Genomic DNA, 57,671 nt, shown 5'->3' with positions numbered 1-57,671 from the left:
GCCATTTATTTTTATATGTTGTGAAATATGGATTATATTGTATGAGGTGTAAAAGGCTTATTAAAGGTTTGTTTAATCTTTATCTCCGGTTTTCTTAATAAAAAACTGTAATTAGTTTTTTCAAGTAGAAAATAAGTCTTATTTTTGTTTCATTAAACGTACGTTTAATGAAACAAAAATGAAGCTGAAAGACGTTTGGCTTAACTGCTTAATGATATGAATGATAGTCTTTTATATAAACTTTCCAGTGGCAAGCCTCCTAAGTTTATTTATTTTATAAGTAATACTTTGAAGATGCTTATTCCGAATGCTTTTTATCGGTATAAGTTGAAAAGTACATTGGCTCAATTACAGTATCGTTCGGATAAAGACTATATCGAAGAGAGAGTGAATTATTATAATAAGCTGTCTTCTCCTTCTTCTTTGCCGGAAAAGTCTTTTATAAAGAATGAATTTCGGTATTTGATCTTTTTAGGAACTCTTGCGGACAATAAAAAATCTCTTTTTCATACCGCATATTTTTTTGATACCAGGGAATATACCCGTTGGTTTAAACAATCTCTTCGGTGGGGATATTGCCCGGGCGATGTATATTTCACTCCGGAATTCCCGTCTATTGTGAAAAGCCGTTTACTGACCGATTCCAATGATAACTCTGTTGTTATGAAACTGGATAAGTTCAGGCATTTTATGTTTGTAAATGATACAATGCCTTTTTCTTCTAAAAAGGATATGGTTATCTTCAGAGGGAAAATACGACGAAGCCGTACCCGTAAATTATTTTTAGAGATGTATATGGACCATCCGATGTGTGACTGTGGAGTCGTTGGTAAGGATGAGGGAGTACCGGACGCATGGATGACTCCTAAAAAAACGATTCGTCAGCATTTGGATTATAAGTTCATTATGGCATTGGAGGGGAATGATGTTGCATCAAATCTGAAATGGGTAATGTCTTCTAACTCGATAGCAGTGATGCCGCGTCCCACTTGCGAAACTTGGTTTATGGAAGGAAAATTGATTCCTAACTATCATTATATTGAGATTAAACCCGATTTTACGGATTTGGAGGAACGGTTGAAGTATTACATCGAACATCCGGAAGAGGCTCAACAAATCATAGAGCATGCTCATGAATATGTGGCTCAGTTCAGAAATCCTCGTCGTGAAAAGTTAATATCGCTGTTGGTTCTGGATAAATATTTTCGGATGACAGGTCAAAATATTGAAGATTGATAAAACTCTATTCTCCTATGATACATATAGCATGTAATATTGACTCTAATTTTACGGTACACTGTGCAGTAACTTTGGTTTCACTGTTCGAAAATAACCGTGAATCTGAGTTTTGTATCCATATTGTGGCCTCTACACTGCCTTCTGAAGATAAGGAAGTACTAAAAACAATAGCAGGTCGTTATGGCAATGAAGTACGCTTTTACTTTCCTCCGGAAGACTTGTTGCATAATTTTTCTATCAAGAAGTTTGGTAAGCGCATTTCTATGGCCACTTATTACCGTTGTATGTTCTCGGCCATTTTACCGGAAGAGGTGGATAAAGTGCTTTATCTGGATTGTGATATTGTTATTCTTGGAGATATATCAGAGTATTGGAATACAGATATGAGTAATTATTCGGTTGCTTGTGTCGAAGATATCGGCAGTAATGAAGATGAACGTTATGATATCTTGAAATATGATAAGTCATTCTCTTATTTTAATGCGGGAGTACTACTTATCAATTTGCGCTATTGGCGTGAGCATAAAATAGATGAACAATGTGAACAGTATTTTTTACGATATCCCGAGCGTATCCGCTTTAATGACCAGGATCTTTTGAATGCTGTTCTGCATGAATCTAAACTTTTTGTTCCCTTAAAATGGAATATGCAGGATGGTTTCTACCGTTATGGGGCGGATAAAGGAGTGAAAGATAAGAAGCAATTGCATCAACAATTGCTCCATCCTGTTATCCTGCATTATACTAATAAAAAACCCTGGAATTATGATAGCATGCATCCTTTGAAAGGGGAATACTTTAAGTATCTGGATATGACTCCCTGGAAAGGCAAACGACCTTTATCTACTTTTAAAGCTCGTTTGTCCTGGTGGTTGAAGTTGCTTCCTTATGCAATGCGGTTCCGTAAGCCCAAGTATATGAAGCTGTGAATACATTGATCAAAGCATTTGCTATCTGTTGCGTCTTTTTTGTACAATTTTCCGGTACATAATCATTCCAATTGTATATAGCTTGAAATGATTATATATGCAGTATCGTCTGATCGCTTTTGATAATCCGATGTCTTTCAGACTGAGATAGTCATAATGGTGACAAATCTCCATTGTAGCTGCAATTATTTGGTCATTAAGGGGGGAAGGCCTCATGATGATGATATGATTGATTAAGTGGAATGCTTTTTTTAGTAGTTTTAATGGCTTTTCCGATACAGCTTGTTGCTGTTTGACAAATTGGTATTGATCGTGCAGGGCCTGAACTAACTGAAACTCTTTTATTGGATTAAATGTTGTATTTGTGAGACTGCCTGAACGGATCCTATAATGATATTTAGGTGCTTGTATCAATACGGTTTTGTTAGCTCTATAAAATATCTTGTAACTGAGAGCAGCATCTTCAAAACTTTTTCCTACAGGAAAGCGGAGGTTATTGAATAGTTCCCGTTTATATAACTTTTCCCAAACATAGTTTCGTATAATCTTATCTTTGATGAGAGCCATCATGGCATCTTTGTGGTTAAATGTGATTATCTCTTTAGATTCAAAAACAGCTTTTGTCTTGGTTCCATATTCTATATAGTGTGCACAGGCAGATATGTCCGCCTGATACTTATTTAGAAGATTATAAAGCGTTTCGTACATATCATTTTCAATCCAATCATCACTATCCACAAAACCTATAAAATCACCGGATGCAATGTCAAGACCCGCATTACGAGCGTCACTTAATCCTCCGTTCTTTTTGTGTATGACTTTGATTCTTGTATCCAATTTAGCAAACTTATCACAAATAGCAGGGGACTCATCTGTCGAGCCGTCATCAACGATGATTACTTCTAAGTGAGTATATGTCTGGTCTAAGACCGATTGAATGCATTGGCTTAAAAAGGGGGCTACATTATATACCGGAATAATAATACTTATTAATGGAGACTCATCGATTTTTTTCATCATTAAGTAGTTTATTTAGTTAAGTCTAGGATAGTTTTTACATATATGGATGCAAATATAGTATAATAGTAGTACATATGTGCTCTTTTAACCTAAAAAATGTAAATGTAATCCGTTTGTTGTCTTGCCTATACATACTTTTGTATATGATAAAGAGAAGAATTTTATTTTTTCATAGTGAGTTTCCTGCTGGAGGAGCTGAAAGAGTTACAATGGATATTGCCGATTTTGTAGCTCAATATGGCTATGAAACATATGTTATTACACATCAGATTAACAGTGGAAGTTATTCCAATATTAAGGTTATTGAGTTTCAAGGTGGAGGCGATGTTGACAGTCAGGAGAATGCTGACTTTATCATTCATACTCTCAACTCGTTGAAAATTGATATCTTTATTCTGCCTATTTGTCTTTTAAGCAGGTTGGATTTTATTAAAAGTAAAGTTGATAGTAAATTGATCTTTGCTTGTCACAGCACTCCTTTCTGGGAAATAACAGCCCGTCTACATAGGAGAAGGGGTAGAGCGCGTGGTTCTTTCTTTAAAATGTTGGAATGGGGGGTATTAACTTATCCAAAGATAGTATGGTTAAAGAAATATGACTCTTTTTTTATTAATCAATATAAGTTTGTTTATGATCAAGTTGATGCTTTTACTGTTTTGTGTGAGGAATATAAACAAATACTGCTTAATAAAATGGGAGTATCACTTGATGAGCAGAAAGTACATGTTATATATAATTCTGAGAGACAATGTCCGAATGTTAATTTGAATAAGAAAAAGCAGATTCTCTTTGTTGGGCGTATGAGTTATTATGATAAGCGGGTTGACCGTTTGTTGGATATTTGGGGAATGATATATAAAAAAGTACCGGATTGGGAATTGATTTTAGTAGGAGGTGGAAAAGAACTTCCTCTACTTCAAGCTAAAAGTCAAAAGATGAAACTTCAACGAATACGTTTTGCGGGACATAGCGATCATGTCGATGATTTCTATCGTGATGCTTCTGTATTATGTTTGACTTCAGCTTTTGAGGGATGGCCACTATGTTTGACGGAGGCTCAGGCGAATGGTGTCGTACCTGTAGCTTTTGATTGTGTAGCCGGGATACGCCAGATTTTGTCGCCTTCAGGAGTTAATGGGTGCCTTGTACCTTCTTTTAGTTTACATAAATATGCTGAGATGTTATTGTCTCTGTTGATGGATTCGGAAAAGTTACAAAAGATGCGGAATAACGTGATTTTGAAGTCAAAAGAGTACTCTCCTGAAATTGTCGGACAAAAATGGCTCGGTTTGTTCGAATCATTGTTATAATCTCTTTTGTATGAATACCTTTTTAGGAGAATATAAGTTTAAACTTTTCTCTTCTTGGGAATCAGTTTGCGATAAAGTGTCATTCCTATTTTATATATTCTGAAATGATGATAAATGAAATATCGTTTGATGGTTCTTGACACTCCGATATCTTGTGGTTTTAGATAATCATATTGGTGCATAATCTCTAATGTTTTGTCAATGACCTCATTGTTGAGTGTTGAGGAGGGGAGTATAATCGTGTGATTGATTAAGTGGATGCTTTTCTTTATAATCATTACAGGTTTGTCATTGATTAGTTGACGTTTTTTCATGAATTGGTATTGTTCGTGTATGGCTTGCACATATTGTATTCCTTTGAGAGGGCTGAACGAAGAATTAGTAGTGCTTCCCAAACGAATTCTGTAGTGATATTTAGGTTTATATTTTAATACTGTTTTGTTGGATCTATCAAATATCTTATAACTTAGGGATATGTCCTCAAAAACTTGTCCAATAGGGAAATATAATCCGGTAAATAGGTCACGTTTATATAATTTTTCTACGACATAATTTTTTATAATCTTATCTTCAAACAATGTTTTCATAACATCTGCATGGTTGAAAGTCATTATTTCCTCTTTCGATCTGTAGACAGTTGGTCTGCCATCCTCATATTCCAGATAATGTGTGCAGGCAGATATATCTGCTCCGTATTGACTGATTAGATTATAAAGTGTCTCATACATATCGTTATCAATCCAATCATCACTATCCACAAAACCGATATATTCTCCGGATGCTGTGTCTAAACCGATATTGCGGGCAGCACTTTGTCCACCATTTTTTTTGTGTATCACTTTCACACGAGCGTCTAAGGCTGCAAAATGGTCACAAATAGCAGGTGAATGGTCTGTGGAACCATCATCTACAACAATAATCTCCAGGTTAGTATATGTCTGATCCAAAATTGATTGCAGGCATTGATGTAGATATGCCTCTACATTGTATACAGGCACAATAATGCTGATAAGGGGGAGTGTTCCCGATTTTTCCATTTTTATTTAGGTTTAGTAATATGCTATTGTCTTTGTACGTTGCAAAGATAACATATTGTTTTTGTTTTTCTGAATATATATTTGATAGCTTTATGGGATGCGTGGTTGTTTTTGCAGTATAAAAAGAGAGCATCTGCTTAATTCGCCACTGACTTTCTACTCTCTGAATAGTAACTTGCTGAATATTTTCTGTTATCTTTGCAACTTAATCATTTAATAGTAAGTAATGAAGGAATTTTTTCAACTTATGCGGCGTTTTGTACCGCCTTACAAGAAGTATGTAATATGGGCGTTGATACTGAATTTATTCTCGGCCATTCTGAATATATTTTCTTTTTCTTTGATAGCCCCCATTCTACAGATATTATTTAAGGTTGATAAAGATGTATATGAGTTTATCCCATGGGATACTGCTTCAATTAGTACAAAGGACCTTCTGATAAATAATTTCTATTATTATGTTTCAGATATGATCCAGATCAACGGCGCTTCTTTTACTCTGATGTTGTTAGGGCTCTTTTTAGTGGTAATGACTTTCTTTAAAACATTCTGCTATTTCGCTTCGTCAGCCGTGATGATTCCTTTGCGTACCGGTGTGGTACGGGATATTCGAGTGATGGTCTATGATAAAGTGATTCGTTTGCCACTTGGATTCTTCTCGGAGGAGCGAAAAGGAGATATCATAGCCCGTATGAGCGGGGACGTGGGAGAAATAGAGAACTCGGTTACCAGTTCATTGGATATGTTGGTAAAGAATCCGATCTTGATAATCGCTTATTTTACTACACTGCTTGTAATCAGTTGGCAACTAACCCTTTTCACTTTATTGGTTGTACCATTGATGGGATGGGTGATGGGTACGGTAGGCAAAAAACTGAAACGTCAATCCCTTGAAGCTCAGGCAAAGTGGAGCGATACGATGTCGCAACTGGAAGAAACATTAGGAGGACTTCGTATCATTAAGGCTTTCATTGCTGAAAATAAGATGATGAATCGTTTCCTGAAATGCAGTAACGAGTTTCGGGAGGCAACCAATAAAGTGGCGACCCGTCAGGCATTAGCCCATCCGATGAGTGAGTTTTTAGGTACGACCATGATTGTAATTGTGCTTTGGTTTGGCGGTTCACTGATTTTGAGCAGTCATTCTTCTATTGATGCTTCTACTTTTATGGTATATCTGACCATCCTTTATAGCGTAATCAATCCTTTGAAGGAATTTTCAAAAGCCGGGTATAATATTCCTAAAGGTTTGGCTTCGATGGAGCGTGTGGATAAGATTCTGAAAGCGGAAAATAAGATTGTGGAGATTCCTGAACCGAAGCCGCTGAATGGGTTAAAAGAGAAAGTAGAATTTAGGGATATTTCTTTCAGCTATGATGGAAAGAAAGAAGTGCTTCAACATATTAACCTCACTGTACCTAAAGGTAAGACCGTTGCTTTGGTTGGACAGTCCGGTTCAGGGAAATCTACATTGGTAGATTTGTTGCCCCGTTATCACGATGTACAGGAAGGAGCGATTACTATTGACGGAGTCAGCATTAAAGACGTTCGCATCTCCGACTTGCGCAGCCTGATCGGGAATGTCAATCAGGAAGCCATCTTGTTTAACGATACTTTCTTTAATAATATAGCTTTTGGTGTAGAAAATGCTACGATGGAGCAAGTGATTGAGGCTGCCAAGATTGCCAATGCTCACGATTTTATCATGGAGAAAGAAGACGGCTATCATACGAATATAGGTGACCGGGGCAGTAAACTTTCCGGAGGCCAGCGTCAGCGTATCAGTATAGCACGGGCTATCTTGAAGAATCCTCCGATTTTGATTCTTGACGAGGCTACTTCTGCTTTAGACACTGAGTCGGAACGGTTGGTACAGGAGGCATTGGAGCGTTTAATGAAAACACGTACCACCATTGCTATTGCCCACCGTCTCTCTACCATCAAGAACGCAGATGAAATATGTGTACTATATGAAGGAGAAATAGTAGAACGTGGAAAACACGAAGAATTATTGGCTAAAAACGGTTATTATAAACGACTGAATGACATGCAGTCGCTGTAGGCATGGCAGAGAGATAGTGAACTCCCTCACTTTTTAATAATAACTTTTTTGCTAAGGCGGGTAGGGCAAGGTGGATTTGCCCTACCGGGGTTATAGGCTAATTCGATATCAGAAGAAAGGATCTTTGAGGCGGTTGAACGTTATCATGTTTGAAAGAAATTTTTTCGGTAGTATTCCTTTCGGGATTTATTTGTTATTGGGGGTGATACGATACAATCCTTATTTTCTTCCGAAGTCTGCCGGGATTTCTCCCCATTGCTTGGTTTCCCACTTCAATATTGGGGTGGAATATTTATTTTCTTTAAGCCATTTTTCTGCACGTTCTATCAATCCGAACAATTTTTCTGTTTCAGCGGTCCGGGGAAGTTTTGTCTTGCATTTTTTTTGTTTTACCCAGCTGATTGCATTTGCGCTATCGCTATAGATAGGCATGTCGAATCCTTTCTGTTTCAGTAAAGCGAGCCCATGTACCAATGCCAGAAACTCGCCGATATTGTTGGTACCCTTCATCGGGCCGAAATGAAAAATCTCTTGTTGGCTTGCGACGTGAACGCCACGGTACTCCATAGGTCCAGGATTACCACTGCATGCTGCGTCTACTGCAAGGCTGTTTTCAATGACCGCTGCCGGGAGTGTGTCTGGGGGGGTAGGGGAATCAGCTGTTTTCTTCTTAGCATTCTTGCCGATATAAGCATAAGGTGATGAAGCGAAAGCACGTTCTGCTTCCTCCCGGTTATCGAAAGATTTATATTTGGCACTATCATATCCTTTCACCTGCAGCTGACATTCGGTCCAGGATGTATAAATGCCGGGAGTTACTCCATCCCATACAACGTAATATTTTTGTTTGGCCATACTTGGTGTTTTCAGCTTATTGGGCAGTAAAGGTACGAATATATTCTATTACCGAACAACTTTCGTTTATAGGTTGTTTTAATTTCAAAGAACCAATGTAAAAAAGAAAGGAGTATTTTTATGAAAAAATCCTTCGAAGAGGCCCTCAAGCATAGAAGGACCTATTATTCGATAACAAATCAGTCTCCGGTTTCTGATGAGGAGATAGAGCGGATTGTCAATCTTGCTGTAACCCATGTGCCCTCTGCATTTAACTCTCAGTCCACTCGTGTAGTGCTGTTGTTGGGTGAGAATCACAAGAAACTATGGCATATTGTAAAAGAAACATTGCGAAAGATTGTTCCACCGGAAGTTTTTAAAACGACTGAAGCTAAAATTGATAATTCTTTTGCCAGTGGTTATGGAACTGTTTTATTCTTTGAAGACCAGTCGGTTGTGAAGGGGCTCCAGAATGCTTTCAGTAGTTATAAAGATAATTTTCCGGGGTGGTCGTTGCAAACGTCTGCGATGCATCAGTTGGCGGTTTGGACAATGTTGGAAGATGCCGGTTTCGGAGCTTCCCTGCAACATTATAATCCACTAATTGACGAAGAAGTGCGTCATACCTGGCACCTACCGGAAGAGTGGCACTTGATTGCCGAAATGCCGTTTGGACTTCCTGTGCAAGGACCGGGTGATAAGGATTTTAAAGATCTGGATTCCAGAGTGAAGGTCTTTAAATAAGGTATATTCATTTAACCGGAAGGATTAATATCGTTTTATCTTTGGTAAGAACTTACTGAGTAGCGTTACATGGCTTTGTCTGCAATGTGTTATGATTAAGTTTGTTATGAAGAAGAACAGTGCCCTTATTCCGGCCCGGGTAGCTGTGCCCATGGGCCCGCATACCCGGGCTCATGGGCACAGGTATACGGGCTCATGGGTCTGCGTACCCGGGCTGGGATAAAGAAAGAAGCATAAACAGAAAAGGTATTAAGGAAAATAAAATGGTATAATAGGCGAATATAGATAAGGAACTAATGGTATGCTATTGGGAATCAGTGGTGTATTTCGAGTTTTACTTAAAAAAAGAGGGTGGAAGATGGAAGATAGAGGTGGAAGATAAATGCCTTGAAAATGCGATCTTCCACCTCTTTAATTTATTGATAACCATCTGCTAATGTTCCGAAAGGTGGAAGATGGAAGATCGAAATGCATTTTTTGTATGAGGGGTACGTATAGGATTGTTTTTATTTTCATGCTTGCATGCGAAAAGTTACCATCCGGGTTATTGGTTGTTCTATTAATAAATATCTATCTTTGCACCAAAATGCCGTTTGCTTATGATTCGTATATTTCTGACCGGCTATATGGGGGCCGGGAAAACTACGTTAGGAAAAGCTCTCGCACGAGAACTACATGTCCCATTTATCGATCTGGATTGGTATATTGAAGAACGTTTTCACAAGGCGGTCGGAGAATTATTTACCGAGCGGGGAGAGTCCGGCTTTAGGGAACTTGAAAAGAGCATGTTACATGAGGTTGGTGAATTTGAAGATGTGGTAATCTCTACAGGGGGAGGAGCGCCTTGCTTTTTCGACAACATGGAGTATATGAACCGGGTTGGTACTACTGTTTTTTTGGATGTAGACCCCAAAGTGCTGTTTCGTCGGTTACGGGTTGCCAAGCAGCAGCGCCCCATACTGCAAGGAAAGGAAGATGACGAACTGTTTGATTTTATAATACAGGCGCTTGAAAAACGTTCATCTTTTTATCGTCAGGCTAAATATATTTTCTGTGCTGACGAATTGGAGGATCGCAAGCAGATTGAAACTTCCGTGGAACAATTGCGCAAACTTCTGGATTTGCACATAGTAAGCTAAACTCTAAGAAAACTTATTTTCTGATTCGGCAATCATTCTTTTTCTTCTCTATTTTTTGTTCAGTCGACCAATATTACTATCTTGCAGTCGCTGTGAGGTTTTGTGCCTTCCGGTATCTTACAACCCAAATAAAACGATCAGACAATTATGGAAACTTTAAAAGAGAAATTCGAAGCCTTATCCCGTCAAGTCCGGGCATCCGGGAAACCTGCCGCCGCATGGTTCCCTCAGTTTACACCTGCTACATTGCTGAATGCCGAAAACTGGTGGGAAGCACTTGCTGTATGTGAGTACGCATTGGATACACAGGAAGATGAAACGCTCACAGCTGACTTTTTTGAACAGATATTCAGTGCATACGATTGTAATGTAGAGGTGGATCTTAATGAAGAAGAGTATGCTTATTGGTGGGAGAAGGTGATAAGTATATGCGATCGTGTAGCTGTATTTAACGGTGCCGGTTGGTCGCAGAAAGGTGCGCAATATTCAGAAGCCCGTTATGGGACACGTGATCTCAGTCTCTTATTTCCTTATTATGAGAAGGCGGCAGCTATGGGAAGTCCGGAAGCTGAGGCAACCGTTGCCTATTGGCGTTATATGGGCTTCTATTGTGAACAGGATAAAGCGGAAGGAGAGCGCCGCTTTGAGGCTCTGTCTTCACCCGAGGCTGTGTTATGGGGAAAATACTACCGGGCCTATGCCGAACAACACACCGGTAGTAAAGAGAAAGCTTTGCTTATGCGGAAAGAACTGCTTGGTGAACTCCCTGAAGGACACCGTCTGCGTGCTCATGTTTATGCCGCTATGGGCGATGCACTGGACGTAGAAGAAGGAAATGTGGCCGAAGAGGCAGCATGCTATGAGAAGTCTCTTGAACTTGTTCCTAATTTATATTCTCTCAAGAATCTGGCTACGCTCTATTTCCGTTATCCGGAACTTGGTAAAAAGAAAGAGCTGGCGTTTGAGTTATGGGAGAAAGCCTGGCATGCCGGTGTATGGTCTGCAGCCAATTTCCTGGGGTATAATTATCAGGAAGAAGAGTGGCTTGACATGCCTAAAGCCATTGAATGGTTGGAGAAGGGAATGCTTTACTGCGAATCGTATTGCGCCTATGAATTAGCTTTGATTTACCTTTATAATGATGAGTATAAAAATGTAGAACGTGGTTTGATGTGCCTGCAGCGTTGCATTGACGATAATTATGTAGAGGCTTTTGAGACTCTTGCTAATATTTACTTTAACGGTGAATTGGTGGAAGAAGATATCCAACGTGCACGGCAGTTGCTGGAGAAAGCTATTGAATTGGGGTCCGGTAATGCGGCCTACCGTATCGGTTGGATGTATGAACGCGGATTACTTTCCGAAGATCCGGATTACCTGAAAGCCATGGAGTATTATGAGAAGGCGGCATCTATGAATAATGCTGACGGATACTCCCGGGCGGCTCTTTATCTGGCTAACGGATACGCCGGTGTTACGGATGCTGAGAAGTCAAAAGCCTATTATGAAAAGGCTGCGGGGTTAGGTTCATGCTTTGCATTGGTAGAGTTAGGATTCTTATATGAAAATGGAGATGTGGTAGAACAGAATTATGGGAAAGCTTTCGAATTGTTTCAGAAAGCCGCTGAGGAGGAGTACCCTTATGCGATGTATCGTGTAGGTCTTTATTTGGACAGAGGAATCATCGGTGAACCACAACCCGTAGAGGCATTCGCTTGGTATGAAAAGGCGGCCGGAAGGGGAGACGGAGATGCAATCTTTGCTCTCGGACGTTGCTATAAGAATGGGATTGGTACGGAAGAGAATCCGGATAAGGCTCTCGAATGGTTTGCTAAAGGGGCGGAGAACAACGAACCGCGTTGCCTTACGGAGTTAGGACTGGCTTATGAATATGGCAGTGGGGTAGAAGAGAACCCGCATCAGGCAGTTGAATATATGACCAAAGCGGCCGAACAAGATTATGGCTACGCTCAGTTTAAGATGGGAGATTACTATTTCTTTGGTTATGGCGCTTGTCCGGAAGATAATAAACAGGCTGTGGAGTGGTATGAGAAGGCGGTCGCCAATGATATTCCCTTAGCTATGCTGCGCATGGGTGAGTACTATCTCTATGACTATGACAAACTGAATGAATCGGAGAAGGCTTTCAACTACTTTAAAAAAGCTGCTGAGTCAGAATGTTATAACGAAGGGCTGGGAATCTGCTACGAGATGGGAATCGGGGTGGAGGACAATGAAACCGAGGCGTTTAAATATTACACGTTAGCTGCGGACAGTGGAAATGTCATGAGTATGTACCGCACCGGATTGTGTTATTACAATGGAGTCGGTGTAAAACAGAATTATGCAGAAGCCTACCGTTGGTTTAATGATGCTGCCGGAAATGAGAATGTGGCTTCTTACTATTATTTAGGCAAAATGCTGATGTACGGTGAAGGTTGTGTGCCCGATGCGGAAACAGGTATTCAATGGCTGATGAAGGCTGCAGAGCATAACAGTGATAAAGCACAGTTCGAATTGGGTAATGCTTATCTGATGGGAAACGGAGTAGAGGAAAATGATGAGATTGCCATGGAGTGGTTTGAGAAGGCTGCTGAGAATGGAAATGAGAAAGCCTTGAAGATTACAGGAAGAAGACAACGCTAAAGTAAAATGGAAAAAGAAGGTAATAATCTGTTTCAGGTCAATCTAAAAGGGATGATTGCCCTGTTATCAGAACATATTTATAGTAACCCGAATACCTTTGTCAGGGAGTTGTTGCAGAATTGTGTAGATGCTATTACCGCACTTCATAATATCGACGAAAGTTATGCCGGGCGTATTGATGTTTTTCTGAAAGAGGACGGTTCGGTGGTCTTTCAGGACAATGGGATCGGCTTGAAAGAAGAGGAAGTCCATCGTTTTCTTACGGTTATTGGTGAAAGCTCGAAGAGAGATACCCCCGATGCAGACGATTTTATCGGTCGGTTCGGCATAGGCTTGCTGTCTTGTTTCGTGGTGACCAATGAAATTAGGGTAGAGAGCCGGTCGGCAATGGGAGGAAGCCCCGTCTGCTGGTGTGGAAAGGTGGATGGCACTTATCAGACCACTTTTCCCGAAGAAGAGTGGGCGATAGGTTCAAGGGTCGTGTTGTGCCCCAAAAGTGAGTGGACTCATTTGTTTGAGTATGAAGTGTTCAAGAAAATACTGATCAGTTATGGAGAGGTGTTGCCTTACCCGATTTATCTGCATCGTGGAGAGGAAGAAGAACTGGTTAATACCCCGTCACCGGTCTGGCTCAATCCGAAAGCTACCCGAAAAGAGTTATTGGACTATGGGACGAAGGTTTTTCAGTCGTCTGCTCTTGATGTCTTTCGTATCCGTACAGAGAGCGGGCGGGTAGAAGGCGTACTCTACGTATTGCCTTATCGTACACAATTTTCTGTACGTAACTCGCATAAGGTGTATTTGAAGCGGATGTTGTTGAGTGAAGATGATTGTAACCTTTTGCCCTCATGGGCATTCTTCATTCGATGTTTGGTAAATGCCGACGGGCTTCTTTCTACTGCGTCGCGCGAGTCGTTTGTCAGCAATGATTTATTGAAAGATGCCCGCAAAGAGATCGGGGTTACTATTAAGGAGTATCTTCGAGGATTGGTGCAGAACAATCGATCGGTGTTTGACAAAATACTGGATGTCCATCATTTCCATATTAAAGCCATAGCTTCGGAAGATAATGAACTGCTACGTTTGTTTATGGATTACCTGCCCTTTGAAACGAACAGGGGAATACGAAGTTTCGGGAGCATCCGTTCGGCGGGGAATACCATTGGCTATACACGTAATCTGGAAGACTTCAGGCAAGTACGGAGAATAGCCGGTGCACAAGGCCGGTTGGTGATCAATGCTGCCTATACATTTGATGAAACGCTGTTAAAGAAGTATGCCCGTCTTAATCAGGAACTGACTTTGGAGGAGATCTCACCCGCTCGTCTGTTGGAGCAGTTTGCTGAAGTGGAAGGTAACAAAGAACACCGGGCCTTTGAGGCAAAAGCCAGTGAGCTGTTGAAACGTTTTGGCTGTATCTGCCGCTTGAAACATTTTACACCGGTGGATACTCCGGTTATATTTGTGGCCGAAGAGAAAGAAGAGAACAGCAAAGTCGCCAATAATCCGTTGGCAGCAGTACTGGGTTCGGTAAATGCTAAAAAACGCTTACCGCCTACATTGACTTTCAATGCCGATAACGAGATGGTACAGACATTACTGCAAATTCAAGGAGACAATAAACTGTTTCAGCATGTAGTGTGCATTCTTTATGTACAATCGCTGTTACAAGGCAAATATCCTGTAAACAGTGAGGAAATGGAACTTTTCAATCACTCTCTTTCTGAACTGATGACTACTAAAATGAATGATTTTATAAACTTCCTCAATTAAACAAAAGTATGAAATACACACTTGAGATACAAAAGCTACTGTTGCAGGCACAAAATGATAACCTGCATCCCCGTGAGAAAGCCAATCTACTGAAAGAGGCTGTTCGCATTGCAGATGAGAATGAAGATATACAATGGGCTGTAGAGATGAGGCTGGACCTTATCTATGAATTGAATCTCCTCTCGGCAGATGCTGAAGAGATCGCGGTGTTCTCTAAAATCCTGGACAACTATGAAAACCATAAGGATTTGATTAATGAGGATGATATCTTATGGAAATACAAATGGATATGGTCTTGTACCTTTGATCTTCCCAGTATACCGATGGAGCAGGTGGAAGCGGTAGGTGAAGATTATAAAACCCGTATTTTGCGCAATGGTTATTCATTGCGTACATATTATCACCGGTTGTCTGTGGAATACACTAAAATGAGGGAATATACGAAAGCCAAAGATTACATAGATAAGATGCTGGCGGAAAAGATGGATGACCTGACTTGTGAAGCTTGTGAGCTGAACTTCATGTTGGATTATTATCTTGAAACTGGACAGTTTGAAGAGGCCTATAATCGTGCGCAACCTTTAATTTCCAAGCAAATTTCTTGTTACGAAGCCAATCTGAGAGCTTATCTGAAATTGGCATATTATGCTTATAAAGCCGGGAAGCCGGAGATAGCGGCGGATATGCGTGCACGGGCCGAAGAAGCTTTGGCGGGAAGAGAAAAAGATGAATATCTGCTTCTTTATCTTGGGCTATTCATTGCTTATTATTTTATGACTGATCCGGACAGAGGCTGGGAGTATGTAGAACGTTGTATCCCATGGAGTCTGAATACTAATATGCAGAAAAGATACCGTTTCTCGTGTGATATGGTGGAGGCTCTAAACTACGAGCAGCGTGAAGAGGTCAGTCTGGCTTTACCGGAGGATTTTCCACTTTACCGGGTTGACGGAGTATATTCTGTGGCTGCGCTACGTAATTATTTTTATAGACAAGCGGATGAATTGGCAGGCTTGTATGATGCGCGTAACGGAAATAGCGGATATCAGGAACGATTATTTAATATCAATTTAATTGGCAACCTGTAGATTAATACGTATTTTTGCCGTCCAATTATTTATTAAAAACAACTGAATAACAGAAAAATGAGAAAGTGGCGTATTGAAGATTCTGAAGAACTTTACAACATCACAGGTTGGGGGACTTCATACTTTGGTATTAATGACAAAGGTCATGTTGTTGTTACACCGCGAAAAGATGGCGTAGCCGTCGATTTGAAAGAATTGGTCGACGAGTTGCAGTTGCGTGATGTGGCGGCTCCTATGCTGGTGCGTTTTCCGGATATTCTGGACAACCGTATTGAAAAGACTGCCTATTGTTTTAAACAGGCATCCGAAGAGTATGGATACAAAGCCCAGAATTTTATCATCTATCCGATTAAAGTGAATCAGATGCGCCCGGTTGTTGAAGAAATTATCAGCCATGGCAAGAAATTTAATTTGGGCCTTGAAGCCGGTTCCAAGCCCGAACTGCATGCAGTGATTGCTGTCAATACGGATTCTGACTCTCTTATTATCTGCAACGGCTATAAAGACGAAAGCTATATTGAGCTTGCTTTGCTGGCACAGAAGATGGGTAAACGTATCTTTCTGGTAGTTGAAAAGATGAATGAGTTGAAGCTGATTGCCCGCATGGCAAAGCAGCTGAATGTACAGCCTAATATTGGTATCCGTATCAAATTGGCTTCTTCAGGAAGCGGAAAGTGGGAAGAGTCAGGAGGAGATGCCAGTAAGTTCGGACTGACTTCCAGTGAGTTGCTTGAGGCACTTGACTTTCTGGAAAGTAAAGGCATGAAGGATTGTCTGAAACTGATACACTTCCATATCGGAAGTCAGGTGACAAAGATACGCCGTATCAAGACAGCATTGCGTGAAGCTTCTCAGTTCTATGTGCAGCTCCATGCGATGGGTTTCAAAGTGGAATTTGTTGATATTGGCGGTGGTCTTGGAGTTGATTATGACGGCACCCGTTCGTCAAGTAGTGAGAGTAGTGTCAATTACTCTATTCAGGAGTATGTCAACGACTCTATTTCCACGTTAGTGGATGCCAGTGACAAAAACGGTATTCCCCATCCCAATATTATCACTGAGAGTGGCAGGGCTCTGACTGCACACCACTCTGTCTTGATTTTTGAGGTACTTGAGACGGCTACTTTGCCGGAATGGGATGATGAAGAGGAGATTGCTCCGGATGCGCATGAACTGGTACAGGAACTTTATGGCATTTGGGATACATTGAATCAGAACAAGATGCTTGAAGCATGGCATGATGCCCAGCAGATACGTGAAGAGGCACTCGATCTGTTCAGCCATGGTATCGTAGACCTGAAGACACGTGCTCAGATAGAACGTCTTTACTGGTCTATTACTCGTGAAATCAATCAAATTGCCGGTGGACTGAAACATGCTCCCGATGAATTCCGCGGATTGTCTAAATTGTTGGCTGATAAATATTTCTGTAACTTCTCACTTTTTCAGTCGCTTCCGGATTCTTGGGCGATCGACCAGATATTTCCGATTATGCCCATTCAGCGTTTGGATGAAAAACCGGACCGCTCGGCTACCTTGCAGGACATTACCTGTGATTCCGATGGAAAGATAGCCAATTTTATCTCTACCCGGAATGTAGCACATTATATGCCGGTACATAGCCTGAAGCAGAAAGAGCCTTACTATGTAGCGGTCTTTTTGGTAGGGGCTTATCAGGAAATCCTGGGAGATATGCATAATCTGTTTGGAGACACGAATGCGGTGCATGTTTCTGTCAATGAGAAGGGGTATAATATCGAACAGATTATTGACGGGGAAACGGTCGCAGAAGTGCTCGATTACGTGCAATATAACCCGAAAAAGCTGGTTCGTACTCTTGAAACATGGGTAACAAAATCTGTAAAAGAAGGGAAGATTTCTGTAGAAGAAGGAAAAGAGTTCCTTTCCAATTATCGTTCGGGCTTGTACGGATACACATACCTTGAATAAATAAAAAGAACTATCATTTTATAAATGACGAGCTACAAGTTACGAATACTGCACATGATATCAGTCTCGTTTCTTGTAGCTCGTGGCTTGTAACCTGATGGAGTATAAATCGTAATTTGTAAATAGAAAGAATATGAAGGAAAAACTGACAGTCATTAAAGTTGGTGGCAAAATCGTAGAAGAAGAAGCTACATTGAAGCAGTTACTGGATGATTTTGCTGCCATTGAAGGGCATAAGGTACTTGTTCATGGAGGGGGACGTTCGGCTACAAAGATAGCTGCTTTACTGGGGATTGACAGTAAAATGGTCAATGGACGCCGTATAACCGATGCGGAGACACTGAAGGTTGTGACAATGGTCTATGGTGGGTTGGTAAACAAGAATATTGTAGCCGGATTGCAAGCCCGTGGGGTCAATGCCCTGGGGCTGACCGGAGCGGATATGAATGTAATCCGTTCGATGAAGCGCCCCGTAAAAGAGGTCGATTATGGATTTGTCGGGGATGTAGAGCAGGTAGATGCCACATTGCTTTCTGATTTGATTCATAAAGGAGTGGTTCCGGTGATGGCACCGTTGACGCATGACGGACAGGGGAATATGCTGAATACGAATGCAGATACCATTGCCGGAGAAACGGCGAAGGCTCTTTCTGCTATTTTTGATGTGACTTTGGTTTATTGTTTCGAAAAGAAAGGCGTGCTTCGTGATGAAAATGATGATGAGAGTGTCATCCCCCAAATTAATCATGCTGAGTTTCAACGCTACATTGCCGAGGGGGTTATTCAGGGAGGCATGATACCGAAACTTGAGAATTCTTTTGAAGCAATAAATGCAGGTGTGTCTGAGGTGATAATAACCTTAGCGTCAGCCATTCACAAAGGTGGAGGAACCCGGATAAAAAAATAATTCAAAAAAAAGAGGAATACATCTGTAACTTTTCACCAACTCACCCGTCAACTTAATAGAGATGCAAGAAATCAGCTTCCGAGACGACATATTGCCATTGAAAGATAAACTCTTTCGTTTGGCACTCCGAATCACCTTCGACAGGGCCGAAGCAGAGGATGTTGTTCAGGATACGATGATTAGAGTGTGGAATAAACGTGAAGAGTGGACACAGTTCGGATCTATTGAGGCTTATTGCCTGACTGTGGCGAAGAATCTGGCCATAGACCGAAGCCAAAAGAAAGAAGCTCAAAATGTGGAACTCACACCGGAAATGGAGGAAGAATCCGAAGCATCCGGTCCTTATGATCAGTTGATTAATAAGGAACGAATGTCAATCATCCATCGTCTGATTAACGAACTTCCTGAGAAGCAACGGCTTATTATGCAGTTGAGAGATATAGAAGGGGAAAGCTATAAAGAAATAGCGAAAATCTTGAATCTGACAGAGGAACAGGTAAAAGTGAATCTTTTCAGAGCAAGACAAAAGGTAAAACAAAGGTATTTAGAGATTGATGAATATGGATTATAAGTATATAGAACAGCTTTTAGAGCGATACTGGCAATGTGAGACTTCTTTGGAAGAGGAATCGGAATTGCGGTCTTTCTTTTCGGAGGAAGAGGTACCCGCTCATTTGCTCCGTTACAAGGACTTGTTTGTTTATCAGGCAGTTCAACAGGAAGCAGGGCTGGGAGAAGACTTTGATGAACGTATTCTGGCTCAGGTAGAGGCACCTGTAGTAAAAGCAAAACGTCTGACGATGGTTGGAAGGTTTATGCCTTTGTTTAAGGCTGCCGCCGTGATTGCGTTGATTTTGTCATTGGGCAATGTAGCGCAACATACATTCTTTGCCGATGAGGCTTTGGATTATAATTATGATGCTTATAAGGACACATACGATGATCCCGAAGTGGCTTACAAACAAGTTTCTTCTGCTTTGATGATGGTGTCTGAAGGTATAAATAAATCACAGGATCAAATCGCCGGAGATAGTGTGAAGGTTGAATCGATTCGAGTGATGAAGGAATAAAATAATGAAGAGCGTTCTTTTAATGTGCTGGATGGCATTGCTGTCTGTGGCTGTTTCGGCCCAGGACTTTGCTTCACGTTTTATGGCTGAACATAAGGCGGATTCTAATCTGACTTGTGTTACGATCAGTCCGAAAATGATGGAGGAGATAATGAAGAGCGATGCTGAGAAAGATAAAGAGGTGCTGGATATGATCTCTAATCTCAAGAGTATGCAGGTGCTTACTTCCGATGTGGAAGGAAAAAAGTATTTTGATGCAGCTTTGAAGGTGGTTGAGAAGAATACCGGAAGGTTTGAATCGTTTCTTTCTTTTAAGGATAAATCTGAGAATTGTCAGATTATGGTTCGTAAAAAGAAGGATACAATTGTTGAACTGGTGATGCTAATGCACGAAAAGAATCATTTTGCTGTAATAAACTTTACCGGAAATATGAGTCCGGAGTTTATTGCACAGATAAAGAGACATTTTCATTTGCTTTAAACATATAATATAGTTAGTGTGCTTAATTAAAACAACTTTTTGATTTGAGGCTGTGAAGTTTCAATTCTCTCAATTTCAATAAAAAACTAACTAAATAAATGGGCTACCGCGTGATGCAGTAGCCCTTTTATGTTTATGCTACGTCGTCTTCATAGAGCGAAGTTAAACTAAGAGAGAGTTTCTATATTTAAAGTTTTCGTAATCCTCTTTTTGAAAAGTTTATTTGCGGATTACCTTTGTATGCCACACTTCCACTTCCACTGACACCTCCTGTCAGGTTTTCAGTAGCATGACATTTTATGCTGCCCGAACCACTGATATGTGCATTGACATCTTCTGTCTTTAAATCTATGGCATTAATATCTCCCGAACCTGCAATACGATACTCGGCTTTGCCCGATTTGCCGTTCAGCAATACATTTCCCGAACCTGAAATATTTGCTTCTGTGCATGGTACATCGATTTTTTTCAAATTGATGTTTCCTGAACCGTAAATATGCGTTGACAATTTTGTACAAGAGAAATTGGTTCCATTGATGTTCCCCGATCCGTAAATGCATATTTCTAAATCGTCGTTGCTCTCCATTCCATTTGTAAAGGTCGTGTTTCCTGAGCCATATATGGATAAATGGTTTAATGATGGAGAAGATACTCTGATTTCCAGTTTTCCGCTATTGCGGATGGAGCTATTCTTTTTAAATTTAACCACCAGTGTTTTTCCTTCAACAGTGGTTTCCAATAACTGGACGATGTTGTCGGGACCATAAATCTGTACAGTGGGAGTTCCTTGCTTTTGTGTATAAACAATATCCGAACTGCTCATTGATTTAATTTTGCTGAAAGAACCGACTCTTATGTCTTTAGTGATATAGTTTGAACTTCCACTCACCTGCTTTGTCTGTGAACAGGCCCCAATGATTAATAACAGCATGGAAATTGTAAGGCATGATAATAATTGTTTTTTCATGGTCTTGTGATTATTGTATCAGATATTCTTAATAGTTCCCACTCCTTTTTTATTGAGTGATTTTATGGTAGGATTACCTTTATACTTAATGCTTCCCACTCCTCGTACAGCTGCATTGATAGATTCTACTGCGTTGCAGGTAATATCTCCTACACCCTGTGAACTGGCTTCTACTATATTGGCCTGCAGGTTTCCGGCTTCTATATTGCCTACCCCTTTAGAGTGAAGAGTAGCTGCCTGAACTGTTCCTTCAAGTTTTACATTTCCTACACCCATTGATTGCACATTTAAGCTACTGCAGATTAGTGATTTAATTTTTATATCACCTACTCCTTTGCTTTCCACATAGAGGTTGTCGGTAGTCAAACCGTTATCAATATGTACATCACCTACTCCTTTGAAGGAAATACTGTTTAAAGTTGGAGATGTAATTGTTATCTTCATCTTTTTGAAGTTGCGTACCTTTTTCGATTTATCGATGCTTAACAATAAGGTACTATCTTTTACAGCTACCTGTATTAACGCCACAATGTTATCCGGCCCATAGATTTGTACGTCTGTTTTTCCATCTGCGGATTGTGTGTAATAGATGTCACCTACGGTCCCCGCGTCAATTTTGTTGAACTCCTTCACTTTATAATCTCTCGTGATGAGTTTCTTACTGGGTTGAATACCTTCACCCATATATACGCAACTGCTCAATAACCCTGCTGTTAACAGTAATGTTGACAACATTTTAAAGATTGTTTTCATTTTATTTCGTTTTTAGAGGTTTCTATTAGTTTAGACGTAGGTTGAGTAGGAAAAGTTGCATCTATCTTTCTTTTTTCTGCAAAATAATCCGTTTATTTGTATTTATAATTAAGAACAACATTGGATAAGATTATTGAAGATAAGGAGTTAGGACGTCTGATCGTACGTGATAATGTGCGTGCCAAGAGACTCGTTTTTCGTACAAAAGCTGATGCGATCTATGTTAGTATACCTCCGGGAGTTACGATGAAGGAGGTAAAGGAGGCGATAGAGAAATTACGTTCCAGATTGTTGGATTCCAGGCAGAAGTTGATACGTCCTCTGATTGACCTGAACTATCGGATCGAGACAGAATACTTCAAGTTATCATTGGTTAGTGGTAAGAGGGAGAAATTCTTGGCTCATTCCGAATTGGGAGAAATGCGGATTATTTGTCCCCCGACGGCCGATTTTACAGATTCTAATTTACAGGACTGGCTTCGAAAAGTGATTGAAGAAGCTTTGCGACGGAATGCAAAGATTATCTTGCCTCCCCGGTTGTATATGCTTTCGGAGCGGTATGGGTTGCCTTACAAAAGTGTTCAGATAAATTCAAGTCGTGGACGATGGGGAAGCTGCTCTTCTCACAAAAAGATAAATCTCTCTTATTTTCTTGTATTATTGCCAAAGCATTTGATAGATTATGTTCTTTTGCACGAACTTTGCCATACTTGTGAGATGAATCATGGAGATCGCTTTTGGGACTTGCTAAATGGGCTTACCGATGGGAAAGCTTTAGAGCTGCGCGAAGAGTTGAAAAAATATAAGACTGAGATTTGACATTGCAATCACAAAACAGATGTTGCAAGAATCCTTTCCACCAAAGATTACACTGATTGTTACAGATTGATTGCCGGCATTGATAATCGGTTTTGGGCTTTTTCATCTGTGCGAATCGGAATAATTCTGTAGTGTCTTTTGATATCTCCCTTTACAGTCTTTTATACCCTATGCGGTCAGGAAAAAAACGTCTTTCTATTTTTGTGGTAGCTGTTTGATACCGTCAATATCCTTTTCAAAACGGTAAGTACCACCTTTTTCACTCAGATCAAATGCGGCTACTGTTTCAGTCTGATTATTTACAATCATCAGTGCACTTTGCTCTGCGAAGCGTCCGACTTCGATAGCAGTAGGCTCTTCTTTAATCTGTTTATTCATGATCAAGCTGTCATTGACAAACAGTGAGATCGAATCACCTACGAAGCCTTTTGTCAGCTGAATGGAGTACGTTTCACTAAAGTGACGGACAGCTTCTTTTTCCCGTTGCAATCTCAGACTCATATATACAAAGATGACTACGACAAATATGACGGCAAATGCTAAAATGCCGTTTCCTACCATAAATTGCTTGTTAGTGTTAAGACGATGTGCCATAATACTATATTCTTTAATATTCGGGGTAAAGATAGCAAATCTTTTTGTATCTCATTTGTTTTTGTGTAAGTATAAAAGTTACAAAAAAATAACGAGATCTCTGAATTCTAATGCTTTTGTGTTATATAACATATCAGTTTACATTGTTCGAGCAGAATAAATTATCTTTCTTTGTATCGTGATAGTTCAGCATAGCTATCTATAATTAAAAACCTTTATTGATACGTATGAAAATAACTTTTGGACAACAAACGACCAAAGTAAAGCAATTGGCTGACAAGATTAGCTTTGATATCTCGATGGGAGTATATAAATCGGGAGATTCACTGCCTTCGATCAATCAACTTAGCCATGCGTATGAGGTTTCCCGAGATACTGTATTTAAAGCTTTTCTTGATTTAAAAGAGAGAGGAATTATTGATTCTACTCCCGGGAAAGGGTATTATGTGGTTGGAAGATTGAAAAATGTACTTCTTTTACTTGATGAATATTCACCTTTTAAATATGCACTTTATAATAGTTTTGTAAAGCGTTTGTCTATCCGTTATAAAGTCGACCTATTGTTTCATCAGTACAATGAACGTTTGTTCAATACCATCATTCGTGAATCGTTGGGACGATACAATAAATATATTGTGATGAACTTCGATAACGAAAAGCTGTCTCCTAATCTTTATAAGATAAATCCATCCAAACTTCTTCTTCTTGATTTCGGTAAATTTGAGAAAGAGGAGTTCTCTTATGTTTGTCAGGACTTTGATCAAGGATTCTATAATGCGCTACTTCAACTGGCAGATCGATTGAAGAAATATCAAAAACTCGTTTTCGTGTTAGTGAATGATAGCATGCATCCCCGGAGTAGCCGTGACTTTTTTGAGAAATTCTGTGCCGATCAACATCTTGGTTGTGAGGTAGTGAGTGATATTGAAGGACTTCAGGTTCGCAAAGGAGAAGTATATATAGCGATTCGTCAAATAGACGTGGTGAGTATTATTAAGAAAAGTCGTATTGAGGGTTTACAATGTGGAGTTGATTTTGGCTTAATAGGGTATAATGACACACCTGCTTATGAAGTGATAGATCAGGGAATAACTGCATTAAGTGTAGATTGGGAGAAAATGGGTGATAAGGCTGCCGAATTTGTTCTGCAGGGAAAAGCCATACAAGATTACCTGCCTACGGAAGTCAGGCTGAGAGCTTCTTTATAAAAGAGTTTTTCAGAATTGTGTGTCAGCACAGGTCAGCATGGAAGAATTGTCTAATGAATTTAATAATATAGTATGAAAAAGTATCCGAAAATCGGGATTCGTCCCACCATCGATGGACGCCAGGGTGGTGTTCGCGAAAGCCTTGAAGAAAAAACAATGAATCTGGCAAAAGCTGTTGCCGAGTTGATTACTTCTAATCTCAGAAATGGCGATGGAACTCCTGTGGAGTGTGTGATTGCAGATGGAACTATCGGACGTGTTGCCGAAAGTGCTGCTTGTGCAGAAAAGTTTGAACGTGAAGGGGTAGGAGCTACTATTACTGTCACCTCATGCTGGTGTTATGGGGCTGAGACAATGGATATGAATCCATATTATCCGAAAGCTGTTTGGGGATTCAATGGGACGGAGCGTCCGGGAGCGGTGTATCTGGCTGCTGTGCTGGCAGGGCATGCACAGAAGGGATTGCCTGCATTTGGTATTTACGGTCGCGATGTACAAGACTTGAATGATAACTCTATTCCTGCGGATGTGGCAGAAAAAATTCTGCGTTTTGCCCGTGCTGCCCAGGCTGTAGCTACGATGCGTGGGAAGTCTTACCTTTCTATGGGTAGTGTTTCTATGGGTATTGCCGGTTCTATTGTAAATCCGGACTTCTTCCAGGAATATTTGGGTATGCGTAATGAGTCGGTCGATTTGACAGAGATAATTCGCCGCATGGCCGAAGGCATTTATGATAAGGAAGAATATGCCAAAGCGATGGCTTGGACTGAGAAATATTGCAAAAAGAATGAAGGGCATGATTTCAATGTGCCTGAAAAAACAAAGACACGTGCACAGAAAGATGAAGACTGGGAGTTCATTGTCAAGATGACTATCATCATGCGCGATTTGATGCAGGGTAATCCGAAGCTAAAAGAACTTGGATTTAAGGAAGAGGCTTTAGGACACAATGCCATTGCAGCGGGTTTCCAAGGACAGCGTCAATGGACGGATTTCTATCCGAATGGTGATTTCTCGGAAGCATTGCTCAATACTTCATTCGACTGGAATGGTATTCGTGAAGCATATGTAGTGGCCACTGAGAATGATGCTTGTAATGGTGTAGCTATGCTGTTCGGTCATCTGTTGACGAATCGTGCACAGATTTTCTCGGATGTACGTACTTATTGGAGTCCGGAGGCTGTGAAACGTGTTACGGGTAAGGAACTGACAGGTATGGCTGCTAATGGTATTATTCATTTGATTAATTCGGGAGCAACAACCCTTGACGGAACAGGGCAGCAAACGGATGTCAATGGAGAACCTACCATGAAACCTTGTTGGGAGGTTACGGAAGGAGAAGTTGAGAAATGTCTGGAAGCTACTACTTGGTATCCCGCCAATCGTGATTATTTCCGTGGAGGAGGTTTCTCTTCTAATTTCCTTTCGAAAGGAGGTATGCCCGTAACTATGATGCGACTGAACCTGATTAAAGGTCTTGGACCAGTGCTGCAGATAGCCGAAGGCTGGACAGTAGAGATTGATCCGGAAATTCATAAATTACTTGATGAACGTACGGACCGTACATGGCCTACTACTTGGTTTGTTCCTCGTTTATGTGATAAACCTGCCTTTAAAGATGTATACTCCGTGATGAATAACTGGGGAGCTAACCATGGTGCAATCAGTTACGGGCATATTGGTCAGGATGTGATTACACTGGCTTCCATGCTTCGTATTCCGGTTTGCATGCACAATGTGGAGGATGATCAGATTTTCCGTCCGGCGGCCTGGAATGCCTTCGGTATGGATAAAGAGGGAGCCGACTACAGAGCTTGTACTACTTATGGTCCTATTTATAAGTAACCTTTAGAAGAACGCAATATGATCAATCGATTTATATTAAACGAAGTTTCTTACTTCGGTCCGGGAGCACGTGAAGTGCTCCCTAAGGAAATCTCACGTTTGGGACTACACAAAGCATTTGTCGCAACCGATAAAGATTTGATAAAATTCGGAGTGGCGGACAAAGTGCTTAAGGTGCTGGATGCTGCTAAGATTCCTTATGTGATATTCAGTGAAATTAAGCCGAATCCTACAGTATCGAATGTAAAAGCCGGTGTGGAAGCATTTGCGGCATCCGGTGCGGACTTTATCCTGGCGATTGGCGGTGGCTCTTCTATGGATACGGCAAAGGCAATTGGGATTATTACTAATAATCCGGAATTCAGTGATGTCGTTTCATTGGAAGGCGTGGCGGATACCAAGAAGAAATCCGTACCTATTATTGCATTGCCTACTACTGCCGGAACGGCAGCAGAAGTAACTATCAACTATGTGATTACAGACGAACAGAACCAAAAAAAGATGGTTTGTGTGGATCCGAATGATATTCCGGCTATAGCGATAGTAGATGCCGAGCTGATGTATACACTTCCTAAAAGCCTGACTGCAGCTACGGGACTTGATGCACTGACACACGCTATTGAAGGGTTGATAACCAAAGGTGCATGGGAGATGAGCGATATGTTCGAAATTAAAGCTATTGAAATGATCAACCGTTATCTGGTGACTGCCGTTGAAGAACCGTCAAATGCGGAGGCACGTAATGGTATGGCAGTAGCCCAGTATATTGCCGGTATGGCTTTTTCGAATGTCGGTTTAGGAGTCGTTCATGGTATGGCACATCCGTTGGGGGCTATTTTTGATATTCCTCATGGCGTAGCCAATGCGTTGTTATTACCTATTGTTATGGAGTTCAATGCTCCGGCTGCTCTTGACAAATATGTAGAGATAGCTAAGGCTATGAACGTGTATTCTGCAGGTATGGCTAAAGAAGAGGCAGCTAAAGCAGCCGTAGATGCTGTAAAAGCATTATCTTTGAAGGTCAATATTCCACAACACTTGTCCGATTTGGGCATTCAGGAAAAGGATCTTGATCGTCTTGCTACAGCTGCGTTTGCTGATGTCTGTACGCCGGGTAATCCACGGGAAGTAACAAAAGAAATTATTCTTGATTTATATAAGAAAGCATTATGATAACTAATGAACATATCGAGCAGTATCTTGCTCAGGCACATCGCTATGGCGATGCTAAATTAATGTTGTGCAGCAGCGGTAACCTTTCATGGAGAATCGGTGAAGAAGCACTTGTTTCCGGAACGGGTTCTTGGGTACCGAACCTGCAGAAAGAAAAAGTATCTGTTTGCAATATTTCTACGGGTATACCCCAGAATGGAGTAAAACCTTCTATGGAAAGTACTTTTCATTTGGGAATCCTTCGTGAACGTCCGGATGTAAATGTAGTTCTGCATTTTCAATCGGAATATGCTACAGCTGTTTCCTGTATGAGAAACAAACCGTCAAATTTCAATGTAACTGCTGAGGTACCTTGCCATGTCGGTAAAGAGATTCCTATCATTCCTTACTATCGTCCGGGTTCGCCTGAACTGGCTGAAGCTGTTGTGGAAGCGATGAAAGAGCATAACTCTGTATTGCTGACCAATCATGGACAGGTGGTGTGTGGTAAAGATTTTGATCAGGTGTACGAACGGGCCACTTTCTTTGAAATGGCTTGCCGGATTATCGTTCAATCCGGAGGAGATTATTCGGTCCTGACTCCGGAAGAGATTGATGATCTGGAAATATATGTGTTAGGAAAGAAAACAAAATAGAAATAATGACGACCAGCTTATGAGTACTTACTTAGCAGCTGACTTTGGTGGAGGTAGCGGCCGTATTATGGCCGGTACCCTCACTGAAGGTAAGCTAAAACTGGAAGAGGTATATCGTTTTGGTAATCGGCAAATTAGACTCGGAAACCATGTCTATTGGGATTTTCTTTCTCTCTTCGAAGAAATGAAAAACGGACTTCGTGTCGCTGCCCGAAAAGGCTATCTGGTGAAAAGTATCGCTATAGATACTTGGGGAGTCGATTTTGGGCTGATTGACAAAGATGGTAATCTGTTGGGGAATCCGGTTTGTTACCGTGATTCTCGTACTAATGGTATGCCTGAGCGGGTGTTTAAGCAGATTGATCAAGCTGCCCATTATGCAGAAACAGGTATCCAAGTGATGCCTATCAATACTCTGTTTCAACTATATAGTATGAAGCAGAACAACGATGTACAACTCCGGGTAGCTGATAAACTATTATTTATGCCTGATTTGTTCAGCTATTTCCTTACAGGAACAGCGAATAATGAATATTGTATTGCTTCTACTTCTGAGTTACTTGATGCTTGTCAGCGCAACTGGTCGGATAACTTGATTAGTGAATTAGGATTACCCCGACATCTTTTTGGTGACATTGTGCTTCCTGGGACTATTTGCGGTAAACTGAAACAAGAAATTGCGGATGAAACCGGTTTAGGCTGTATTGATGTCGTTGCTGTCGGTTCACATGACACAGCCAGTGCTGTATTTGCTGTTCCTTCCAATGAACCGGATCGGGCTTATCTTAGTTCGGGAACCTGGTCCTTGCTCGGAACAGAGATTGACCAACCGATTTTGACGGAGGAAGCACGTTTGGGAGGATTCACGAATGAGGGTGGCATACAAGGCAAGATACGCTTCTTGCAGAATATAACCGGGCTTTGGATTTTACAACGTTTGATGGCTGAGTGGAAAGAACGGGGCGAAGAAACCAGTTATGATCGTGTGATAGCCGAAGCAACGTTATCAGATATCCGTTCGGTAATCGATGTAGATGATTCCTCTTTTTGCAATCCGGACTGTATGGAAGAGTCGATTGCTGAGTATTGTCATAAGCATCATTTGAGAGTGCCGGTTTCTCAAGGAGAGTTTGTTCGTTGTGTCATTGAATCATTGGCACACCGTTATAAATTAGGAGTTGAACAGATGAATCGCTGTCTGCCGGTACCGGTTAAACAGCTCCATATTATCGGAGGAGGCTGCCAGAATCGTTTGCTAAACCAACTTACTGCAAATGCTTTAGGCATTCCGGTATATGCAGGTCCGGTGGAAGCGACTGCTATCGGCAATATCTTAGTACAAGCGAAAGCTCAAGGTGAAATAGATACTTGGGAAGAGCTAAAAGAAATTATCATAAACAGTGTAAAACCTCAGGTATATTATCCTGAATAACCCGACAACCCATGAAAAACACCAACCGTTCCATTCTTCATAAAGATGGAGTTAGTTATATCCTGCCATTTATTTTAGTGACTTCTTGTTTTGCCTTATGGGGGTTCGCTAATGATATTACCAATCCAATGGTAAAGGCCTTCTCGAAAATATTTCGTATGAGTGTCACCGACGGGGCATTGGTACAGGTCGCTTTTTACGGAGGCTATTTTGCAATGGCCTTCCCTGCTGCAATGTTTATTCGTAAATACTCTTATAAAGCCGGTATCCTGCTGGGACTGGGGCTATATGCTTTGGGTGCCTTGCTGTTTTTCCCGGCAAAGATGACAGGCGATTATTACCCTTTCCTGCTCGCTTATTTTATTTTGACGTGTGGACTCTCGTTTCTGGAAACAAGTGCTAACCCTTATATATTATCGATGGGTACAGAAGAGACAGCGACGCGACGATTGAATCTGGCGCAGTCGTTTAATCCAATGGGATCATTATTGGGTATGTATGTAGCCATGAATTTCATTCAGGCGCGTCTGAATCCCATGGATACGGTAGAACGCAGCCAATTGTCTCCGTCTGAGTTTGAGGTATTGAAAGAGTCGGATTTGTCCGTGTTGATTGCCCCTTACCTGATTATAGGATTAGTGATTCTTGCCATGCTTTTTCTGATACGTGCCGTTAAAATGCCTAAGAATGGTGATAAGAATCATAATATTGATTTTATACCAACGCTAAAGCGTATTTTTAAAGTTCATCATTATAGAGAAGGAGTCATAGCGCAATTCTTTTATGTGGGTGCACAGATTATGTGTTGGACTTTTGTTATCCAATATGGAACACGCTTGTTTATGTCGCAGGGAATGGAGGAGAAGGCTGCTGAAGTGCTTTCTCAGGAATATAATATAATTGCTATGATTATTTTTTGCATAAGCCGTTTCGTGTGTACATTTATTCTTCGCTACCTGAATCCGGGGATGCTTCTCAAGATTCTTGCGATTGCGGGTGGTGCTTTTACGTTAGGTGTGATTTTTTTGCAAAACATATGGGGATTGTATTGTTTAGTAGCTGTTTCGGCTTGTATGTCACTAATGTTTCCCACGATTTATGGTATTGCTCTTCGTGGTTTGGGTGATGATGCCAAGTTTGGGGCTGCCGGTTTGATTATGGCAATTCTGGGAGGTTCTATCTTGCCACCATTACAGGCTTGTATTATTGACCAACATACATTGTTGGGTATGCCTGCTGTAAACTTGTCTTTTATACTTCCTTTTATCTGTTTCGTAGTGATTATCATTTATGGACATCGTACTTGTGCACGTGTGAAGAAGATAAAAGCAGCACGAAAGTAATATGGAGAATCGGATGCGGCGTTTGACGATTCTTCTGAGTAACTGTTTTCTTCTGCTTGTGTCATTAGTTTCTTGCGGGAAAGTGCCATTAGCGGAAGAAGCAGTGTTTTCTATACCGGTGGATACGGCATTTATGAGGCTTCGTCAATGGGAGTGGTATTGTCAGAAACGGGCTGACAGTTGCCTGACAGAGAATAATTATCAGGGAGCTTTATCTTGGCTGGATTCCGCTCGTATCCAAGTGGAACATTACGGACGTCCTTATTATATATTGGCACGCGGGGACGTATATTATTCCACCCATCAATATGATTCTGCCCGTCGTTATTTTAGTATGGCAGCCCATTCCATTCATCCGCATATTGCTATCGAAGCTTGGAGGAAACTTGCAGAACTGGAACTTATGGAAGGAAATGAGAAGCAAGTGTTCTATTCTACGCAGAAGGCAGATGCGCTTTTCCGGGTGGAGATAGGCCATGTGCAGAGTGATAACAGTGAAGCTCTATATCAGGAAGAGAGGTTGAAAAACGAGTTAAACCAATTGAAGATTGCCAAACAGAATCGGGAAATTGCTATGTTAACTTTGAGCCTTTGTCTGATTATACTGATTGCTTTGTTTATTTTCTACCGGCAAAATAAGATAAAGCGTGAAAAAGAGCGTCTGCTTCTTGAAGAGAAAGCCAAGTTGGAGCAAGAGAACCAAATACTGAAACAAACTGAAGAGTTAAGTGCTTTGAGAGAAAAAGAGGCGGTTTTGCGAGAGTCTTTGTTCCGTAAGGTCGATGTTTTGCGTAAAATACCCTCCCTCAATGAAGAAGAGCAGGAGAGTGGTGAACATCGCATAGCTTTGTCGGAAAGAGAGTGGGAGGAAATTCGTCAGACGGTGGATAATGCTTATGATGGGTTTTCACAACGGTTGCTTGCACGCTTTCCTTTGTTGACCTTAAAAGATATTTATTTCTGTTGTCTGGTGAAGATCAATGTCAGTATAAAGGACCTTTCCGATATTTATTGTATTAGTCGTACCTCGGTTAGTAAAAAGAAATTTCGCATCAAGCGAGAGAAGCTTGGAGCAGAGGATTCGGACTCTTTAGATGACTTTTTGCGTGGTTTTTAGTTCTCGGAAACTTGTTTGTCCATGCTATTTTAAGAGGTGGTTTATGTAATATCTTGATATGTAGTATGATAGCATATCCATTTTTGAAGTGCTTTGTCTATATCCCTTTTTGTTTTTCCTGTGCCCGATGGTTAATTTTGCAATATCAAAACTTTAAAAATGTACATGATATGTTGAATCGACTGAACTATTTCATTATGTCGGCAGGGCTACTTGTTTTAGTAGCATGTTCGTCTAATTCCGGAAAACAGGTAGAGGTGGCAAATACTCCTTTTGTTTACGATGGATTAAAAGAGTATCCGGTAAAAGAGTTGAAACTGTCCGATCTGGCAGTTAGTGATTATGTGGCATTAAAAGACAATGAAAATTCATTGTTGGGTAGGTTACCGACAAATCCTTGTATACAGGTCACTGAAGACCGGATTTATATTCAGGATGAAGAGCAGCAGGCTATATTTATTTTTGACCGTCAGGGAAATCCATTATTGCAAATGCGTCATAAAGGAGGCGGCCCTCAGGAATGGGCATCTCTGAACTCTTTCTATGTGGACAGTCCTAACAAAGAAATTATAGTGTTGGACCGCGCTAAAAAGTTTATAGTTTATGATTTGAATGGGAAATTTAAACGAAGCTTCCCGACACCCGGTTGCTCTTGGAAGTTTGCTAACTTGAATGATAAGGCTGTATTGGTATATTGTCCTTTTACAAAGCGTAATAACGGAGAGGCAGTTTGCATCCTTTCTAAAAAAGATGGCAAAAAGTTGCATGTGTGTCCTATTACGATAGATAATTTTGTGTGGGATAGCGAGGGGCGTATTGGCTATGAACCATTGAAGCCTGCTTATGGTGGGATTTTATTTTCAGATTTATCATTGAAAGGCGTGTATTTTATTGATGCTGAAACATATGAAGTAAAACAGGTTATTGATGAAGTGACAGAATATAAATTTGAAAATGCAGAGTTCGTTAAGCTACATCCGGCGATCGATGCTAAAGACTATACTTTGTATACTACGCTCGGTACGAAATGGTTGACTCCGGATATGCCAATGAACTATTATTATTTCGATAAGAAGGAGCAGAAAATGTATACTTTGAAAAATGAAACCGGATGGGCTGTTTTAAAAGATGTCTGCAATGTACAGAGAACCCGTACAACAAATACTCCAGGTATCGGCATTGGTTATTATTGGCCTTCTACTATGAAAGGAGAGTCGATGCAAGCTGAAAAAGAGCAGTTTGACCCTCGTTTCCGGGCAATAATGGACTCTATACCTGAAGAAGGTAACCCTGTATTACAAATTATGAACTTCAATAAATGATGAAGCTGTTCCGCAAGATATTGATTATTTGTCTTCTTGGGAAGTTAATGGCTTGTTCGCCATTAGCTTCCGGGGAGATAAATGATGTTTGGGGGCATAAGCAAGTGGCTACGGTTGAAATGGCAGGTTCTGATAGCGTTTGGGTCTGCCACTTGTCTATGTTGAAGGATACGGTTACTGTACCTCTTAGTCATTTTGTCGAGGAACTGGAAATGGTCATACTTGATAATCGGGATGCTGCATTGGTCTCTCCTTCCAAAACAATTATTGGCAAACAGTATATTTTAGTATATAAAATGGGGCATGTCCCTTTCAAACTTTTTACTAAAAGCGGGACCTATTTGAGGGATATCGGTTCCTTTGGTCAAGGTGCGGGTGAATATGGCTTAGTTTACGATGCACAGATGGATGAGGAGAATAACCGGCTTTATGTGTTATGTTGGCAGGCCGACCATATCTTGGTATTCGATTTACAGGGAAATATACTTCAACCGATTCGATTGGCGCATTGGTCACCTAAAGGGATATTTCATGTAGAAACGGAACGAGGACGAGTGCATGTTTGTGCTCTTTCTTTTAATCGTGACTTTGTAGGTGATAGGCATTCGCCTATGATTTGGACGCAAAGTTTGGATGGCAAGATTATAAAAGAACTTCCGGCAGGGTATTTGGCCGTGAATGATTATGGAAATGAAATCAAATCTCTGAATAATGGGACGGTGATGGACATCGGTTTCTGGTTTGGAGGGCAATATCGTAACGATTCATTATATCACTATAATAACCACGAGTTTAGGCTCGTTCCACGTTTTACGCTTGATTATGGAGGACATGAGTTGACCCCACACAGCTTCGGAGAGTTGCCGAATCACTTCTGGGGAGAAATATCATATCCTGTAAGGCTAAGTCCACATTCGTCAACTACCACTCCTCCGGAATATTATATGGTTGATAAACATACTTTACGAGGCGCTTTTGTTGAAATATACAATGATTTCTTAGGTGGCATTCCTGCTGACTGGTTCTTTTCATCTCATGACGGATATTATGTTTGGAATGTTGAACCTGCACGATTGAAGCAAATGGTTGAGGAGCGTTTGTCTTCAGGTGAGATTATCTCGGATTCGGATCGAAGAAAGCTGACCGAACTGCTTGGGAGTATTAAAGAAAACGATAACAATTATATTTTCTATGGTCGATTGAAATGTAGATAGTTCCTGTTTTTTTCTTATCATTTCTTTTTTTTCTCTAATATTTTGTAGTCGAACAGATTATTTATATCTTTGCACCCGAAACGGATGAAAGGTGGAGGGGCGATTAAGCTCCTTTTTTTGTTCTTAATAGTTAATCAATGATAGAAAAAAGAACTGTTTGTCAGATTGTTGAAGAGTGGCTGGAGGGAAAAGACTATTTTCTGGTAGAAGTGACCGTCAGCCCTGATGACAAAATTGTGGTCGAAATTGACCATGCAGAAGGGGTTTGGATTGAAGACTGTGTGGAGCTGAGTCGCTTCATTGAGTCGAAACTGAACCGTGAAGAGGAAGATTATGAGCTGGAAGTAGGTTCTGCCGGAATCGGACAGCCATTTAAAGTATTGCAACAGTACTATAACCACATCGGCCTGGAGGTGGAAGTACTGACTAAAGGCGGACGCAAACTGAGCGGGGTCTTGAAAGATGCCGATGAAGAAAAGTTTGTTGTGACCGTACAAAAGAAAGTAAAACCCGAAGGAGCCAAACGTCCTCAGTTGGTAGAAGAGGATGAAACCTTCACCTATGATGATATAAAATATACTAAATACTTAATTAGTTTTAAATAATTATGGCCAAGAAAGAAGAAACAATCAGCTTGATTGATACATTTTCGGAATTTAAGGAACTGAAGAATATTGATAGAACCACGATGGTAAGCGTGCTTGAAGAGTCGTTCCGTAGTGTGATCGCGAAAATGTTTGGCACTGATGAAAATTACGACGTAATTGTGAACCCGGATAAGGGTGACTTTGAAATATGGCGTAACCGTGAGGTAGTGGCAGACGAGGATTTGACTAACCCGAATATGCAAATTTCGTTGACTGAAGCACAAAAAATCGATGCTTCTTACGAAGTGGGTGAAGAAGTAACCGATGAAGTGATTTTCGCTAAGTTCGGTCGCCGTGCTATTTTGAATCTTCGTCAGACCCTGGCTTCTAAAATTCTTGAGCTTGAAAAGGACAGTATTTATAATAAATACATTGATAAAGTAGGTACTATCATCAACGCAGAAGTATACCAGATCTGGAAAAAAGAGATGTTGCTGCTTGACGATGAAGGAAACGAGTTATTGTTGCCGAAAACAGAGCAGATACCAAGCGATTTTTATCGTAAAGGAGAAACTGCCCGTGCAGTGGTGGCACGCGTGGACAACAAAAACAACAATCCGAAGATTATCCTTTCGCGTACTTCTCCGGTTTTCCTGCAGCGCTTGTTCGAGATGGAAGTACCTGAAATAAACGATGGCTTGATTACCATCAAAAAGATTGCCCGTATTCCCGGTGAACGTGCTAAGATTGCGGTAGAATCTTATGATGACAGAATTGATCCCGTAGGAGCCTGTGTAGGTGTAAAGGGAAGTCGTATTCATGGCATCGTACGTGAACTTCGCAATGAAAACATTGATGTGATTAATTATACATCAAATATTTCATTGTTTATCCAGCGTGCTTTAAGCCCGGCCAAAATCTCTTCTATTCGGTTGAATGAAGAAGAACGTAAAGCTGAGGTATTCCTGAAACCGGAAGAGGTATCGTTGGCTATTGGTAAAGGCGGTTTGAATATCAAACTGGCCAGTATGTTGACTGAGTACACTATCGACGTGTTCCGTGAGTTGGATGAAAACGCGCAGGATGAAGACATTTATCTGGATGAATTCAGAGATGAAATCGACGGATGGGTGATTGATGCTATTAAAGCAATTGGCATTGATACGGCTAAGTCCGTATTGACTGCACCTCGCGAAATGCTGATTGAAAAAACGGATCTGGAAGAAGAGACGGTGGACGAGGTATTACGCATTTTGAAATCGGAGTTTGAAGATAATGAATAATAGATCAATGCGATGATGTGCCGATATGCCAATAAACAGAAAGGGCGTATAGGAATTGGCACATTGGCATATTGAACGATTATCAAATTATTCTTTCTCCATTATTCTTTAAATTAAAGTATGACGATAAGGTTAAACAAAGTTACAAGAGATTTAAATGTAGGAATCGCGACGGTAGTTGAGTTCTTGCAAAAGAAGGGGTATACCGTTGAGGCAAACCCGAATACGAAAATTACCGAGGAGCAGTATGCAATGCTCGTGAAAGAGTTCAGCACAGATAAGAACCTTAGACTTGAATCGGAACGTTTCATTCAGGAACGTCAAAACAAAGATCGCAACAAGGCATCTGTTTCTATCGATGGTTATGATAAAAAAGAGCCGGAGAAAACTGTTGCTGATGATGTGATTAAGACGGTCATTCCGGAGGATGTACGTCCGAAGTTTAAACCTGTCGGAAAAATAGATTTAGATAAACTGAACCGGAGAACTGAAAAAGAGCCGGTGAAAGAAGAACCGAAACCACAACCTGTAGTAGCTACTGAAGAAAAGAAGGTGGCGGAAGAGGTTAAGCCTGTTGTCAACGAAGTGAAAAAAGAAGAAGTCGCTACGGCTCCTGTTGCTTCGGAATCGAAACCGGTGAAAGAAGAACCGAAACCGGTGGTGGTTGAAAAGCCTGCAGAAACAGAGAAGAAAGTGGTTGAGGAAGTCAAGAAAGAAGAACCCAAAGTCGTGGTATCTCCAGAAAAAACAGAGAAGAAAGAAGAGAAACCGGTAGCAGAAGCACCGGCTACTCCAGTAGAGAAGGAAGAGGAGGGCGTATTTAAGATTCGTCCGACTGAGTTTGTATCTAAGATTAATGTTATCGGACAGATTGACCTGGCTGCATTGAATCAGTCGACTCGTCCGAAGAAAAAATCGAAAGAAGAAAAACGGAAAGAGCGTGAAGAAAAGGAAAAACTTCGTCAGGATCAGAAGAAACAGATGAAGGAAGCCATCATCAAGGAAATCCGTAAAGAAGATAATAAACAAGCTAAAGTAGCCGGTAAAGAAAATCTTGATCCCAACGGTAAGAAGAAACGTAACCGCATCAACAACAATAAAGAAAAAGTAGATGTGAACAACGTTGCTTCTAACTTTGCGCACCCCACTCCAAACAGTGAGCGTACCAATAATAACCGTGGAGGAAATCAGCAAGGTGGCGGCGGACAAAACAGAAACCGTAACAACAATAATAAAGATCGCTTTAAGAAGCCTGTAGTGAAGCAGGAAGTGAGCGAAGAAGATGTAGCAAAGCAGGTAAAAGAAACTTTGGCTCGTCTGACAAGTAAAGGTAAGAACAAAGGAGCCAAATATCGCAAGGAGAAACGTGATTTGGTATCGAACCGTATGCAGGAACTGGAAGATCAGGAGATGGCAGAAAGCAAGGTACTGAAATTGACAGAATTCGTGACTGCCAATGAATTGGCCAGTATGATGAATGTATCTGTTAATCAGGTTATCGGAACTTGTATGAGTATAGGTATGATGGTTTCTATCAACCAGCGTCTGGATGCGGAAACAATCAATCTTGTTGCTGAAGAATTCGGATTTAAGACCGAATATGTCAGTGCGGAGGTAGCTCAGGCCATTGTTGAAGAGGAAGATGCTCCGGAAGATCTGGAACACCGTGCTCCGATTGTTACAGTAATGGGTCACGTAGACCACGGTAAAACTTCATTGCTTGACTATATCCGTAAGGCAAATGTAATTGCGGGTGAAGCCGGAGGTATCACACAGCATATCGGTGCATATCACGTTACATTGGAGGACGGGCGTAAGATTACATTCCTTGATACTCCGGGACACGAAGCGTTTACTGCAATGCGTGCCCGTGGTGCGAAGGTAACGGATATCGCGATTATTATCGTAGCTGCCGATGATGATGTAATGCCTCAAACTAAGGAAGCTATCAATCATGCTGCGGCTGCGGGTGTTCCTATAGTATTTGCTATTAATAAGATTGATAAACCCCATGCTAATCCGGAGAAAATTAAAGAGACACTGGCTCAGATGAATTATCTCGTAGAAGAGTGGGGGGGTAAATACCAGTCGCAGGATATTTCGGCCAAGAAAGGTCTTGGAGTACCCGAACTGATGGAGAAAGTCCTTTTGGAGGCAGAAATGCTCGATTTGAAGGCAAATCCGAACCGCAATGCTACGGGTTCAATTATTGAATCAACTCTGGACAAGGGACGTGGATATGTTGCTACTGTATTGGTTTCCAATGGTACGCTGAAGGTAGGTGATATTGTGCTTGCCGGAACAAGTTATGGCCGTGTAAAGGCTATGTTCAATGAACGTAATCAACGCGTAACACAAGCTGGACCTTCGGAACCGGTATTGATTCTCGGTTTAAATGGGGCTCCTGCCGCAGGTGATACATTCCATGTGATTGAGACTGATCAAGAGGCCCGTGAAATTGCCAATAAGCGTGAACAATTGCAGCGTGAACAGGGATTGCGTACTCAGAAGCTGTTGACTCTCGATGAAGTGGGACGTCGTATTGCTTTGGGTAACTTCCAGGAACTGAACGTAATTGTGAAAGGTGATGTGGACGGCTCTATCGAAGCATTGAGTGATTCGTTGATCAAGTTGTCTACCGAACAGATTCAGGTTAATGTGATCCACAAGGCTGTAGGTCAGATTTCAGAATCGGATGTGACATTGGCAGCTGCTTCAGATGCTATTATCATTGGATTCCAGGTGCGTCCGTCAGCTTCAGCGCGCAAGTTTGCCGAGCAGGAAGGAGTAGATATACGTTTGTATTCTGTAATTTACGCTGCTATCGAAGAGGTGAAGGCTGCTATGGAAGGTATGCTTGCTCCGGAAGTGAAAGAGGTGGTGACTGCTACTATCGAAGTGCGTGAGGTATTCCACATTACTAAGGTGGGTACTGTGGCCGGTGCCGTTGTGAAAGAAGGCAAGGTGAAACGTTCGGATAAGGCTCGTCTGATCCGTGATGGTATCGTAATCTTCTCAGGTTCTATTAATGCCTTGAAGCGCTTTAAAGATGATGTGAAGGAAGTAGGTACAAACTTTGAATGTGGTATCAGCCTTGTCAACTACAACGATTTGAAGGTAGGGGATATGATTGAAACTTACGAAGAAGTAGAAGTGAAGCAAACTTTATAATTCTCACGAAACTGAAAATATACGGAGGCACAGAGTGATTACAACTCCGTGTCTCCGTTTTCGTTTTACATAGAATGACTACCATAGATATTATCATACTGATTGCCCTTGGAGCCGGTGTTATTATCGGATTTATGAAAGGCTTTATCCGGCAGCTTGCCTCCATACTTGGATTGATTGTGGGGTTGCTGGCAGCAAAAGCTTTGTATACTTCACTGGCTGTAAAGCTATGTCCTACAGTGACAGATTCCATGACTGTGGCACAGATATTAGCATTTGTCATTATTTGGATAGCTGTACCATTAATCTTTACGTTAGTGGCTTCAGTGTTGACAAAGGCGATGGAGGCAGTTTCGCTTGGCTGGCTGAATCGTTTGCTTGGAGCCGGACTTGGAGCCTTGAAATATCTTTTACTGGTGAGTCTGGTTGTCTGTGTCATTCAATTCATAGATACAGATAGCCAGTTGATTAGTCAAACAAAGAAGGAGGAATCCTTGTTATATTATCCTATGGAAAGGTTTGCGGGAATGTTCTTTCCCGCAGCAAAAGAGGTTACACAACAATATATACTCAAATAAAAATGATGCAACAAGAAGAACCCAATAAATATGTAAAAGAACTCACGCAGGAGAAGTACAAATATGGCTTCACTACGGAGGTACATACAGATATCATAGAGAAGGGACTCAATGAAGACGTAGTGCGGCTTATCTCGTCTAAAAAGAACGAGCCGGACTGGTTGTTGGAATTCCGTCTGAAAGCCTATCGTCATTGGCTGACACTGGAGATGCCTACCTGGGCACACTTGCGTATACCTGAGATTGACTATCAGGCCATTTCGTATTATGCCGACCCTACAAAGAAGAAAGAAGGTCCGAAGAGTATGGATGAAGTTGATCCGGAACTAATAAAGACATTCAATAAACTGGGTATTCCTTTGGAAGAGCAAATGGCACTGAGCGGTATGGCTGTGGATGCAGTGATGGATTCAGTATCTGTGAAAACGACCTTTAAGGAAACACTGATGGAGAAAGGTATTATCTTTTGCTCGTTCAGTGAAGCAGTGCGTGAACATCCCGACCTGGTGAAGAAGTATCTTGGATCTGTAGTAGGTTATCGGGATAACTTTTTTGCAGCATTAAATTCCGCGGTATTTTCAGACGGTTCTTTCGTTTATATTCCTAAAGGGGTACGTTGTCCGATGGAACTTTCCACATACTTCCGTATCAACGCAGCCAATACCGGGCAGTTCGAACGTACATTAATCGTAGCAGATGACGATAGCTATGTTTCCTATCTGGAAGGTTGTACCGCACCAATGCGGGACGAGAATCAATTACATGCCGCTATTGTCGAGATTGTGGTACACGATCGTGCAGAAGTAAAATACAGTACCGTTCAGAATTGGTATCCGGGTGATGCCGAAGGTAAAGGTGGAGTATACAATTTTGTGACGAAACGTGGTAATTGTAAAGGAGTAGATAGCAAACTCTCGTGGACTCAGGTTGAGACGGGATCAGCCATTACCTGGAAATACCCTTCTTGCATTCTCTCAGGTGATAATTCTACCGCTGAATTTTATTCGGTAGCAGTGACAAACAATTACCAACAGGCAGATACAGGAACTAAAATGATTCATTTAGGTAAGAATACCCGTAGTACGATTGTCAGTAAAGGTATATCTGCCGGAAAAAGTGAGAACTCTTACCGTGGGCTGGTTCGTGTAGCCGAAAAGGCGGATAATGCCCGTAATTATAGCCAGTGTGATTCATTGTTGCTGGGTGATAAGTGTGGTGCACATACTTTCCCCTACATGGATATCCATAACGAAACAGCAGTTGTTGAACATGAAGCAACTACCAGTAAGATTAGTGAAGATCAGATATTCTATTGTAATCAGCGTGGCATTTCCACTGAAGATGCCATTGGGCTGATTGTAAACGGCTATGCAAAGGAGGTACTTAATAAACTTCCGATGGAATTTGCTGTAGAAGCTCAGAAGTTGCTTACGATCTCTCTTGAAGGTAGTGTAGGATAATGGGGTGCAAACGAATTGGTTGGTTATTGATATTCCTGCTTTATGTAGGTATAGCGTTTGCACAGAATCTGGATGATCAGGAGAGAAGATGGGCAATCAGTGGCTCTTGGGGAGGAGACTGGCCGATAGTAACAAAGAACACACTTTCGGGAAAAGCTGTTTCTACAGGCCATATACATACTTTATTGCTGGAGTATTATATCCCTTATACCCGTTTCTCTTTGAAGGGCGGTTATACAGGTGAAGAGATAAAACTGAATCCCGGTATTTCTGCCTCACTGAGCAATTTGGAAGTGGGAGGGCGATACTATTTCCTGCCACAACGTTTTGTGATTCAGCCTTACGGGGGACTCTCCACAGCATGGAATCTGTCTCCACGTCGACAATACGGCATAACCAGTGGCAGTTACTACGATCCTTCAAGGCAGGAATTTCGTAAAGACTACGATTGCCGATATCAGGTAAAAGAACCGCTATTCACTATCTCTCCGGTGATAGGGGCCGATATATATTTTCTTTCGTGTCTTGCTTTCACCCTGGAGTATAATTTCCGGATGGGCATTGCCGGAAGAATGAATGGAGAAGTAGAGAAGACTAATTCCCGGGGGACCGGGATAGTGCGTAGTAGCGGGATGCGGCAGACATTAAGCGTAGGAGTGAAAGTGAATTTTCCTTTTACTATTACGCAGACAGACGGCAACTCCATACTGCAATTGTTGGACGAAGTTATTTTTGGAGAAGAATAGATAATGAAATAATTGATAAGATCATGTTAGAGATAAAAGACCTGCATGCCAGCATTAACGGCAAAGAGATATTGAAAGGCATCAACTTGACGGTGAATCCGGGCGAAGTACATGCCATTATGGGACCCAATGGTTCAGGTAAGAGTACGCTTTCTTCTGTTTTGGTAGGTAATCCTGCTTTTGAAGTGACGAAAGGGAGTATTACATTCTACGGTAAGAACCTTTTGGAATTAAGTCCTGAAGACCGTAGCCACGAAGGTATCTTCCTTAGTTTTCAGTATCCGGTAGAGATTCCGGGTGTGAGCATGGTTAACTTTATGCGTGCTGCTGTCAATGAACAGCGTAAATACAAAGGTTTGCCTGCTCTGACAGCCAGTGAGTTCCTGAAGCTGATGCGTGAAAAGCGTGCAGTAGTTGAGTTGGATAACAAATTGGCAAACCGCTCGGTAAATGAAGGCTTCTCGGGTGGAGAGAAAAAACGTAACGAGATTTTTCAGATGGCTATGCTCGAACCCCGTCTTAGCATTCTGGACGAGACGGACTCCGGACTCGATATCGATGCGCTTCGTATTGTAGCCGAAGGAGTAAACAAATTGAAGACACCCGATACCAGTTGTATTGTCATCACTCACTACCAGCGTTTGTTGGATTACATAAAGCCGGATATCGTACATGTGCTCTATAAGGGACGTATTGTGAAGACAGCAGGTCCGGAGCTCGCCCTTGAGCTGGAAGAAAAAGGATACGATTGGATTAAGAAGGAATTAGGAGAATGAGTGTGATTATGAATGTAGAACAGCAATACATAGATCTTTTTGCTCAGTGTGAAGCGATGATCTGTCGTCATAGTGCCGAGCCCATGAATGCTCCCCGGGCGGCAGCTTTTGCTGATTTCGAGCGTCAGGGATTTCCTATGCGGAAGCAGGAAAAGTACAAATACACGGATGTCAGTAAATTCTTTGAGCCGGATTACGGCTTGAACCTGAATCGTCTACCCATTCCGGTGAATCCTTATGAGGTGTTTAAATGCGATGTTCCGAATATGAGTACCTCATTGTTTTTTGTGGTGAACGATGCATTCTACAATCAGGCACTTCCTAAGTCCGGATTACCTGAGGGAGTTATTTTCGGCGGTCTGAGAGAAATGGCTGAGCAACATCCGGAACTTGTAAAAAAGTATTATGGTAAGTTGGCAGATACTTCGAAGGATGCAGTAACGGCCTTTAATACAGCTTTTACTCAAGACGGAGTACTGATGTATGTCCCGAAGAATGTGGTTGTTGATAAACCCATCCAGTTGGTTAATATACTTCGTGCAGATGTCAATTTCATGGTAAACCGACGTGTGCTGATTATCCTTGAAGAGGGAGCTCAGGCCCGTTTGCTGGTTTGTGATCATGCCATGGATAATGTGAACTTTCTGGCAACGCAAGTCATTGAAGTGTTTGCGGAAGAAAATTCTGTTTTCGATCTTTACGAACTGGAAGAGACCCATACCAGCACAGTGCGTTTCAGCAATCTATATGTGAAGCAGGGAGCGAATAGCAATGTACTGCTCAATGGGATGACACTTCACAACGGGACAACCCGTAATACGACAGAGGTTACCCTTGCCGGTGAAGGTGCCGAGATTAATCTTTGTGGCATGGCCATTGCCGATAAGAACCAACATGTGGACAATAATACTTCGATAGATCATGCTGTGCCGAATTGTACCAGTAATGAGTTATTCAAGTATGTACTTGATGATCAGTCAGTGGGTGCCTTTGCCGGATTGGTACTTGTACGTCCGGATGCACAACATACCAGTTCTCAGCAGACAAACCGTAACCTCTGTGCCACTCGTGATGCCCGTATGTATACTCAGCCACAATTGGAGATATATGCCGACGATGTAAAATGCTCCCATGGAGCTACAGTAGGTCAATTGGACGAAAATGCTCTCTTCTACATGCGTGCTCGTGGTATTGCAGAGAAGGAAGCCCGTTTGCTGTTGATGTTTGCTTTTGTCAACGAGGTGATTGATACCATTCGTTTGGAGGCATTGAAAGATCGCCTGCATTTGTTGGTTGAAAAACGTTTCCGTGGTGAACTGAATAAGTGCCAGGGGTGTTCTATTTGCAAATAATCAGTGATAAAATGAATATTCAGAAGATACGTGAAGACTTTCCCATACTCGGCCGTACGGTATATGGCAAGCCTTTGGTTTATTTAGATAACGGAGCGACTACTCAGAAGCCGCGCTTGGTGATTGACTCGATTGTAGATGAATATTACTCGGTCAATGCGAATGTACACCGTGGGGTTCATTTCCTGTCTCAACAGGCAACAGAACTGCATGAGGCCTCACGCGAGACTGTGCGTCAGTTCATTAATGCACGTAGTACTCGTGAAGTCATTTTCACTCGCGGCACTACAGAGAGCATTAATTTAATTGTTTCCAGTTTTGGTGAAGAGTTCATGCAAGAGGGGGATGAAGTGATTATTTCAGTGATGGAACACCATAGTAACATCGTACCTTGGCAGTTGCTGGCAGCCCATAAAGGGATTGCGATTAAAGTCATTCCGATGAATGATAAAGGTGAGCTGTTACTTGATGAATATGAAAAGCTTTTTTCTGAGCGTACTAAGATCGTCAGTGTAACTCAAGTATCCAATGTATTGGGAACAATCAATCCGGTAAAAGAGATGATTGCCACAGCACATGCCCATGGAGTACCTGTTATGATAGACGGTGCTCAGTCCATTCCTCATATGAAGGTGGATGTACAGGAACTGGATGCTGATTTTTTTGTTTTTTCGGGTCATAAGGTATATGGACCGACCGGAATCGGTGTCCTGTATGGAAAGGAAGATTGGCTTGAGCGTCTTCCGCCTTATCAGGGTGGGGGAGAGATGATTCAGTCCGTTTCTTTTGAGAAAACCGTTTTTGGTGAATTGCCTTTTAAGTTTGAGGCTGGAACTCCCGATTATATTGCTACTACCGGACTTGCCAAGGCTTTGGATTATGTCACAGGCATTGGTTTAGATCATATAGCTGACCACGAACATGAGCTTACCATCTATGCTATGCAGCGATTGAAAGAGATCCCGGGTATGCGTATCTTTGGTGAGGCTGCACATAAAAGTAGCGTAGTTTCTTTCTTGGTAGGTGACATACATCATCTGGATATGGGGACTCTGCTCGATCGGCTGGGTATTGCCGTTCGTACCGGTCATCATTGTGCAGAACCATTAATGCACCGTTTGGGTATTGAAGGTACAGTTCGTGCATCTTTTGCTATGTACAATACAAAAGAAGAAATTGATGACCTTGTAGCCGGCATCGAGCGGGTTAGTAAGATGTTCTAAGCCAGTGTGTGTATTCTGACAAATATTAAAGTGTCGTGAAAGTAATGGGTTTTCACGACACTTTTTTTATAATATCCGAGTGTTGAAATTATATTGATAAAAGGCGAGTCTTCGAGTATATCATTAGATGTTAAGTGGATAAAGTTTCATTTCCGAATGTAGCTTTTGAGAATATACAAATAATAAATAGCCGGTTCCTTGTAACTTTTCGCCTCTTTTTGCGTCTAATAATAATATAAACCTTATAAACGGAAAAGAATATGTTATTAGCAACCACTCCGATAATCGAAGGAAAACGAATAACCACTTATTATGGCATTGTGTCAGGAGAAACCATTATAGGTGCCAATGTTTTCCGTGACTTTTTTGCCAGTATTCGTGATATAGTAGGCGGACGTTCCGGTTCGTATGAGGAAGTGCTTCGTGAGGCAAAGGATACTGCTCTGAAAGAAATGTCTGAGCAGGCTCGCCAAATGGGTGCTAACGCTGTAATTGGCGTTGATTTGGATTATGAAACCGTTGGAGGAAGTGGCAGTATGCTGATGGTGACTGCAAGTGGAACAGCCGTATTTTTGGAATGATAGAGAAATCATAAAAGGTACGTTTAGAAATGCAGATGTTCCGAACTTTCAGAACATCTGCATTGATTATGTCTTCTACCTATTGTTAACGACTCTTACTAATTTCCATTTTATCAATATCGGGTGCCCATCCGTTAGAGTTATATAGGCGTATTGTATTATAACCCTTATGAAGTTTTACTTTGACAGTTGTTATTGCTGCTTGGTCCCATGCTCCGGAGCAAAGGCCGGATTGCTTGTATTCTGATTCATTGACAGCAATTTGTATATCACGTTTGTCTCCTGAAAAATAAGTTATCTTAAGTTGATACTCTCCTCCTTTACTCACATATACCTTTCTGAATTCAGCCCAGTTAGATGGTGAGTTCCCAAGTCTTTTCATTATATAATCTCCAGATGCTCCTGCTTTATATGCAAAATGAGCCATTTGTTTGTTGTCTGGTAAATACTCTTGCATGAAAGCATATTCAGCCTCATAACATATTCGGTCGTGGCGTTTACTACCTTCAAGTTTTATTAAGGCCGTTCCGTGTGCAGGAACTAAGGTTTCATAATATTCGGTGAATGTTCCTGTTTCTTGATGATTCCACAAGTCTCTGACTTGTACCTTGCCTGATAAATATAGTTTGTCGAAGTCAACTCTTATTTTTTTTATTACATTACTTCTATTATATAAAGCGACAGCGCGTAGCTTGCCTTCGCGTTTTTGAATAGTTTTTGATAGGATTAAATAGTCTTTTCCCCGTTCTATAACTTCAGCTTGCATCCCCAAGGAGTCTTGATTTAATGCGATTACCTCTTGATTGGTAATGATCGATAATGTTTTCTCTGGAATTGTCCGAAGATCGCATCCTATCATTAATGGAGAGGACATGATAGCCCATATTCCGAAATGGGTTTTTTCCTCGTCTTCACTGAGACCTCGTCCGACTTCAAGTATATCCATGTCATTATAATGTCCCAGACTTACGTAAGGTGACAGGTAGAGATTCTTTTCAATGATTTGGTCAATCGTCTTAAATCGAGGATTAATGTCAGTGTGGATACGCCAGGAACCTGCCAATCGGGTAGCCCAGGTACCAGGGAATTGCCATCGGCATATATTATATCGGACATCAGTTCGGCCTGTCCGGTTGATCGCTTTGTAAATGTCTGTATAGCGTTGTTGCTCACTTTGTCCGGTGGCTTCACCACCACACCAGTCAATTTTAATAAAATCATATCCCCAATCTTGGAAAAAGGTCTTACAGTCTATATCATCATGTTGCCAGAGTCCTACTCCAACGCCAAGTGTATCTGCATCATAGATAGAGCCGCAAGTATTACTACCTGCGTCCGAATATATACCTGCTTTTAATCCCTTAGAATGGATATAGTCAGCTAGTGCTTTCATTCCATTCGGGAATTTCTTTTTATTGGTAAACAGGTAACCATTTGAGTCCCGTCCTCCGAAATATCCGTCATCAATGTTCACATATTTGTATCCGGCATCCTTCAGACCGCGGGTAACCATAGCATCAGCTGTTTCTTGAATCAGTTTCTCGTTGATATGAACTCGGAATGTGTTCCATGAGCTCCATCCCATCATGGGAGTATTTGTGTTTTGTGCCGTGACAGTCGTGAAAAAACTTGCCCATAACAGAAGGCAACAGTAAGTAACTTTTTTTTTTCTCATAAGGCGTTGTTATTATAAGATAAATAGCCTGTATATTCCTGTTAATTAGGTATATACAGGCTAATTTGTGTCATTCGGATGGATGAATTACCACCCAGGGTTTTGAACCAAATTCGAATTTACATTTAGATAGTCCTGTTTGATCGGACTCAGATATTGTTCGTCTCTGAAGATAAAAGGTTGAGCATCCAAACGTGCATTCTTATAGTATTCTTCATTAGTTGTACCGTAAGAGTTCAAGCCGATCATGCCATTCTCCATACCGCTCCATTCTTTCTGGGCGATTAGCCAGCGACGATAATCATATGACATATGTCCTTCGAACATTAGTTCTACTGTTCTTTCACGGTGTATTGCTTTGCGGAGTTTGTCACCGATTGGAAGCCCTTTGTATGAAACTTCTATGTTAGGAATACCAGCTCTCTGGCGAATCAGATTGAAGTACGTCAATGCATCTCCTTCCAGTGTACCATTGTATTCAAAGTAAGCTTCTGCATAATCCAAATACAATTCTCCTAAACGGATAATAGGAAAGGGAAAAGCTACTAAAGAGTTACTGGTACCACTTACGAATGTTTCAGGATGAGCCAGTTTTGCAATAGCATATGATCCGTATAACTGGTCACTTCCTGCATCGCGTGTTCCATTCTGTTCTTTGAAGCGCATTTTGAGATTGATTGTATCACCGTTGATTAAATAGTCGCCACGGTTAAAGCCAATAGACCCATAGAAACGAGGTTCACGATTGCGATGAATCTGAGCAACAGAATCGCCTTCGGCTACATTGAAACGGTGTGTATAATCAAATTCAGGATCTTCATCCATCGGGAGTCCGTTCTTAGTCAGATACATATCAGCGCTGAAAGCTGTTGCTCCTAAAGCCCCGTAAGGAGCTCCCGAAGAGGTGCTGATACCTTTGGGAATCACATGTGTCTGAATGGAGTTTCCGTCAGCCCATGTCTCTTTCCAGCCACTATACCCCCAAATCAGTTCTTTATTCCAGGCGTCGACCACAAGATTGCGTGCATTGGCGATGGCTTGGTTGAATGCTGGTAAATTACCTTTTTTGGTGTATTTATAAAGTTCCGCTCCGGCTTGATGTGCCATGTCGATAGCCTTTTTGCATTCGTCCATAGCTATTTTCCATTTATTTTTGTCATAGGCCAGGTTCATAAGCAACTGTCCGTCCTTGTTCTTGAAATTGTCATACATTTCTGCGTTTCCATTGAATTGTGGACTGGCGGCATACAAGTACATTCTTGCTTTTAGTGCTTGGGCAATCACTTTTGTAGCGCGGCCGTAATTAGAGGCTTTTACTGTCATGGGCAAATCGACAGAAGCATTGTCAAACATTTGTGCAATCCGATTTACACATTCATCATAGGGCACACGTGGCTTAAATAGCTCTTCTTTGGGAGCATTAAGTGGGATTGCCTCGTCAAGTATGACGATAGGTCCGTAGTTCTGTAATAACAGGTAGTGATAATAAGCTATTAGAAATTTCACTTCTCCTTTCCAAAGTACTTTCTTGGCTGCAAGGTCAGCTTCTGAAATTTGAGATGGCTTTACAGCATCAATATTATCCAGGAATGTATAGCATTGGCGGATACCGTTATATGAGCTTTGCCAAACGTCGATGACTGGGTCGGCCGAATTATACAATCCTTGCTGCATCTTCATAAAGGTGAACCATGTGGTAGTCCAGTGTGCTGATCCGACAGTTTCAGGAGTTGTACACCAACTGAAATTTTGGCGGAAGTTCAGATAATTGGGTATGAAAGAGTAGCATGCGAAAACAAAATTTTCAGCAGTCTGTTCGTTCTTAAACGCATCGGCTAAGATAGGAGTGTCATCTGGTACAATATCCAGATAATCACAAGAGTGCAAACTAGTTCCGATTAGTAAAGCTACGATTATATTTTTTAGTTTCATAATTATTTAGATTTTTAAAAAGTGAACTGTAAACCGATGGAACCCATGATTTGAGTCGGATATTTTAATCCGTTTGAGGTGTAGAGTTCCGGATCCCATAATTTAAATTTAGAGAATGTCAGTAGATTCTGACCACTGATATAAGCACGTAAGAATTTGTAAGAGTATCCTAATTCTACATTTTTAAGTCGAATATACGAACCGTCTCTCAACCAGTAAGTAGAGTTGGGATTGTTATTGTTGTTCTTTCCGTTTGTCAGTCTTGGATACATCGCTTCGGAGTTCGGATTTGCTTCTGTCCAACGATTGTCGGCCACAAACTGCATAACTCCGTAAGATTCTCCTCCAAAAGGATGGATGTCGCTTAACATGATACTTCTTTTGCCTACACCTTGGAAGAAGATAGAAGCATCCCATTTCTTATATTGGATACTGACTCCGAGACCATAGCTGATCTGAGGTAATTCTGGGTTTCCGATATAGGTTTGGTCATTTCCATCGATTTTTCCGTCATTATTGAGATCCGCATATTTGATATCTCCGGGTTGTACCACTCCCGTCAATATTTGTTTGGGACTGTTGTCAATTTCTTCTTGATCTTTGAAAAGCCCTAATGCAATGTAACCTTTATACTGGTTCAGTGGACGCCCTACTTGGGACATATATGAGAATTCATAATCTGGTTCATCAATTTCTACATATTGGTTTTTTGCGTAAGTGAAGGTACCTTTGGCTGAGATCATGAAATCTTTGTTGACAGCGTGATTGTAGTCCAATGACATATCAACACCTTGGTTACGTACTTTTCCTAAATTACCATAAGGACGGAGATCTCCGGTTATACCACTTTCCGCAGGGATTGTATTACGTCTAAGGAAGATATCTTTGCGGTCTTCTCTAAAAAAATCTACGTTGAGGCTTAATTTGTTGAATAACCCCAGATCGAATCCAACATTATATTTCTTTCCGATTTCCCATGTCACTTTTTCTGCTCCGTAAGTAGTAATAGTAGCTCCATTCGAAGACGTTTGCCATTGGTCACCAAATACGAATCCGGCTCCACTCAAGTCTACTTTCGTGAGGTATGGGAAACGGTTGGAACCAATATCTGCATTACCTACCAATCCATAAGAAGCACGAATTTTTAAGTTGGAAATGACTTTAGTCAATGGTTCAAAGAATTGTTCGTTAGAAATAAGATATCCGACAGCAAGTGAGGGGAAGAATCCGTAACGGCTCCCTTTTTCGAAGTTTTCACTACCGTTGTATCCGAAATTGAACTCAGCCAGGTAACGTCCGTCGTAAGCGTAGGTTAAGCGACCCGCTAAACCTTGATTGCGTTTTGGCAATGTATTGTAATAGTTGTTGTCTGGATTGTTTAGGTTGTATTCACGTTGAAGATACACTAACATTGCTCCGACGTCATGTTTATCATCAAATGTATGTTGATAATTTAATGTAGCCTGTAGGTTCATTAAACGATCTCCTGTGGTTGATGTAGATGTTTCAAGTGCCGTACGCCCTTTACTGATAGAATTATAATCATAGATATAACTTCCGTCTTCTTGCTGCTGAGGATTCTGCAATTCGTAGAAGTAGGGTGAGAAGGAGCGATTTACAGTGGTCTTTGACCAGTTCTTAAAAGATACCAGTGCTTTGAAATTCAATCCTTTAGTTATGAAATCAAGCTTTTGCTCCAGTTCGAAAGCGGTATTAATGCTGTATGCGCTTTGTTTAGAACTTCCTTGAACCATACTTGCATAAGGGTTACGATAAATACTGAATCCTCCGGCTCCGATAGGACCGCCTGATTTATTTCCAAATATGGTATGGTCTTCATTGTTAATATTAGGATATACAGGTGCAAAATACATGGAAGGTGCTTCCATTACATACTTATACAGGTCGTCCATACTTGTTGACGGACCATTATAGTTGACAATCTGTGAGTTTATTCTCACATTTACTTTAGTGCTTGAAGTTAGCCATGCTCCTACATTGCTTTGGAATGAGTAGCGAAGATTCTGTATGTTATTGTCGAATGTGTTATTAGGATCTTTTTTCAGCATACCGTTATCGTTATTGATAGAAGCGCTGATGAAATAATCTACTTTCTTTGTACCACCCATTACATTCAGATTGGCCGATTGGTTCATAGAATAATCTTTGAACATATAGTCGAACCAGTCAACGTTGGGATATACATATTGATTTCTGTTTTCAAGTGTTCCTTGTATCTTATCAGCGGAGAAAGCAGGTGTCCCATCCGGGTTACGTGTCAGGATGGCCTCATTTCTCAGTTGCATAGCTGTCACAGCATCGGCTAACTTGAGTGTACGTGTCGGTGCAGTGAATGTATTATCGATGCGTACATTGATACGTGCTCTTTCGAGGTCTTTACCGGATCGGGTAGTGATCAGAATTACGCCATTGGCACCACGGGCACCGTAAAGGGCTGTAGCCGAAGCATCTTTTAGTATCGAGAAGTTTTCGATAGCTTCAGAAGGAATAGCATTCATGTCGCCTGCTGAAACTTCTACACCGTCGATAAAAATCAACGGATCAGTTGTTCCACTGAAAGTTGCGGCACCACGTATCCAGAAGTTTGCTCCGTCTGCACCCGGTTCACCCGTGCGCTGCATGGAAATGACACCTGCGATACGTCCGGCGAATGATGTACTAAGGTTACTGGAGGGTACTCGAAGCTCTGCTGGTTTGATGGATTGTACGGCACCTACTACACTGGCTTTCTTCTGTGTACCGAAGCCCACCACTACTACTTCTTCTAATGCCTGTGCATCGGGAGTTAGTTTGAAAACAACTATTTTTTTCCCTTTTAGCTGAATTTCAACGGGAGTATATCCGATAAAAGAGGCAATCAAAGTGCTGTTTTCGGGAGCCATCAGTGTAAAGTTTCCTTCAATGTTGGTTACAGCTCCCAGCGAGTTATTGCCTTTTATTGTAACATTGGCTCCCGGAACTCCTTCACCGTTTTCATCAAGAACCTGGCCAGTGATTTTTGTTTTTTTTTCCTGTTGCGGTGTTTCGGTCGGTGCCTTTGTGATTGTAATCTGCCGATCGTTGATGGTATACTTCAATCCGACCTCCTTTGACAGGATATTCAAAATAGATTCTACGTTCTGCTTATCTATCGAAACCGATACTTTCTTTTGTAGTATCGGTAATAGGTCCTTGGAGTACAAAACGACAAATTCACTGTTCTTTTCGACGTATTCCAGCACTTCTTTTACAGTTTTATCGGCTGCGTGGAGTGTGAAAACAGTTTGTTGAGCATAAGTCTTTGCTGCATGAACCGGAGTAGTGATACTCGGTATAAGTAAAAAAATACTAATTAATAAAAAAAAGGACGTAATCCTCCCTGCCTTATGACAAGGAATTGCTTTCTTTTTCATACATTTACATTGATTTTAGTTAATCATTAAAGTTTGTGATTTAATAAAAAGTCATTAGAGTCGGATAATATGGGCGTATTATCCGATTTTCTTTTTTTATCTGTTTTCTTTCTACATAATGGTGTGTTTTTTTAAGGTTAAACATTGGTTACTTAAAACTTGTATTATTCTATATAGATTACATTGTTTTTCATTGTATATTCAGCAGGTAAAATAGACAGAATCGACTTCATTACCTGATTTAAATCATCATTTAAATAGAGCTTACCAAACATTTGCTCGTTTTCTACAGCAGCATCGCATCGGATATTCTGACCATAATAATCTTGTAACCGTTGCAAAACTTGCTTTAGACTTTCTCCTTGTAGAGTCCATATTCCGTCAATCCAGCTGATATAATCACGGGCATCTACTTTCGCTTTACCTGTTATGCCTGCCTGGCTGAGTTCTACCTTTTCATTAGGCGCCATCTTGATATGGCGGTTCTGCTGATCTTTCACATTTACCGAACCTTCTACCAGTACAACAGTAGCCTTTTCTTGACCTTTATAGGCTGATATGTTGAAAGATGTGCCCAATACGCTTACCTCAAATCCGGAGGTATTCACAATAAAAGGTTTCGAAGCATCATGGGTTACTTTCAGATATACTTCTCCTTCCACATAAATTTCTCTGTACTTTCCTTCAAATGTACGAGGGTAAATGACTTTACTTCCGGAGTTAATCCATATCTTGCTGTTATCGGCCAAAACAATTTGTGAACGTTTGCCCTTAGGGACGATAATCTGGTTGTATGCCTCTTTGCTGTCATCCTCTGTAAGTTTATTGGAGTTGACTTGTACTTGTCCGGTAGCAGAATAAGTGACTTGGGCATTATTATCCAATTCTATTTTCTTCTGGTCCGAAACAACCAGTGTAACCTCTTTTATATCTTGAGGTATTTCTGTTTGCAGGCTTTGCGCTATCTTATTTAAGTCGTGCCTTTCTTCATCATTCATCAAAAGAAAGCAAGTAATCCCTATTAACATAGCTACAGATGCAGCTGCCAATGAATACCTCATGATGCTGAACCATTGTATGGACTTGCCGCTTTTCTTGATGTGGCTGACAGATGTACTGTCGGCATTTATTTTGTTTTGTACCTTTTCCCATATATCCGTTTCCTCTGTTTCTGGGGGAAAACATTGGTTCCAAAGAAAGTCGAGTTTATCATATTCGGCTTGTTCCTCCGGAGATGCGAATGATTTCTTTTCCGGATGATCACCATCCTTATTCAGGAAGGAAGCAAATAATTTAAACTTATTCTTTCTCATTACTTTAATAGGGTTACATAAATAAAGACGCAACTTCTTTAAGAATCTCCTATTCCAATTCTATTTTTTTTTAAATTATTTTCTGATTTATTTTTTCAAGCCGCTCGAGATGATCTCTAATGCTTTGGCAACGTGTGCATTAATGGTCTTTACAGAGATATTCAGCATATCGGCTATTTCTTTATAGGGTAGGCGTTCTATCTTGGCAAGAGCGAAGACTACCTTGCATTTGGGAGGAAGTGTTTGAATGAGGCTGTTGATTTGGGCTATCTCTTCCTTGCTGATCATCTGTTCGTCGGGAGTTTGCAGATTTCCGATTATCTGGAAGCTGTCTATTTCTTCCCAGGAGGTTATTTCATTTGAATTTTCCGCTTTTCGCAGATACGAGATGGCTTTGTTGTGAGTTAAAGTAAGCAACCAGGCTTTTATATTCTTGATCTCTTCTATTTCTTCCCGGTGCCTCCATACATCCAGAAAGACATCGCTGACTACTTCTTCGGCAGTTTCTTTGGTTCGTACGAAACACTGTGCATAGTAGAACAAGTCTTTCGAGTAGCTATTCACAAAATGACGGAAAGAAGCTTCTTCTCCTTTCTTTATCTTGCTGATATATTCGATGTCGTTGTTCATATATAGAGTAATGGTTGCTATATGTGTGCTGCAAAAATATAAAATATAAACTTCTTTTCTTAATATTTATTACATTCTTTCGTTCTTCAATTTAATAATATGTGGTATTTAAAGGTTGGATTAACTTTTCCTGCTTTTATTTGCATGCTTTGTGTTAACCATAAATGAAAGGCGGGATACTGTCAAAGTGCCCCGCCTTTTGCATCTGTGTTTTGTGGGTTGATAGTAATAAGTTTATTCTGCCATCAGTTCTATTACCCGGCTATGGGTCTGTGAAGTAGTAAATGCATTCAATCCTATTTTCATCAGATAGTCACCGGAGAAAGTTTTTTCGTTACCCGGCAGATTCGATTTCCGGCCCGGCATTAGATTAATTTCTTTCACCCGGTACATTTTTCCGGCATCAAGTCCCTGGAGCTTAATCGGGAGCAGTTTCTCGCCAAAGCGGGGATGGATATCATATGCGAAGAGAACAGCTTTCGAAGCATCCGGTGCGGCATACATAATCGCCATGTGATTGCTTTCATATGGAGAGATGAGGCGGTATTGATCACCATCCAGTATGACAGGCTTCAGGCGCTTATAATTTGCCACGGCTTCCTGGCAATAAGTCAGTTCGTCCGCTTTCATATCTTTCAGGCCGATGTCGAATCCCAATTTACACATGCTGGCAACATCGGTACGGAACTTTACACTCGTCCTGCTGTTCCAACTTGTAACATGGGCACACATGGCTTTGGAAGGGAAGAATTGTGAAAAACCCCACTGGATGAACAAACGCTCTATCGGATCGGTATTGTCCGAACACCAAAACTCTGTGAAGTATTTCAGTGCTTCGTAGTCGCAACGTGCACCACCGCCGGAACATAGCATCATCGGAACATTGGGGTATTTTTCTTTGACCCGTTTCAATACATTATATATGCCGCGTACATGATTGATATAGAGTTGTCCTTGTTTGTCTTTCAGATAGGGAGAATAGATATTGGTGATGGGGCTATTGCAATCCCACTTAAAGAAAGCTACATCAGGGTTTTCCGTCATAATCTTATCGACTACGCCGAATACGAAATCCTGTACTTTGGGGTTGCTCAGGTCGAGTACCAATTGATTGCGGTAATAATAAGTTTCACGGTTCGGATAATGGATTGCCCAGTCGGGATGTGCTTCGAACAGATCACTTTGAGGATTCACCATCTCCGGTTCTATCCAGATACCGAATTTGACACCGGCTTCTTTCGCTTTCTCTACTAATGCAGGGATACCTCCGGGAAGTTTGCTTTTCATTGCTTCCCAATCGCCCAGGCCGGCATGATCGTCGTTGCGTGGATGTTTATTCCCAAACCAGCCATCGTCGAGCAGAAACATATCTACACCCAGATGTTTGGCTTCTTTCATCAATTTACCCAATAACTCTTCATCGAAAGTGAAATAAGTGTTCTCCCAATTATTGAGGAGAGTCATCCGGTCTCCCTGGCCATCTTTCAGTTGGTAGTTGCGTGCCCAGTTGTGTAAATTGCGGCTGGCTTCTCCCGTACCGTTGTTACTCAGGGTAAAGATAAATTCCGGGGTAGTGAATATCTCGTTTGCTTTTAATTGATAATCCGAAGCATACGGGTTGATGGCAGGGATTACCCGCAAGTTCCCCTCGTTGTCTACCTCAAAAGTAAACTGGAAGTTGCCTGTCCAGCCAATGGTACCCAACATTACTTGTCCCTGATGTTCTTGTGCAGGCTGTTCCAGTCCGAGTTCGAAGAAAGGTTGCATGTGCATGGCTGCGCGGCTTCCTAATTTTGTATCGAGAATTTTTTTGCCCGGTTGCAGCTGTTGTGTACTCATCTGTACCTCTTTGGCCCAGTCACTGCTGAATTCGGTGAGATAATATTTTTGGTTTGCGAAATAAAGCATCGTTGAAGCATAACGCCATAGAGTGACCGGTTTCTTCTGTTGATGCGTGATCTCACTCCATGTCTTGATTACATTTTGTTTAGGATAAGATACATAGTGCAACGTCACATCTACCGGATACTGGTCGTCTTTCATCCGGATGATGGTCTCTGTCCCGCCTTCTACTGTTTTCTGTTCCGAGGACACATAACGCAGGATGGTACTGGGGTTACCGTCGTTGTTTGTAATGGCTACAGCCGGTTCGAAATAGTCTTCCCCACCGGATCCCGGATATACTTCCCATCCGCGGGATCGCCCTGAAAGGTGGCTCAGGTCCCGGTCGTTTAATAGTTTGTCACCCAGATAAGCCTGATATAGGCGTCCGTTCGGAGCGACCTCTAAAATAAGGTCTG

Annotated in this window: 46 protein-coding genes (1 of these 46 only partly in view); 34 read left to right on the top strand and 12 right to left on the bottom strand. The window is 41.3% G+C overall.

Annotated elements, in window-relative coordinates; translation table 11 throughout:
- The first annotated feature begins 216 nt into the window (after positions 1–216).
- Positions 217–1,236, top strand: a complete 1,020-nt coding sequence (locus ISX59_RS07695) for a glycosyl transferase family 90 (protein ID WP_005812245.1) — start codon at positions 217–219, stop codon at positions 1,234–1,236.
- Positions 1,237–1,253: 17 nt separating this feature from the next.
- Positions 1,254–2,168 carry a glycosyltransferase family 8 protein gene (locus ISX59_RS07690; protein WP_005822680.1) on the top strand — a complete coding sequence of 305 codons (915 nt, stop codon included), beginning with the start codon at positions 1,254–1,256 and terminating at the stop codon, positions 2,166–2,168.
- A 21-nt stretch (positions 2,169–2,189) separates the two neighbouring features.
- Here ISX59_RS07690 and ISX59_RS07685 read toward each other — a convergent pair whose 3' ends face one another.
- Positions 2,190–3,188, bottom strand: coding sequence for a glycosyltransferase (locus tag ISX59_RS07685; RefSeq protein WP_022011202.1), 999 nt, complete (start codon positions 3,186–3,188; stop codon positions 2,190–2,192).
- 143 nt (positions 3,189–3,331) lie between these two features.
- Here ISX59_RS07685 and ISX59_RS07680 point away from each other — a divergent pair, with 143 nt between their 5' ends.
- The gene (locus ISX59_RS07680; protein ID WP_022011203.1) at positions 3,332–4,498 is read left to right on the top strand and encodes a glycosyltransferase; all 1,167 of its coding nucleotides are present in this window, start codon (positions 3,332–3,334) and stop codon (positions 4,496–4,498) included.
- A 38-nt stretch (positions 4,499–4,536) separates the two neighbouring features.
- On the opposite strand, the gene ISX59_RS07675 is transcribed toward ISX59_RS07680, so the two are convergent.
- Positions 4,537–5,535, bottom strand: a complete 999-nt coding sequence (locus ISX59_RS07675) for a glycosyltransferase (RefSeq protein WP_022011204.1) — start codon at positions 5,533–5,535, stop codon at positions 4,537–4,539.
- Positions 5,536–5,761: 226 nt separating this feature from the next.
- Between ISX59_RS07675 and ISX59_RS07670 the strand changes: the two genes are divergently transcribed.
- Positions 5,762–7,597, top strand: a complete 1,836-nt coding sequence (locus ISX59_RS07670; RefSeq protein WP_005779396.1) for an ABC transporter ATP-binding protein — start codon at positions 5,762–5,764, stop codon at positions 7,595–7,597.
- A gap of 219 nt (positions 7,598–7,816) precedes the next feature.
- Here the strand turns inward: ISX59_RS07670 and ISX59_RS07665 are convergent, their stop codons facing one another.
- Positions 7,817–8,452, bottom strand: coding sequence for a viroplasmin family protein (locus ISX59_RS07665; RefSeq protein ID WP_032540417.1), 636 nt, complete (start codon positions 8,450–8,452; stop codon positions 7,817–7,819).
- A 120-nt stretch (positions 8,453–8,572) separates the two neighbouring features.
- Between ISX59_RS07665 and ISX59_RS07660 the strand changes: the two genes are divergently transcribed.
- The 10 genes from ISX59_RS07660 (at position 8,573) to ISX59_RS07615 (ending at position 20,229) form a co-directional block, all read left to right on the top strand.
- Positions 8,573–9,175: a nitroreductase family protein gene (locus tag ISX59_RS07660; RefSeq protein ID WP_005779392.1), complete on the top strand. Its 603-nt coding sequence runs from the start codon at positions 8,573–8,575 to the stop codon at positions 9,173–9,175.
- 599 nt (positions 9,176–9,774) lie between these two features.
- Positions 9,775–10,314 carry a shikimate kinase gene (locus ISX59_RS07655; RefSeq protein WP_005812227.1) on the top strand — a complete coding sequence of 180 codons (540 nt, stop codon included), beginning with the start codon at positions 9,775–9,777 and terminating at the stop codon, positions 10,312–10,314.
- Positions 10,315–10,461: 147 nt separating this feature from the next.
- Positions 10,462–12,960 carry a tetratricopeptide repeat protein gene (locus tag ISX59_RS07650; protein ID WP_032540416.1) on the top strand — a complete coding sequence of 833 codons (2,499 nt, stop codon included), beginning with the start codon at positions 10,462–10,464 and terminating at the stop codon, positions 12,958–12,960.
- Between the two features lie 6 nt (positions 12,961–12,966).
- On the top strand, positions 12,967–14,733 hold the full coding sequence (locus ISX59_RS07645) for an HSP90 family protein (protein ID WP_032540415.1): 1,767 nt from the start codon (positions 12,967–12,969) through the stop codon (positions 14,731–14,733).
- An 8-nt stretch (positions 14,734–14,741) separates the two neighbouring features.
- Positions 14,742–15,821, top strand: coding sequence for a hypothetical protein (locus ISX59_RS07640; protein WP_005812223.1), 1,080 nt, complete (start codon positions 14,742–14,744; stop codon positions 15,819–15,821).
- Positions 15,822–15,878: 57 nt separating this feature from the next.
- Complete coding sequence (speA, locus tag ISX59_RS07635; RefSeq protein ID WP_005779381.1) at positions 15,879–17,771, top strand: biosynthetic arginine decarboxylase; 1,893 nt, start codon at positions 15,879–15,881, stop codon at positions 17,769–17,771.
- Positions 17,772–17,904: 133 nt separating this feature from the next.
- Complete coding sequence (argB, locus tag ISX59_RS07630; RefSeq protein ID WP_032531031.1) at positions 17,905–18,678, top strand: acetylglutamate kinase; 774 nt, start codon at positions 17,905–17,907, stop codon at positions 18,676–18,678.
- A gap of 61 nt (positions 18,679–18,739) precedes the next feature.
- Positions 18,740–19,249, top strand: a complete 510-nt coding sequence (locus tag ISX59_RS07625; protein WP_005779377.1) for an RNA polymerase sigma factor — start codon at positions 18,740–18,742, stop codon at positions 19,247–19,249.
- Positions 19,239–19,748: a hypothetical protein gene (locus ISX59_RS07620; RefSeq protein WP_005779375.1), complete on the top strand. Its 510-nt coding sequence runs from the start codon at positions 19,239–19,241 to the stop codon at positions 19,746–19,748. The genes ISX59_RS07625 and ISX59_RS07620 overlap by 11 nt, the downstream gene beginning before the upstream one ends.
- 4 nt (positions 19,749–19,752) lie before the next feature.
- The gene (locus ISX59_RS07615) at positions 19,753–20,229 is read left to right on the top strand and encodes a DUF4252 domain-containing protein (protein WP_005779373.1); all 477 of its coding nucleotides are present in this window, start codon (positions 19,753–19,755) and stop codon (positions 20,227–20,229) included.
- 187 nt (positions 20,230–20,416) lie between these two features.
- Here the strand turns inward: ISX59_RS07615 and ISX59_RS07610 are convergent, their stop codons facing one another.
- Both ISX59_RS07610 and ISX59_RS07605 read right to left on the bottom strand, forming a co-directional pair.
- Entirely contained in the window at positions 20,417–21,196 is a 780-nt protein-coding gene (locus ISX59_RS07610) for a head GIN domain-containing protein (RefSeq protein WP_005812215.1), read from the bottom strand.
- 18 nt (positions 21,197–21,214) lie between these two features.
- Positions 21,215–21,949 carry a head GIN domain-containing protein gene (locus ISX59_RS07605; protein ID WP_005812213.1) on the bottom strand — a complete coding sequence of 245 codons (735 nt, stop codon included), beginning with the start codon at positions 21,947–21,949 and terminating at the stop codon, positions 21,215–21,217.
- A 120-nt stretch (positions 21,950–22,069) separates the two neighbouring features.
- Here ISX59_RS07605 and ISX59_RS07600 point away from each other — a divergent pair, with 120 nt between their 5' ends.
- Positions 22,070–22,768, top strand: coding sequence for a SprT family zinc-dependent metalloprotease (locus ISX59_RS07600; protein WP_005812209.1), 699 nt, complete (start codon positions 22,070–22,072; stop codon positions 22,766–22,768).
- Between the two features lie 195 nt (positions 22,769–22,963).
- On the opposite strand, the gene ISX59_RS07595 is transcribed toward ISX59_RS07600, so the two are convergent.
- Positions 22,964–23,362 carry a hypothetical protein gene (locus ISX59_RS07595; protein ID WP_005779366.1) on the bottom strand — a complete coding sequence of 133 codons (399 nt, stop codon included), beginning with the start codon at positions 23,360–23,362 and terminating at the stop codon, positions 22,964–22,966.
- A 227-nt stretch (positions 23,363–23,589) separates the two neighbouring features.
- Between ISX59_RS07595 and ISX59_RS07590 the strand changes: the two genes are divergently transcribed.
- The 19 genes from ISX59_RS07590 to ISX59_RS07500 all read left to right on the top strand — a co-directional run bounded on the left by ISX59_RS07590 (position 23,590) and on the right by ISX59_RS07500 (position 46,408).
- Positions 23,590–24,570 carry a GntR family transcriptional regulator gene (locus ISX59_RS07590; RefSeq protein WP_022011220.1) on the top strand — a complete coding sequence of 327 codons (981 nt, stop codon included), beginning with the start codon at positions 23,590–23,592 and terminating at the stop codon, positions 24,568–24,570.
- A gap of 72 nt (positions 24,571–24,642) precedes the next feature.
- Positions 24,643–26,415, top strand: coding sequence for an L-fucose isomerase (gene fucI / locus ISX59_RS07585; RefSeq protein WP_005822718.1), 1,773 nt, complete (start codon positions 24,643–24,645; stop codon positions 26,413–26,415).
- Positions 26,416–26,433: 18 nt separating this feature from the next.
- Positions 26,434–27,588 carry a lactaldehyde reductase gene (gene fucO, locus ISX59_RS07580; RefSeq protein WP_032540414.1) on the top strand — a complete coding sequence of 385 codons (1,155 nt, stop codon included), beginning with the start codon at positions 26,434–26,436 and terminating at the stop codon, positions 27,586–27,588.
- Positions 27,585–28,223 (top strand): class II aldolase/adducin family protein, encoded by a 639-nt coding sequence (locus ISX59_RS07575; RefSeq protein ID WP_005812195.1) that lies wholly within the window; start codon positions 27,585–27,587, stop codon positions 28,221–28,223. The genes fucO and ISX59_RS07575 overlap by 4 nt, the downstream gene beginning before the upstream one ends.
- Positions 28,224–28,242: 19 nt before the next feature.
- Entirely contained in the window at positions 28,243–29,655 is a 1,413-nt protein-coding gene (locus ISX59_RS07570; RefSeq protein WP_032540412.1) for a rhamnulokinase family protein, read from the top strand.
- A gap of 11 nt (positions 29,656–29,666) precedes the next feature.
- Entirely contained in the window at positions 29,667–30,998 is a 1,332-nt protein-coding gene (gene fucP / locus ISX59_RS07565; RefSeq protein ID WP_005812191.1) for an L-fucose:H+ symporter permease, read from the top strand.
- A 1-nt stretch (position 30,999) separates the two neighbouring features.
- Positions 31,000–32,115 (top strand): hypothetical protein, encoded by a 1,116-nt coding sequence (locus tag ISX59_RS07560; protein WP_229080799.1) that lies wholly within the window; start codon positions 31,000–31,002, stop codon positions 32,113–32,115.
- A gap of 170 nt (positions 32,116–32,285) precedes the next feature.
- On the top strand, positions 32,286–33,437 hold the full coding sequence (locus tag ISX59_RS07555; protein ID WP_005812186.1) for a 6-bladed beta-propeller: 1,152 nt from the start codon (positions 32,286–32,288) through the stop codon (positions 33,435–33,437).
- Positions 33,437–34,651 (top strand): 6-bladed beta-propeller, encoded by a 1,215-nt coding sequence (locus ISX59_RS07550; RefSeq protein WP_032531119.1) that lies wholly within the window; start codon positions 33,437–33,439, stop codon positions 34,649–34,651. The genes ISX59_RS07555 and ISX59_RS07550 overlap by 1 nt, the downstream gene beginning before the upstream one ends.
- 137 nt (positions 34,652–34,788) lie before the next feature.
- Positions 34,789–35,256: a ribosome assembly cofactor RimP gene (rimP, locus tag ISX59_RS07545; RefSeq protein WP_005779347.1), complete on the top strand. Its 468-nt coding sequence runs from the start codon at positions 34,789–34,791 to the stop codon at positions 35,254–35,256.
- 2 nt (positions 35,257–35,258) lie between these two features.
- A complete protein-coding gene (nusA, locus tag ISX59_RS07540) occupies positions 35,259–36,521 on the top strand; it encodes a transcription termination factor NusA (protein WP_005812181.1) in 1,263 nt (420 codons plus the stop codon).
- Between the two features lie 120 nt (positions 36,522–36,641).
- On the top strand, positions 36,642–39,692 hold the full coding sequence (gene infB, locus ISX59_RS07535; RefSeq protein ID WP_005779343.1) for a translation initiation factor IF-2: 3,051 nt from the start codon (positions 36,642–36,644) through the stop codon (positions 39,690–39,692).
- 74 nt (positions 39,693–39,766) lie between these two features.
- Positions 39,767–40,270, top strand: coding sequence for a CvpA family protein (locus ISX59_RS07530; protein WP_005812179.1), 504 nt, complete (start codon positions 39,767–39,769; stop codon positions 40,268–40,270).
- 5 nt (positions 40,271–40,275) lie between these two features.
- The gene (sufB, locus tag ISX59_RS07525; protein ID WP_005779339.1) at positions 40,276–41,730 is read left to right on the top strand and encodes a Fe-S cluster assembly protein SufB; all 1,455 of its coding nucleotides are present in this window, start codon (positions 40,276–40,278) and stop codon (positions 41,728–41,730) included.
- The gene (locus ISX59_RS07520; RefSeq protein WP_005812177.1) at positions 41,730–42,476 is read left to right on the top strand and encodes a hypothetical protein; all 747 of its coding nucleotides are present in this window, start codon (positions 41,730–41,732) and stop codon (positions 42,474–42,476) included. Before sufB ends, ISX59_RS07520 begins: the two co-directional genes overlap by 1 nt.
- Before the next feature lie 23 nt (positions 42,477–42,499).
- Positions 42,500–43,252 carry a Fe-S cluster assembly ATPase SufC gene (gene sufC / locus ISX59_RS07515; protein ID WP_005779335.1) on the top strand — a complete coding sequence of 251 codons (753 nt, stop codon included), beginning with the start codon at positions 42,500–42,502 and terminating at the stop codon, positions 43,250–43,252.
- An 8-nt stretch (positions 43,253–43,260) separates the two neighbouring features.
- Positions 43,261–44,604: a Fe-S cluster assembly protein SufD gene (gene sufD / locus ISX59_RS07510; protein ID WP_032540444.1), complete on the top strand. Its 1,344-nt coding sequence runs from the start codon at positions 43,261–43,263 to the stop codon at positions 44,602–44,604.
- Between the two features lie 11 nt (positions 44,605–44,615).
- Positions 44,616–45,827 carry a cysteine desulfurase gene (locus ISX59_RS07505; protein WP_032540442.1) on the top strand — a complete coding sequence of 404 codons (1,212 nt, stop codon included), beginning with the start codon at positions 44,616–44,618 and terminating at the stop codon, positions 45,825–45,827.
- Between the two features lie 260 nt (positions 45,828–46,087).
- Complete coding sequence (locus ISX59_RS07500; RefSeq protein ID WP_005779329.1) at positions 46,088–46,408, top strand: heavy metal-binding domain-containing protein; 321 nt, start codon at positions 46,088–46,090, stop codon at positions 46,406–46,408.
- Between the two features lie 85 nt (positions 46,409–46,493).
- Here ISX59_RS07500 and ISX59_RS07495 read toward each other — a convergent pair whose 3' ends face one another.
- From ISX59_RS07495 to ISX59_RS07470, 6 genes are all read right to left on the bottom strand, one after another.
- Entirely contained in the window at positions 46,494–48,083 is a 1,590-nt protein-coding gene (locus ISX59_RS07495; RefSeq protein WP_032540411.1) for an alpha-galactosidase, read from the bottom strand.
- 87 nt (positions 48,084–48,170) lie between these two features.
- Positions 48,171–50,015, bottom strand: coding sequence for a RagB/SusD family nutrient uptake outer membrane protein (locus tag ISX59_RS07490; protein ID WP_005812170.1), 1,845 nt, complete (start codon positions 50,013–50,015; stop codon positions 48,171–48,173).
- Positions 50,016–50,029: 14 nt separating this feature from the next.
- The gene (locus tag ISX59_RS07485; RefSeq protein WP_005779315.1) at positions 50,030–53,428 is read right to left on the bottom strand and encodes a SusC/RagA family TonB-linked outer membrane protein; all 3,399 of its coding nucleotides are present in this window, start codon (positions 53,426–53,428) and stop codon (positions 50,030–50,032) included.
- Between the two features lie 164 nt (positions 53,429–53,592).
- Positions 53,593–54,741, bottom strand: coding sequence for a FecR family protein (locus ISX59_RS07480; protein ID WP_032540410.1), 1,149 nt, complete (start codon positions 54,739–54,741; stop codon positions 53,593–53,595).
- Positions 54,742–54,828: 87 nt separating this feature from the next.
- A complete protein-coding gene (locus tag ISX59_RS07475; protein WP_005779311.1) occupies positions 54,829–55,371 on the bottom strand; it encodes an RNA polymerase sigma-70 factor in 543 nt (180 codons plus the stop codon).
- 234 nt (positions 55,372–55,605) lie between these two features.
- Positions 55,606–57,671, bottom strand: the 3' portion of a protein-coding gene (locus ISX59_RS07470) for an alpha-galactosidase (protein WP_032540441.1). The gene runs 94 nt beyond the window's last position; the window shows 2,066 of its 2,160 coding nt (coding positions 95–2,160); its start codon lies beyond the right edge, outside the window; its stop codon occupies positions 55,606–55,608.

It is taken from the genome of Bacteroides sp. FSHCM14E1 (assembly GCF_019633785.1).
Taxonomy (GTDB): Bacteria; Bacteroidota; Bacteroidia; order Bacteroidales; family Bacteroidaceae; genus Bacteroides; species Bacteroides hominis.
This window is presented reverse-complemented; position numbering and strand designations above follow the sequence as displayed.

Excerpts from the sequence above, each read along its gene's own strand:
- speA (WP_005779381.1), top strand. The coding sequence starts at position 15,879 with ATGAGAAAGTGGCGTATTGAAGATTCTGAAGAACTTTACAACATCACA.
- infB (WP_005779343.1), top strand. The coding sequence starts at position 36,642 with ATGACGATAAGGTTAAACAAAGTTACAAGAGATTTAAATGTAGGAATC.
- ISX59_RS07555 (WP_005812186.1), top strand. The coding sequence starts at position 32,286 with ATGTTGAATCGACTGAACTATTTCATTATGTCGGCAGGGCTACTTGTT.
- ISX59_RS07685 (WP_022011202.1), bottom strand. The coding sequence starts at position 3,188 with ATGATGAAAAAAATCGATGAGTCTCCATTAATAAGTATTATTATTCCG.
- ISX59_RS07605 (WP_005812213.1), bottom strand. The coding sequence starts at position 21,949 with ATGAAAACAATCTTTAAAATGTTGTCAACATTACTGTTAACAGCAGGG.
- ISX59_RS07615 (WP_005779373.1), top strand. The coding sequence starts at position 19,753 with ATGAAGAGCGTTCTTTTAATGTGCTGGATGGCATTGCTGTCTGTGGCT.
- ISX59_RS07550 (WP_032531119.1), top strand. The coding sequence starts at position 33,437 with ATGAAGCTGTTCCGCAAGATATTGATTATTTGTCTTCTTGGGAAGTTA.
- nusA (WP_005812181.1), top strand. The coding sequence starts at position 35,259 with ATGGCCAAGAAAGAAGAAACAATCAGCTTGATTGATACATTTTCGGAA.
- ISX59_RS07520 (WP_005812177.1), top strand. The coding sequence starts at position 41,730 with ATGGGGTGCAAACGAATTGGTTGGTTATTGATATTCCTGCTTTATGTA.
- argB (WP_032531031.1), top strand. The coding sequence starts at position 17,905 with ATGAAGGAAAAACTGACAGTCATTAAAGTTGGTGGCAAAATCGTAGAA.
- ISX59_RS07500 (WP_005779329.1), top strand. The coding sequence starts at position 46,088 with ATGTTATTAGCAACCACTCCGATAATCGAAGGAAAACGAATAACCACT.
- sufC (WP_005779335.1), top strand. The coding sequence starts at position 42,500 with ATGTTAGAGATAAAAGACCTGCATGCCAGCATTAACGGCAAAGAGATA.
- ISX59_RS07620 (WP_005779375.1), top strand. The coding sequence starts at position 19,239 with ATGGATTATAAGTATATAGAACAGCTTTTAGAGCGATACTGGCAATGT.
- ISX59_RS07480 (WP_032540410.1), bottom strand. The coding sequence starts at position 54,741 with ATGAGAAAGAATAAGTTTAAATTATTTGCTTCCTTCCTGAATAAGGAT.
- ISX59_RS07690 (WP_005822680.1), top strand. The coding sequence starts at position 1,254 with ATGATACATATAGCATGTAATATTGACTCTAATTTTACGGTACACTGT.
- fucP (WP_005812191.1), top strand. The coding sequence starts at position 29,667 with ATGAAAAACACCAACCGTTCCATTCTTCATAAAGATGGAGTTAGTTAT.
- ISX59_RS07485 (WP_005779315.1), bottom strand. The coding sequence starts at position 53,428 with ATGAAAAAGAAAGCAATTCCTTGTCATAAGGCAGGGAGGATTACGTCC.
- ISX59_RS07495 (WP_032540411.1), bottom strand. The coding sequence starts at position 48,083 with ATGAGAAAAAAAAAAGTTACTTACTGTTGCCTTCTGTTATGGGCAAGT.
- ISX59_RS07680 (WP_022011203.1), top strand. The coding sequence starts at position 3,332 with ATGATAAAGAGAAGAATTTTATTTTTTCATAGTGAGTTTCCTGCTGGA.
- ISX59_RS07505 (WP_032540442.1), top strand. The coding sequence starts at position 44,616 with ATGAATATTCAGAAGATACGTGAAGACTTTCCCATACTCGGCCGTACG.
- fucI (WP_005822718.1), top strand. The coding sequence starts at position 24,643 with ATGAAAAAGTATCCGAAAATCGGGATTCGTCCCACCATCGATGGACGC.
- sufB (WP_005779339.1), top strand. The coding sequence starts at position 40,276 with ATGCAACAAGAAGAACCCAATAAATATGTAAAAGAACTCACGCAGGAG.
- ISX59_RS07590 (WP_022011220.1), top strand. The coding sequence starts at position 23,590 with ATGAAAATAACTTTTGGACAACAAACGACCAAAGTAAAGCAATTGGCT.
- fucO (WP_032540414.1), top strand. The coding sequence starts at position 26,434 with ATGATCAATCGATTTATATTAAACGAAGTTTCTTACTTCGGTCCGGGA.
- ISX59_RS07610 (WP_005812215.1), bottom strand. The coding sequence starts at position 21,196 with ATGAAAAAACAATTATTATCATGCCTTACAATTTCCATGCTGTTATTA.
- ISX59_RS07475 (WP_005779311.1), bottom strand. The coding sequence starts at position 55,371 with ATGAACAACGACATCGAATATATCAGCAAGATAAAGAAAGGAGAAGAA.
- ISX59_RS07570 (WP_032540412.1), top strand. The coding sequence starts at position 28,243 with ATGAGTACTTACTTAGCAGCTGACTTTGGTGGAGGTAGCGGCCGTATT.
- ISX59_RS07655 (WP_005812227.1), top strand. The coding sequence starts at position 9,775 with ATGATTCGTATATTTCTGACCGGCTATATGGGGGCCGGGAAAACTACG.
- rimP (WP_005779347.1), top strand. The coding sequence starts at position 34,789 with ATGATAGAAAAAAGAACTGTTTGTCAGATTGTTGAAGAGTGGCTGGAG.
- ISX59_RS07665 (WP_032540417.1), bottom strand. The coding sequence starts at position 8,452 with ATGGCCAAACAAAAATATTACGTTGTATGGGATGGAGTAACTCCCGGC.
- ISX59_RS07645 (WP_032540415.1), top strand. The coding sequence starts at position 12,967 with ATGGAAAAAGAAGGTAATAATCTGTTTCAGGTCAATCTAAAAGGGATG.
- ISX59_RS07625 (WP_005779377.1), top strand. The coding sequence starts at position 18,740 with ATGCAAGAAATCAGCTTCCGAGACGACATATTGCCATTGAAAGATAAA.
- ISX59_RS07490 (WP_005812170.1), bottom strand. The coding sequence starts at position 50,015 with ATGAAACTAAAAAATATAATCGTAGCTTTACTAATCGGAACTAGTTTG.
- ISX59_RS07595 (WP_005779366.1), bottom strand. The coding sequence starts at position 23,362 with ATGGCACATCGTCTTAACACTAACAAGCAATTTATGGTAGGAAACGGC.
- sufD (WP_032540444.1), top strand. The coding sequence starts at position 43,261 with ATGAATGTAGAACAGCAATACATAGATCTTTTTGCTCAGTGTGAAGCG.
- ISX59_RS07675 (WP_022011204.1), bottom strand. The coding sequence starts at position 5,535 with ATGGAAAAATCGGGAACACTCCCCCTTATCAGCATTATTGTGCCTGTA.
- ISX59_RS07660 (WP_005779392.1), top strand. The coding sequence starts at position 8,573 with ATGAAAAAATCCTTCGAAGAGGCCCTCAAGCATAGAAGGACCTATTAT.
- ISX59_RS07560 (WP_229080799.1), top strand. The coding sequence starts at position 31,000 with ATGGAGAATCGGATGCGGCGTTTGACGATTCTTCTGAGTAACTGTTTT.
- ISX59_RS07640 (WP_005812223.1), top strand. The coding sequence starts at position 14,742 with ATGAAATACACACTTGAGATACAAAAGCTACTGTTGCAGGCACAAAAT.
- ISX59_RS07670 (WP_005779396.1), top strand. The coding sequence starts at position 5,762 with ATGAAGGAATTTTTTCAACTTATGCGGCGTTTTGTACCGCCTTACAAG.
- ISX59_RS07575 (WP_005812195.1), top strand. The coding sequence starts at position 27,585 with ATGATAACTAATGAACATATCGAGCAGTATCTTGCTCAGGCACATCGC.
- ISX59_RS07650 (WP_032540416.1), top strand. The coding sequence starts at position 10,462 with ATGGAAACTTTAAAAGAGAAATTCGAAGCCTTATCCCGTCAAGTCCGG.
- ISX59_RS07695 (WP_005812245.1), top strand. The coding sequence starts at position 217 with ATGAATGATAGTCTTTTATATAAACTTTCCAGTGGCAAGCCTCCTAAG.
- ISX59_RS07530 (WP_005812179.1), top strand. The coding sequence starts at position 39,767 with ATGACTACCATAGATATTATCATACTGATTGCCCTTGGAGCCGGTGTT.